This window comes from Cellulosimicrobium composti (assembly GCF_009711085.1).
GTDB classification, from domain to species: domain Bacteria; phylum Actinomycetota; class Actinomycetes; order Actinomycetales; family Cellulomonadaceae; genus Cellulosimicrobium; species Cellulosimicrobium composti.
On record NZ_WMKA01000025.1, the window covers coordinates 1 to 52501 of the forward strand.

Consider the following 52501-nt stretch of genomic DNA (forward strand, 5'->3'; position numbering starts at 1 on the left):
CGCGCTCGCGCAGCGGCGGCCGCGACGCGGTGCGCACCGCGCGCCGCTCCCCCGCCTCGCGCAGCGCACGCGAGCCGAGCACGACGGCGAGCGCGCCCGCCGTGAGGACGGCGAGCAGCAGGAGACCGCCGACGCCGCCCGGCCAGGGCAGCCGCGCCCCGGGCAGGTCGGCGAACACGCGCGCGACGCCCGCGATCCAGCCGGTGAACAGTCCCGCCGACCACCCGAGCACGGTCGCCGCCGGCGGCCACCACGGTGCGACGAGCGTCGCGAGCACGCCGAGCACCGTGGCGGGGCCGAGCGCCGGGGCCGCGAGGAGGTTGGCGGGGACGGCCCACGTGCTGACGCTCGGGTCGAGCAGCACGAGGACGGGCGCGCACGCGGCCTGCGCCGCCACGGGAACCGCGACGACGTGGGCCGCCGTCCGCCCGCACCACGGCGCGAGGCGACGCGCGATCGGCGCGGTGAGGAGCGCGAGGCCCGCGGTCGCCGCGACGGAGAGGACGAACCCGTACGAGCGGGCCAGCCACGGGTCGACGACGAGGAGCACCACGACGCCCGCGCCGAGGGCCGCGACCGCGCGCGAGGGCCGCCCGAGGGCGATCCCGACGACGCCGACGGCGCCCATCGCCGCGGCGCGCAGCACGCTGGGCTCCGGGTGGACGAGCACCACGAACCCGGCCATCGCGGCCCCGGTGACGACGACCCGCGCGGCCCGCGGCGCCCGCACGAGCACGCACAGCGCGGCGACGCACGCGACGACGATCGCGAAGTGCCCGCCGGACACCGCGGTCACGTGCGTGAGGGACGTCGTCCGCATCGCCGCGTCGAGCGCCGGGTCGAGCCGGGACGTGTCGCCGACCGCCACGCCCGGCACGAGGCCGCGGGCCTGCGGGCTCAGCCCGTCGGTCGCGTCGAGAAGCCCCTGACGCATCGCGTGCGTCGCGCGCAGGAGCGCCCCGGGCTGCGCGACGACGCGCGGAGGGCCGTCCGTGCGCAGCACCGTGCGGTCCCCCTGGTGCGCGAGCCGGCCCGTCACGACGACCGTCGCCCCGTACGCCAGGTCTGCCCACCCGTCGCCCGGCCCGGTGACGACGACCGGACCGGACGCGGCGGTGGTCACGCCGCGCGCGGTGACCTCGTGGAGCGCGACGTCGACCTCGTACCGGTCCGCCGCACCCGACCACGGGTTCGTCCGCGCGACGGCCGACGAGCGCACCGTGGCGGTGACGGTCGCGGTCACCTGCGCGTCGGCGAGGTCGTCGACCGGCGCCCGGGCGCCGAGCTGCGCTCCCGACGAGAGCAGCACCGCAGCCGCGCACGCCGTGACGAGCACGGCCTGCCCGGCCGCGCCCGAGCGCGGCGTGCGTCTCGTGGCGACCGCCCACGCGAAGGCTCCGCCCAGCCCGACGACCGCGACCGCCGCACCGCGCAGGACCGGTGCGGCCGCGAAGGCCGTCGCCACGAACGCGGTCGCCCACGCCGCGAGCGCCGCCGGGACGAGCCGGAGGTCGGTCACACGCGGACGAGGTCGCGCACGTCCGCGAGGACGGCCGGGCCGATCCCGCTGACCTCGCCGAGCTCGTCGACGGCGGTGAACGGGCCGTTCTCCTCGCGCCACGCGACGATCCGCTCCGCGAGCACGGGCCCGATGCCGGGCAGCGCGTCGAGCGCCGCGACGTCGGCGGTGTTGAGGTCGAGCGGGCCGCCCGGCGTGCCAGCCGATCCGTGCGCGGGGGCCGCGGCGGCCGCCGGGACGGCCTCCCCGGGCCGCGGGACGTGGATCTGCTCGCCGTCGGTCACGGTGCGCGCGAGGTTGAGCGCCGCGAGGTCCGCCTCCGCGGTCGCGCCCCCGGCGGCCTCGATCGCCTCCGCCACGCGCGCGTGGGCCCCGACGGTCACGAGTCCCGGGGTGGCGACCTGCCCCACGACGTGCACCACCACCCCGGAGGACGGGCCCGTCCCTGCGTCGGCTCCTCCGGCAGCACCCGCTCCGGTCGTGCCGTCCGTGCTCGTGACGGGTGCCTCGGTCGCTCCGTCCCCGGCGACCGGGTCGGCGGCGTCGTCGGCACCGGCGCCCGACTCCCCGCCGGTCTGCGGTGCGCCGAGCGTGGCCACGGGCTCGACGCCACCCGCCGGTGCGCGCAGCAGGACGACCGCGGCCGCGAGGACGAGGACAGCGACGAGGGCCGCGACCGCGGTGCGCGGACGCAGCCCCCACCGCGGGCGCCCGCCGTCGTCGGCGAGGTCGGCGAACCCCGCGTGCGAGGTCGGGTGGCCGTGCGCGGCGGTGTACGCGCTCGCCGCGGTCCGGGTCGCCCGGTGCCGCAGCCGGGCCGCCGCGTCGTCGCCCGGCGCCGTCGCAAGCTCCTCGCCCGGGTCCGGACGTGCGGGTGCCGGGCGCCCGAGGACCGACCGGCGCTCGGGGACGTCGTGGGAACCCGTCTCGTCGGACGGACGCGGGTCGTCGCGGACGCCCGCGTCGTCGACGGGACCTCGGCCGCCCCCACCCGGGCGCGACGGGAGCCAGCCGCCTTCGTCACGGGCGCGTCCCGTGCCGTCCGCCTCGTCACCCACGACCCCGACGCTCTCCTCGCCGCCGGACGGGCCCGCCCCGAGGTCGTCGGACACCGCCGGGCCGACGACGTCGGGCCCCGCCGGTCCGAGGACCTCGTCCCACGGCGCGCGGCGGGTCGTGCCGCGCGCCGCGTCCCGAGGGTCGACGCTGGGGAGCGCCGCGGTCGCGGGGTGCCACGCCAGCGCGGGGCGCCCGGTCCCTGTCACGGCCCGGAGGCGCTGCCGGACGACCGCCCCCTCCCGTGCGGGGTCGCGTCCGGGTCGGGCGTGCTGACGCGGCTCGTGCCGAGGTGTGCTCACGCCCCGCACGCTACGGAGCGGAGAGCGTCCGGTGCCGCACGGTCGCGGCAGCCTGGGGACGGGACGGCCTCCATGTGGGCTTGTGGACGGGGCGCACACCTCAGCAGCGTCCGCCTCTGCGCGAGCGCGTCGATCGGCGCGGCGCGGGACCGACCGGCAGCCGTCGACCCGGGGCTCAGCGCAGGGGCACGAGGTCCGCGACGCCGGACCCTCGGTCGGCGAGGTCCGCGACGACGACGGCGAGGACGCCGGGGCCGACGTGGGCGCCGAGCACGGCGCTCACAGGCGTGACGACCGCGTCGAGGCCGGTCCGGTCGGTGAGCTCGGCCGCGAGGCGGTGGGCGCCGTCGTCGTCCCCCACGTGGTGGACCGCGAGCGCGGGCCGGGTCCGGCGGCCCGCGGAGTCGACCGCGACGGTCGTGAGCCGCTCGACGGCCGCGGTGCGCGTGCGGACCTTCTGGACGACCTCGATCCTCCCCTCGCGCACGGCCAGGAGCGGCCGGACCCCGAGCACGGTGCCGAGGGCTGCGGCGGCCGCGCTGAGACGGCCGCCGCGGCGGAGGTGGTCGAGCGAGTCGACGAGGAACACGGCGCGGCTCGCGTCGGCGACCTCGATGGCGCGCCGCGCGACGACGTCGGTCGGCGCGCCCGCGGCGGCGGCATCCGCAGCGGCCCGGGCCGCGAAGCCCAGTCCCATCGCGACGGTGCGCGAGTCGACCACCCGGACGGGCACGGGGGCGTCCGAGGCCGCGAGCGCCGCCGCGTGCACCGTCCCGGACAGCTCGCCGGAGAGGTGCACGGAGACGATCTCGCGCGCACCGGCGGCCGCCGCCGCGGCGTACGCCTCTCCGAACGCGCGCGGCGTCGGCTGGGACGTCGTGACCCGGTGCCCGGCCTGGAGGTGCGCGGCCACGTCCTCGGCGGTGAGGCCGACGTTCTCGAGGTGGGGCTCGCCGTCGACCACGACGTGCAGCGGGACGGAGCGGAGCCGCTCTGCGGTCCCGGGCGGGAGCGAGGCGGTCGAGTCGGTGACGACGTGCACGCGGTGGTCGGTCATGGCCGCGCCACCTTACGGCGCGTGCGGCGCGCGACGCATCCCGGCCCGGCTGCGCCGGCGCGGCGGCGCCCCTACGATCCGAGCATGGCCGACGACGCCGCACAGTCCCCGTCCGAGCTCGCCGCCCTGCGAGCGGCCGCCGCGCAGGCGGCCGCGGAGGCCGCCGAGGCCCGCGCCGCGGCCGCCCAGGCCGCCCTCGAGGCCGCCGAGGCCGCCGCCCGCTCGAGCGAGGACCCCACGGGCGCCGAGCCCTCCGACACGCCCGCGGACGACGCGTCCGGCGAACCCGACGGGCATGGCACGCCCGAGGAGGCCGCGCCGTCGGGCACGGGCTCCGCCCCCGAGCCCGCACCGGAACCCGAACCTGAGCCCGGGAGCGCGCCGGACGGCGCGGCGGTCGGCGCCGCGCTGGAGGGGTACGCCGCGGAGGTCGCGGCCGGCTACGCGTACAAGGGCGGCACGCTCGCGCTCGGCGCGCTGCTCGAGGGCGAGGTGGGGGGCGAGCCCGCGCCGCGCGCCGACGTGCAGGTCGGGTTCGCGCTCTCCATGCTCAACCGGCACGGGCTCGTCGCGGGCGCGACCGGCACGGGCAAGACGAAGACGCTGCAGGGCATGGCCGAGGGGCTGTCCGCGGCGGGCGTGCCGGTGTTCCTCGCGGACGTCAAGGGCGACCTCTCGGGGCTGGCGGTGCCGGGCGCGTCGAGCCCCGCGATCGTCGACCGCTCGGCGTCGATCGGGCAGGACTGGACCCCGACCGCGTTCCCCGTCGAGGTCTACTCGCTCGGCGGGCTGGGCACGGGCGTGCCGATCCGCACGACCGTGACGGACTTCGGTCCCCTGCTGCTGTCGAAGGTGCTCGGCCTCAACGAGACCCAGGAGTCGAGCCTGGGGCTGATCTTCCACTGGGCCGACGCGCAGGGGCTCGCGCTGCTCGACCTCAAGGACCTCCAGTCGACCATCGCGTACCTCACGTCGGACGAGGGCAAGGGCGAGCTCAAGGGGATCGGCGGCGTGTCGAGCGCGACGGCCGGCGTCATCCTGCGCGAGATCGTCGCGCTCCAGGCGCAGGGCGCGGACGTGTTCTTCGGCGATCCGGCGTTCGAGACGTCGGACCTGCTGCGCACCGCCCCCGACGGCCGGGGCGTGATCTCCGCGCTCGAGCTCCCCGCGGTGCAGGACCGCCCCGCCCTGTTCTCCACGTTCCTCATGTGGCTGCTCGCCGACCTCTTCCAGGAGCTGCCGGAGGTCGGCGACGTGGAGAAGCCGAGGCTCGTGTTCTTCTTCGACGAGGCGCACCTGCTGTTCACGGGTGCGTCCAAGGAGTTCCTGCAGCAGGTCGTGCAGACCGTGCGGCTCGTGCGCTCCAAGGGCGTGGGCGTGTTCTTCGTGACGCAGAGCCCCAAGGACGTGCCCGCCGACGTGCTCGCGCAGCTCGGCAACCGCGTGCAGCACGCGCTGCGCGCGTTCACGCCCGACGACGCGGCCGCGCTGCGCGCCGCGGTGCGCACGTACCCGACGTCCCCGTACGACCTCGAGCGCCTGCTGCAGTCGCTCGGCACGGGCGAGGCGGTCGTCACGGTGCTCACGGAGAAGGGTGCGCCGACGCCGGTCGCGTGGACGCGCGTGCGGGCGCCCCGGTCGTCGATGGACCCGGCGCCCGCGTCCGTCCTCGACGGTCTCGTCGCGGCGTCGCCGTCGTCGGCGCGCTACGGCACGCCCGTCGACAACGAGTCGGCGTTCGAGCTGCTCCAGGTCCGCGTGCAGGAGCAGGCCGCGGCGCGCGCCGCCGCCGAGGCCGCCGCCGCCGAGGCCGCGGCGCAGGAGAAGGCCGCGAAGGAGGCGGCCAAGGAGGCCGAGCGCGCGGCGAAGAAGGAGCAGGCCGAGCTCGAGAAGATGCGCGCGAAGCTCGAGCGCGACGCGGCGAAGAGCCGCTCGGGGTCGTCCGGGTCGTCGCGGTCGCGCTCGTCGAGCCCGCTCGACTCGTTCCTGCGCTCGGCCGGGACGCAGCTCGGTCGCGAGCTCACGCGCACGATCTTCGGCACCCGCCGACGCTGACCGCACGCCGCCGGGCGGCACCCGGCGCAGCGGGTCGGCGCACGCCGGAGGCCGAACGCCGCGACGCACGAGGAGCCGCGTCCGAGCACCCCGGACGCGGCTCCTCCCCGCACGTCGCGGGTCGTCGTCAGACGACGATGTTCACCAGCTTGGGCGCGCGCACGATCACCTTGCGCACCTGCGCGCCGTCGATCGCGCGCACCACGTTCGGCTCGGCGAGCGCGGCGGCGGTGAGGTCCTCCTCCGAGATCGACGGCGAGACCTCGAGACGGCCGCGCACCTTGCCCTTGACCTGCACGACGCACGTCACGGTGTCCTCGACGAGGTAGCGCTCGTCGGCCGTCGGGAAGGGCTCGTGCGCGAGCGAGCGCTCGTGGCCGAGGCGCTCCCACAGCTCCTCCGCGATGTGCGGCGCGACGGGCGCGGTCATGAGCACGAGCGGCTCCACGGCCTCGCGCGGCACCTTCTCGAGCGACGTGAGGTGGTTGTTGAGCGTGATGAGCTTCGCGATCGCCGTGTTGGGGCGCATGTGCTCCATCTCGACGCGCACGTCCGCGATCGCGCGGTGCACGGCCCGCAGGGTCTCGGGCGACGCCGGCTCGTCCACGACCGTGACCTCGCCCGTCTCCTCGGAGACGACGTTGCGCCACAGGCGCTGCAGGAACCGCTGCGACCCGACGACGGCGCGCGTCTCCCACGGGCGCGACAGGTCGAGCGGACCCATCGACATCTCGTAGACGCGGAACGTGTCGGCGCCGTACTCGGCGTACATCTCGTCGGGCGTCACGACGTTCTTCAGCGACTTGCCCATCTTGCCGTACTCGCGCTGCACGACCTCGCCGTTCCAGCGGTACACGACCTCGCCCGAGCCGTCGGCCGCGGGCTCCTCCGTGACCTCGGCGGCGGGCACGTACTGGCCGCGCGCGTCGGTGAACGCGTACGCCTGGACGTAGCCCTGGTTGAACAGCTTGTGGAACGGCTCGACGCTCGACACGTGGCCCAGGTCGTAGAGGACCTTGTGCCAGAAGCGCGCGTAGAGCAGGTGCAGCACGGCGTGCTCGACGCCGCCGACGTAGAGGTCCACTCCCCCGGCGCGACCCGCGCTCGCGTTGTGCTCGGGGCCCATCCAGTACTGCTCGAGGCCCTCGTCGACGACCGTGTCCTGGTCGCCGCCGTCCCAGCTCGGGTCGAGGTAGCGCAGGTAGTACCAGCACGACCCGGCCCAGTTGGGCATGGTGTTCGTGTCGCGGCGGTACTGCTTGGGCCCGTCGCCGAGGTCGAGCGTGACGTTGACCCAGTCCTCGTTGCGGCCCAGCGGCGCCTCGGGCGAGGAGTCGGCGTCGTCCGGGTCGAACGTGCGCGGCGCGTAGTCGGGGACGTCGGGCAGGTCGACGGGGAGCAGCGCGTCGGGGATCGCGACGGGCTGGTCGTTCTCGTCCCACACGATCGGGAACGGCTCGCCCCAGTAGCGCTGGCGGCTGAACAGCCAGTCGCGCAGGCGGTACGTCGTCGTGCCCTCACCGATGCCCTTGTCCGCGAGCCACGCGGTGATGCGGCGCTTGGCCTCGGGCACGTCGAGGCCGTCGAGCGAGACCTCGTCGTTCGCGGAGCCGACGACGACGCCGTCACCCGTGTACGGGCCCGTGAAGTCCTCGGGAAGCCCGTCGGCCGGCTCGACCGTGCGCACGACCGGCAGCCCGAACGCCTCGGCGAACGCGAAGTCGCGCTCGTCGCCGCCCGGGACGGCCATGATCGCGCCCGTCCCGTAGCCCATGAGCACGTAGTCGGCGGTGAAGACGGGGATCGCCTGGCCGTTGACGGGGTTCACCGCGAGGTGGCCGGTGAACACGCCCGTCTTCTTGCCGGCGTCGGCCTGGCGCTCGACGGCGGTCTTCGCGGCGGCCTCGCGGCGGTACGCAGCGACGGCCTCGACCGGCGAGCGGTGCCCGCCCGTCCACGCGCTCGACGTGCCGTCGGGCCAGTGGGCGGGGACCTCGTCGAGCAGCGGGTGCTCGGGCGAGACGACCATGAACGTCGCGCCGAACAGCGTGTCCGGGCGCGTGGTGAAGACCTCGATCGTGGCGCCGGACTCCGCCGCGGCGTCGTTCGCGCCGTCGGGCGTGCCGAGCACCGCGAACCGCACGAGCGCGCCCTCGCTGCGACCGATCCAGTTGCGCTGCATCGCCGTGACCTTCTCGGGCCAGTCGATGAGGTCGAGGTCGTCCGCGAGGCGGTCGGCGTACGCGGTGATGCGCATCTTCCACTGGCGCAGGCTGCGCTGGAACACCGGGAAGTTGCCGCGCTCGGAGCGGCCGTCGGCCGTGACCTCCTCGTTCGCGAGGACCGTGCCCAGGCCGGGCGCCCAGTTCACGGGCGACTCGTCCACGTAGGCGAGGCGCTGCGAGTCGACGACGGCGCGGCGCTGGCGGGGCGTGAGCGTCGCCCAGTCGGCGCCCTCCTCGACGCCGTCGACGCCACCGGGCACCGGCCGCGCGCCGGACGCGAGCTCCGCCTCGAGCTCGGCGATCGGGCGCGCACGGCCGACGCCGCCGTCGGGGCGGGGCGCGTCGGCGTCGTACCAGGAGTCGAAGATCTGCAGGAAGATCCACTGCGTCCAGCGCACGTACTCGGGGTCGATCGTCGCGAAGGTGCGGCGCGAGTCGTGCGCGAGGCCGAGGCGGCGCAGCTGGCGCCGCATGTTCGCGATGTTCGCCTCGGTCGTGACGCGCGGGTGCTGGCCGGTCTGCACCGCGTACTGCTCGGCGGGGAGGCCGAACGCGTCGTACCCGAGCGCGTGCAGCACGTTCTCGCCGCACATGCGGCGGAAGCGACCGACGACGTCGGTCGCGATGTACCCCAGGGGGTGCCCCACGTGCAGGCCGGCGCCCGACGGGTACGGGAACATGTCCATGATGAAGTACGGGCTCGCGCCCTCCGGGCCGCGGCCCTCGCCGTCGCGCAGGTCGCCCGTCGGGTTCGCGGCCCAGAACGTGCCGCGCTGCTCCCACAGCTCCTGCCACTTGAGCTCGATCTGCTCCGCGAGCGCCGGCGTGTAGCGGTGCGCGGGGCCACCGGCGGCGGGGGCGTCCTGGGCGTGCGGGAGCGAGGTGGTGTCAGGCGTGGTCACCCGGACGAGTTTACCGGCCGGCGGACGGCCCGACGGCGGCCGTCCGGGCCCGTGCGAGGATGTGCGCCGTGATCATCGTGACGACGAACGAGGTGCCCGGCTACCGCATCGACGCGGTGCTCGGGGAGGTCATGGGCATGACCGTGCGCAGCGCGAACATCGGGGCGAACTTCGTCGCGTCGTTCCGCTCGATCGGCGGCGGCGAGGTGAAGGAGTACACGCAGCTCGTCTACGAGTCGCGCCAGGAGGTCATGCACCGCATGGTGCAGGAGGCGCAGCGCCGCGGCGCGAACGCCGTGGTCGGCATGCGCTTCGACACGGGCGAGATCGCGGCGTCGTTCTCCGAGGTGTGCGCCTACGGCACGGCCGTCGTCGTGAGCCCGATCCCCGCGGGCCAGCCGGGCGCGACGGCGCAGTCCGCGCACCAGGCGCAAGGCGGCGCCCCGGCTCCGCAGCAGGGCGGGCACGCGCCCCAGGACGCCGCGCCGGACCAGCCTGCCTGGCCCTGACCGACGCCGGTCAGAACAGCGAGACGATGACCGGGCCCTTGACGAGCAGCACCCACGCGACGAGCGCGACGTAGCCGATCGCGAGGAACAGGTGCCGGTTGCCGACGAGCGTGCGTCGTACGCCGTCACCGGCCGGCAGGTAGCCCTCCTGGACGGCGTGCACCACCTGGTACCAGAACAGCGGGAGCATGGCGACCCACACGACCATGCAGTAGGGGCACATCGCGGAGATCGCGTACATCGTCGTCCAGATGAGGAAGACGATGAGGCCCATGCCGAGGGTCGTGCCGCCGAGGAGCGTGAGCCAGTACCAGCGCGGCAGGCGGGCGCCGAGCAGCACGACCACGCCCGTCGTGATGACGACCGGGAAGGCCGCGATCCCGATGAGCGGGTTGGGGAAGCCGAGCAGCGAGCCCTGCCAGGAGTCCATCGCGTCGCCGCAGTCGAGCAGCGCGTTGAGGCTGCACGACGGCACGTGGTTCGGGTCGGCGAGCTTGAGGTACTTCTCGATCGCGAGCGCGGCCGAGCCGAACAGGCCGATCACGCCGAGCACCACGAGCAGCCAGCCCGTGGTGCGCGCGGTCATCGGGCGGGGGCCCGGCGCGGGCAGCAGCTCGTCGTCGGGGTCGGCGGCGGACACGTTCGCACCGGCGGTGGCGCTCTTGCTCACGGGGGCGCTCCTCGTGGGTCACCGGCTCGCGCCGGACGTGACGGCGCGCACGGCGGTGCGCGCAGGGCACAACCTACCGCGGCTCGCTGGGTCCGGGCTGGGAGCGAGCCTCTCCTCCCCGCCGAGCACGGGGTTGCTGTCGTTATCCCGCCGATAACGACAGCAACCCCGTGCTCGGCGCCGAGGAAGGCCGTGCTCGACGTCGAGGGTCAGGCCGGCCGGAGCCGAGTGGTTCTACCGCGGTGCGCCGGACTCGGCGGGCGCCGAGGCGTCGTCGGTCAGGGTGGCGACGACGACGCCNCGGCCGGAGCCGAGTGGTTCTACCGCGGTGCGCCGGACTCGGCGGGCGCCGAGGCGTCGTCGGTCAGGGTGGCGACGACGACGCCCGCGGGGCGACGGCCCACGAGCAGGATGATGCCCAGCCCCGCCACGGTGAGCACGACGCCGGTCCAGGCGGGCGCGAGGTAGCCCCACCCGGCGGCGATGACGAGCCCGCCGAGGAACGCGCCGTTGGCGTTGCCGACGTTGAGCGCCGAGTGGCACAGGGCCGCACCGAGCGAGGGCGCCGCGGGCGAGAGGTCCATGAGGCGCGTCTGGAGCGACAGGCCGAGCACCTGCGACGTGACGCCGAGCAGGAAGAGCGCGAGCACCGCGGGCACCGGGTGCTGGCCCGTGAGGGCGAACAGCGCGAGCGTCACCCCGGTCGAGACGAAGCCGAGGTAGACGGCGCGCATGACGGAGCGGTCGGCGAGCCGGCCCCCGAGCACCGTGCCGACCGTCATGCCGACGCCGAAGACGGCGAGCACGACCGGCACCGCCCCCGACGACAGCCCGGTGACGCGCGTGATCGTCGGCTCCACGTAGGAGTAGACGGCGAACATGCCGCCGAACCCGATCGCGGCGCCGACGAAGCCGGTCCAGAGCGGGCCGTTGCGCAGCGCGCCAAGCTCGCGGCGCACGGACGAGTCCTCGTTCCCCGCGCCCGCGGGGACGAGCCACCACAGGGCGGCGAGCGTGACGAGCCCGAGACCGCCCACGACGACGAACGCCGCGCGCCAGCCGAGCTGCTGCCCGACGAACGTCGACAGCGGCACGCCCACGACGTTCGCGATCGTCAGGCCCGCCATCATGGTCGCGACGGCGCGGCCGCGGCGGCCGGGGCCGGCGACTGCGGCGCCGACCGCCGCGCCGACGCCGAAGAACGCGCCGTGCGGCAGGCCCGCGAGGAACCGCCCGGCGACGAGGGTCTCGATGCTGCCCGCGGTCGCGGAGAACAGGTTCCCGAGCGTGTAGAACGCCATGAGCGCGAGGAGAAGCGTCTTGCGGGGCAGTCGCGCGGCCGCGACCGTGAGGAGCGGCGCGCCGACGACGACGCCGACCGCGTAGGCCGTGATGGCGTGCCCCGCGGTGGGGATCGAGACGTCGAGGTCGGTCGCGATGTCGGACAGCAGGCCCATCGTCGCGAACTCGGTCGTGCCGATCGTGAACCCGCCCATGGCGAGCGCGAGCAGCGCGGGACCGGCGCCGCGCAGGCGTCCGCCGCGCGCGTCGGGCTCGGCCGGGGGGGTGGTGCTGTCGGTCATCGGTGTCCTCGTGCGTCGGGCCGAGCCCGGGTCGGGTCGGTCGAATCGATTCGAGCGGTGTCGGCGACGTCGGCGACGAGTGTCAGGGCTGGTGGTCAGTCTAGGCGGGGACCGGCTCGCTGCGCACGACCCAGACGTGGTCGGCGGCGCGCAGGCCGAGCTGTGCGGGCGGCGTGGCACGACCCTCCGCGCGTCCCGCCTCCCCCGCGTCCGCACCGGCGGCGTCGGGGCGCGTCCACACGACCGACAGGATCCCGGCGTACTCGCGCCGCTCGCGCACCTCGACGCCCGTGTCCAGGCCCACGCCGATCTCCGCGAGGTAGCGCAGCACGTCCGGGTCCGCGTCGGAGATCCGCACGACCGTGCCGCGGTCACCCACGACGAGGTCGGCGAGCGGGACGGCGGGCGGCCGCACGACGGTCCCGTCCGCGCCGGGGATCGGGTCCCCGTGGGGGTCGCGCGTCGGGTGGCCCAGGCGCGCGTCGATCCGGTCGATGAGCAGGTCGGAGACCGCGTGCTCGAGCACCTCCGCCTCGTCGTGGACCTCGTCCCACCCGTACCCGAGCTCGGAGACGAGGTAGGTCTCCAGGAGGCGGTGCCGACGGACCATCGCGAGCGCGAGGCTGCGGCCGCGCTCCGTGAGCGTGATGGCGCCGTACGGCGCGTGCTCGAGCAGGCCCTGGGCGCTCAGGCGGCGCACGGTCTCCGAGACCGTCGAGGCGCCGACGCCGATCCGCTCGGCGAGGAGCTTGGTCGTCACGCGCTCGTCGGACCACTCCTGCGCTCCCCAGACGACCTTGAGGTAGTCCTGGGCGACGGGGGTCAGATCGGTCGGGCGGTCCACCCGACCACCCTAGGTCACGGGGCCGCGCGGGCGGCTCAGGGGCTCACGGGGCGGACGAGCTCGAGCCGCACCTCGACCGTGCCGACGTCGTCGACCTGGACGGGCGCGTCGGGCGGCACGGCGATCCCGTAGTCCGAGAAGCGCACGCCGATCGCGCCCGTGGCGAGCACCCCGGAGCCCGACCGCTGCGCCTCGAGCGCGACGGTCACCGACCGGGTCTCGTCGCGGATCGTCAGCGCCCCGGGGGCCTCGAGCCGGACGGGCTCCGTCGTGGAACCGAGCGCGCTCACGTCGAGCGGCGCGGTGAGCGAGAAGAGCGTGGTCGGGTACAGGTCCGTCTCGAGCGCCTGCTGGAGCTGGCGGTCCGCGACCGACGAGCCCGTCCGCAGGGTCGTCGTCGCGACCGTGACCGTCGCCGTCCGGAGCTCGCCGCCCTGGACGCGGAACGACCCCGAGACGTCCGGGGTGACGCCGAGGAGCACCGCCTCGTCCGCGGGCACGTCCAGCACCTCGGCGCGGAACCCGGCCTCGGAGCCCGGTCCGACGACCCACACGCCGTCCACGTCGAACGGGCCGGGCGGCGCGGGCGCGGCGGACGCCGTCTCCTCCCCCGGCGACTGCAGGCCCAGCGGCGGCGGGGTGCGACCCTCCTGCACCTCCGAGTACACGAAGGGCGCGAGGAGCACCACGACGAGCGCGAGGACCACCGACACGACGATCCAGCGCGTGGACCTGCTCATACGCCCATCCTGCCGTCCGGGACGGCGCGCGGCGAGGACCGGCGCGCCGTCTCAGCCCTGCGGAGCACCGCCGGACGGCGCGTCGCCGGGCGTCCCGGCCGGGTCGCCGTCGTCCGTGCCGACCTCGCCGCTCTCGCCCTCGAGCGGCGCGTCGGGCACGGGCACGCCGGACGGGGTCGGCCACGCGATGCGCGGCCAGACCTTCGCCGACTCGTCCGTCCCGACCTGCACGAGCTGCCAGTCGACGATGCGCCGCTGCTGCGGGTCGAAGCGCAGCACGGTCATCTCCGCGGTGCCCTTGAGCGGGCCGATGCGCAGCTGGTCCTTCACGGCGCCGGCCGTGCTGCCGCTGACGTACCGCACGCCGCCGCCGAACCGGACCGGACCGGAGCGGGTGTGCATGTGGCCCGAGACCTGGTTCGGCACGCACGCCGAGTCGAGCGCCTCGTTGCCCATGCGCGGGGTGTGGATGAGCAGGAGGTCGACGCCGTCGCCGTCCTCCTGCGCCGCGCACGCGACCTCCGTGAGCCGGGCCGCGTACTCCTCGGGCGTCTCCTCGCGCGGGGGCTGGCTCCCGAGGCCGAGCCGCGTCTCGAGCGGGTCGCGGTCGCCCAGGATCCTGATGCCCTCGACCTCGACGATCTTCCCGTCCAGGACGGTCTGGCCGTTGGCGCGCTCCTGCGCGGAGGTCTCGACGCTGTCGTGGTTGCCGTCGGCCACGACCATCGTCACGCCCTGGGGCACCGCGGACGCGAACGAGTCGACGCAGAACGACTCGACGGCGGTGCCGTTCATCGTCGTGTCGCCCGCGTTGAGGACGACGGTCGCGCCCGAGCGCTCGACGGCCGTCCGGATGAGCGGGGCCATGCCGGTGTTGCAGTGCAGGTCGCTGACCACGAGGAGCGTGACGAGGTCCTCCTCGGCCGCGGGCTCCGGCGTCGGCTCCTCGTCGTCGCCCGAGGTGTCGCCGCTCGCTCCGCCGTCCCGGTCGCCGGCGTCCTCCTCGCCGGTCGCGGCGTCGTCGGTCGCGTCACCCGTCGCGTCCGCGCCGGGCGCACCCTCGTCGGTGGTCTCGTCGCCCGTCGCGCCCTCACCGCCGGTGGTGCCGGTGTCGTCCGCGCCGGCGGGGGGCGCCTCGTCGGCGCCGGTCGCCGTACCGTCGCCGGTCGGCGCGTCGGTCGGGTCGTCGTCGGACGCCGGGACGGCGTCGAGCCGCGGACGCGTGAGGCGCTGGATGTGCTCCCGGCGCTCCCACGCCGCCTCGAGGTTGGCGTTGGCGCGCGCGTAGAAGTCCTCGTTCTCGCGGTAGAGGTCGATGAGCATCGCGCCGTACGTGTCGACGACGCCCGCGAGCCTGCCCGTGATGCGGGCACCCTCGAGCGGGGTCCCGTCGAAGACGACGGACGCGCGCTGGGACGGGCCGCGCGTCGTCCCGGGGTCGCTCGCGGCGAGGGACGCCGCGACGAGCGACACGAGGACGACGCTCGCGGTGATCTCGTACGTGCGCGGCGCGACGCGCTCGCTGAGCTCGCGCCGGCGCGACGCCCCGAGCAGGAGGTAGAGGCCGCCGCCCGCGAGCCCGACGACGACGATCGCGAACCCGGTGCGGCGCAGCGCGTCGGCCACGAGGGCGCGCGTGACGGAGCTGATCGTCTCCTGCGGGCCGCCGAAGAAGCGCAGGTAGTCCTCGAGGTCCTGCGTCAGCCCTTCGAGCGTGTCGGCCTGCCCGACGGCGGTGAGGTCGGCGGGGATCTCCTCGACCGTGACGTCCACGCCGAGGCCGAGCGGGAGCGGGGAACGGATCTGGATCGTGCCGAGCGGGCCCAGGTCGACGGTGACGAGGTCGTTCGTCGTCACCTCGTAGCGCGCCTCGTGCGGGCCGAGGCTGCGCTCGGCCGTCGCCGTCGTGACTCCCCACACGACGCACGGGACGAGTGCGAGGAGGACGGCGAGGGTCCAGCGGACCCAGCGCGGCGGGGTGCGGTGCGGGCGGCTCATCACCGCCCAGCCTCCCGGATCCGGGCCCGCGTCGCCAACTGCGTCCACCGCCCCGCGCCCCGCTCGCACGGGGCGGGGCGCAGCGGGCGGCGGGACGTCAGGACCGCGCGCCGCGCAGCGTGACGAGCGCCACGCCCGCGGCGACGAGCATGAGCACCACGCCGATGAGCGACGTCGTGCCCACGCCGCTGCCGAACGCCGCGTGCGCGGAGTCGAGCAGGGCCTGCGCCGGCCCGGCGGGGAGGGTCGCGGCGACCTGGGTCGCGCCACCGAGCGTCTCGGCCGCCGCGGCGGCGTCGGCCGCGGGCACGCCCGCCGGGACGACGACGTTCGCGTGGTAGGAGGCCGTGAGGATGCTCCCGAGGACGGCTGTCCCGAGCACGGCGCCCACCTCGTACGCGGTCTCCGAGATCGCGGACGCGGCACCCGCCTTCTCGGCCGGGACCGACGACACGATGAGGTCGTTGGAGACCGTCTCGGCCGCGCCGACGCCGAGCGACAGCACGACGAACGCCCCGACGAGCAGGCCGAGCGTGCTCTGCCCCGCGCCCGCGGCGACGACCGCGTACCCGACCGCGGAGAACACCAGTGCGACGGCGACGACGTGCGCGGGCCGCACGCGGCGCACGACCCGCACGACCGCGAGCCCCGCGACGATCATGACGAGCAGGCCGGGCAGCAGCGCGACGCCCGCCTGCATCGGCGTGAGGCCGAGCACGAGCTGCACGTCCTGGGAGACGAAGAACAGGAACCCGACGAGCGAGAACACGGACAGCAGGTTGACGAGCACGGCCCCGCTGAACGCGCCGCGCGTGAAGAGCCGCACGTCGAGCATCGGGTCGGGGCGTCGCAGCTGGCGGCGCACGAACAGCGCCCCCGCGACCAGCCCGACGACGACGCTGCCGACCGCGAGCGTGCTCACTCCGGACTTCGCGAGGGTCTTGATGCCGAGGACGACGGGGGTCATCGTCGCCATGACGAGCGCGATCGACACGACGTCGACGCGCCCCGGCGCGGGGTCGCGCGACTCGGGCACGAAGAACGGCGCGAGCGCGAGCAGGAGCACGAGCACGGGGACGGCGAGGAGGAAGACCGAGCCCCACCAGTAGTGCTCGAGCAGGAACCCGCCGACGATCGGGCCGAGGGCCGACCCGGCCGCGAACCCCGCCGCCCAGATCGCGATGGCGAGGCGGCGCTCCTCGCGGTCGACGAAGACGTTGCGCAGGAGCGAGAGCGTCGACGGCATGAGCATCGCGCCGAAGAGGCCGAGCGCGGCGCGGGACGCGACGAGCGCGCCGGCCGTCGGCGCGTAGGCGGCGACGACCGACACGGCCGCGAACCCCACGGCACCGACGAGCAGCAGCCGGCGGCGGCCGACCCGGTCGGCGAACGAGCCCATGGGCACGAGCAGGCCCGCGAGCACGAGGGGGTAGACGTCGATGATCCACAGGAGCTGCGTCCCGCTGGGGCGCAGGGACTCGGAGATCTGCGGCAGCGCGAAGCTCAGCACGGTGTTGTCGATCGACACGAGCAGCACCGGGAGCATGAGCACGGCGAGCGCGAACCAGCGGCCGGCGGCGCCGCGCACGGGTCCGCGCGTCGCCGACGCGTGTGGTGCGGGCGAGGTCGGGGTGGTCGTCGGGGTCGTCGTCACCGGGGTCGTCACGGCGAGGGTCCTTCCACGTCATTCCTGGCGGTCGGGGCGACGCGGTGGCGTCGAACTTCCAAACCGTCCGGACGGTACAGTAACAACGCCGGGCCGCGTGCTCATCCGCGCAGCGGTGTGACGTCGCGCACCACCCCTTCCCAGGCGGCCGCGCTCCCCCGGGCGGGGACCTCGGGTCGGGGCGCCCGGGTCGGGGCGCCGCGCCCTCCCACTACCCTCGGAACCATGCCGCCGCCCCCCGCCGCCCGCGCCAAGGTCCTGCGCGCGTACGCGTCCCTGCTCGTCGAGCAGGGCGAGCGCGCCGCCACGCTCGAGGCCGTCGCGGAGCGCGCCGGGGTCTCCAAGGGCGGCCTGCTCTACCACTTCGGGTCCAAGGACGCGCTCGCCGACGGGCTCACCGAGCACCTGCGCGAGCTCACCGCCGCCGACGTCGACGCGATGCGCGCCGCGTCCGCGGGTGCCGTCGACTACCTCATCCGCACCTCGACCCTCGTCGACACCGAGTTCGAGCTCGTCTACCTCGCCGTCTCACGCCTCGCGCAAGGGTCGTACCCGCACGCCCGCGCCGCGCTCGACGGCGCGCACGACGCGTGGACCCGCGCCGTGCTCGACGAGGTCGGCGACCCCGTCGTCGCGCGCGCGATCGTCCTGCTCAGCGACGGGCTCTACGCGCACGCGGCGCTGAGCAGCGACGCGCTCGGCCGTGCCGCGGCGGGCGCCGAGGCCGACGACGCCGCCCCCGCCCCCGGGGACGACCTCGCCTTCCGCGGCCCCAGGCCGGGCGACGACGTCGACGACCTCCTCGCGCTCCTCAACGAGATCGTGGACCTACGGCGCCCGGGTGGAGCGCACGAGGCGCTCGACGACTGAGTCAGCACGCCCGAGAGGCACCCTGCCGCGCGGGCGCACCGTCGCGTCGTCGCGGACTGGCGCCGGGGCCCCTCGAGCGTGGCCGGTCGAGAGCCGACGTCAGGGCGGTGTCAGCCGTCGTACGCCGCGCGCAGCGGCTCCAGGTCGAGCTTGGACTGGGTCATCATCACGTCGACGACGCGCTGCACCTTGGCCTGGTCGGAGTCCTGGAGCATGTCGAGGAACTCGACGGGGACCACCTGCCAGGAGAGCCCGAACCGGTCCTTGAGCCACCCGCACTGCGACTCCTCGCCGCCGTCGGTGAGCGCGGCCCAGTACTCGTCGACCTCCTCCTGCGACTCGCACTCGATGACGAACGACACGGCCTCGGTGAAGGAGACCTGCGGCCCGCCGTTGATGCCGACGAAGCGCTGACCGGCGAGGGTGAACTCCGCGGACAGGACCGACCCGTCGGGCTGGCGGAGCACGTCGCCGGTCTTCGCGTCCGGGAACACGCTCGAGTAGAAGGCGATCGCCTCCTCGAGGTCGTCGTCGAACCACAGGCTGGGCACGATCGCGCGCATCGTCGTCTCCGTCCGTCGCAGGTGTCGCGGAGGCCGGTCGGCCTCCCCTTCCCTCCGACCGTGCGGACCTTGCGAACTCATCGCCCGCGCACGTCGGCCCGGCCGGCCGCGGCGGACGGCGGACGCGCGAGCGCTACGCGGACGCCTTCTTGCGCGTGCTCTTGCTGGTGGTCGACGACGACTTCGACGCCGACTTCGAGCGGCTGCTCTTCGACGCCGACCCGCCCTTGTCGGACGTCGCGCTCTTCGAGCGCGACCCGGACGAGCCCTTGCCCGACGACGAGGACGCCGTGCGCCCGGAGCCGCTCTTCGCGGTCGAACCGCCCGAGGACTTCGACCCACCGGACGACTTCGACCCACCGGACGACCTCGACCCGCCCGACGACGAGCCGCCCGACGTCTTCGACCCGCCCGAGCGCGCGCTCTTGGACGACTCGACGGACTTGCGCAGCGCCTCCATGAGGTCGATGACCTCGGCGCCCTCGCCCTCCTCGGGCTGCTCGCCGAACGTCTCGGCGGTGTCGAGCGCGTCGCCCTGCTCGAGCTTGGCGTCGATGAGCTTGCGCAGCTGGACCTGGTAGTCGTCCTCGTACTCGTCGGGCGTGAAGTCCGCCTCGAAGCTCGTCACGAGCTGCGCGGACATGGCGAGCTCCTTGTCCGTGACCTTCGCCTCCTCGTCGAGCGACGGGAACGCGGCCTCGCGCACCTCGTCGGCCCACAGCAGCGTCTGGAGCACGAGCACGTCGTCGCGCACGCGCAGCGCGGCGAGCCGGGTCCGCTGCCGCAGCGCGAACTTCACGATCGCGGTGCGGTCGGTCTCCTCGAGCGTGCGCCGCATGAGCACGTACGCCTTGTTCGACGTCGAGTCCGGCTCCAGGTAGTAGCTGCGGTCGAGCAGGAGCGGGTCGATCTGCTCGCTCGGCACGAACTCGACGACCTCGATCTCGCGGCTGCGCTCGGCCGGCAGCGCGGCGAAGTCCTCGCTCGTGAGCACCACGGTGCGCTCGCCGTCGTCGTACGCCTTGTCGATGTGCTCGTACGGCACGACCTCGCCGTCGATCTCGCACACACGGCGGTAGCGGATGCGGCCGCCGTCCTTGTCGTGCACCTGGTGCAGCGGCACGTCGTGGTCCTCCGTCGCGGAGTAGACCTTGACGGGCACGTTGACGAGGCCGAACGTGATGGCGCCCTTCCAGATGGCCCTCATCCGTCCATGGTGGCGTCCCGTGCGCCGACCCGCGAGCGGATACCGGTCCCGGGCCGAGCCCGCCCCGCCCGCGTGTGGGTGGCGCGCGCGAGGATGGGGGCGTGGCGGGGACGAGGTTCGAGTTCGAGGCGGAGCTGTGGCGGTGGGAGGCGCGCACCGACAGCTGGGGGTTCGCCGCGCTGCCCGAGGACGTGAGCGACGAGATCGCCGACCTCCCGATCCCGACCGCCGGCTTCGGCTCGGTCAAGGTCGAGGTGACGCTCGGCGCGCAACGCTGGTCCACGTCCGTCTTCCCCGACGCGCAGCGCAAGACGTTCGTCGTGCCGATCAAGGCCGCCGTGCGGAGCGCCGAGGGCGTCGACGTGGGCGACCGCGTGCGGATCGGCGTCGAGACGCTCGTCTGAGCACGACGGCGGCCCGCCCCGGCCCGGCCGGCTCGCGTCAGCCGTCGTGCCGGCGTTCGTGGAACGCCTCGTCGGCGACCTGCGCCGTGCGCATGAACGTCGCGATCATCTCGCGCGGCGTCGTCAGCTCGTCCGTGTTCTCGACCGGCTCGGGCACGCCCTCGAGGCCGCGCACCTCGTCGTGGATGCGCTCCATCGTCGTGTCGAGGGTCGCGGCGACGTCGGCCGCGAGCTTGAGGGCGTCGGTGAGGTGCTGCGGCACCTCCCGCTGGTACTTGTAATAAATCTTGTGCTCGAGGCTCGCCCAGAAGTCCATGGCGATCGTGCGGAGCTGGATCTCGACGACGACGTCCTCGACGCGGTCCGAGAGGAACACCGGCACCTGGACGATGAGGTGCAGGCTCTTGTACCCGTTGCTCTTCGGGTGGGCGATGTAGTCCCGCTCCTCCAGCACCGTGAGGTCGCGCTGCCCCACGAGCAGGTCGCGCACGCGGTAGATGTCGGAGACGAACGAGCACGTCACGCGCACGCCCGCGACGTCGAACATGTTCTCCCGCACGCCCTCGGGCGTGAGCGGGATCCCCTTGCGCCGCGCCTTCGCGACGATCGAGTCGAGCGACTTCAGGCGCGAGCCCAGGTGCTCGATGGGGTTGTCGTCGTGGACGTGGCGGAACTCGTCGCGCAGGACGGTGATCTTCGTCATCACCTCGTCGATGCCGAACTTGTAGCACATCATCAGGCGCCGGAACTCGCGCACGCGCGGACCGAGCTCCGCGGGCAGCGGGACGTCGTCGGTCGTCAGGTGCGTCACGGTGGTCCTCTCGGTTCTGGTCGTCCCGGCGGCCGGGACGGGGTCGCTCCCTCCAGTGTCCACGGCCGGGGACGCCCGGAAGTTCCCGGGCACCGGGTGCGACGCCGACGCGCGGCGCCGCCGGGCCCGCGCCACGATGGGCGCATGGCCCCCTCCTCCAGCCGCGGCGAGACGGTGAGCGTCGGCGGCCACCGGCTGCGGCTGACGAACCTCGACAAGGTCCTCTACCCCGCGACGGGCACGACGAAGGCCGACGTCCTGGCCTACCTCGCGGCCGTCGCCGACGTCATGCTCCCCCACTGCGCGAACCGGCCCGCGACGCGCAAGCGCTGGCCCGACGGCGTCGACGGTCAGGTGTTCTTCCAGAAGAACGCCGGGCAGGGCGTGCCGTCCTGGGTCCGCACGCGCCGCATCCAGCACAAGAGCAGCGCGAACGACTACGTGCTCGTCAACGACCTCGCGACCCTCACGTGGCTCGGCCAGACGGCGTCGCTCGAGCTGCACGTGCCGCAGTGGCAGTTCGGGCGCACCGGCGCGCACCTGAACCCGGACCGGCTCGTGCTCGACCTCGACCCCGGCCCGGGGGCCGGGCTGCCCGAGTGCGCGGAGGTCGCGCGGCTCGCGCGCCGCATCCTCCAGGGCATGGGGCTGGAGCCGCTGCCCGTGACGAGCGGGTCCAAGGGCATCCACCTGTACGCCGCCCTGGACGGCAAGCAGGACGCGGCGGCCGTCTCCGCCGTCGCGCACGAGCTCGCGCGCTACCTGGAGTCCGAGCACCCCGACCTCGTCGTGAGCGACATGAAGAAGTCGCTGCGCGGCGGCAAGGTGCTCGTGGACTGGAGCCAGAACAACGGCAACAAGACGACGATCGCGCCCTACTCGCTGCGCGGGCGCGAGCACCCGACCGTCGCGGCGCCCCGCACGTGGGACGAGCTCGACGACCCGGACCTGCGCCACCTCGACGCGGACGAGGTCGTCGAGCGCGTCCGCACGATCGGGGATCCGCTCGCCGCGCTCACCCTCGGCCACCTGTCCGCCCTGGAGCCCACGCCCGAGCGCATGGCGACGTTCGAGCGCAAGGGCGCCGCGGCGTCGGGCGACGACGACCCCGGGGCGGGCGACGACGAGCGGCCCGACCGCCTGCACCGGTACCGCTCCATGCGCGACGCGCAGCGCACGCCCGAGCCCGTGCCGGACGAGGCCCCGCCCCCGAGCGAGGGAAACAGCTTCGTCATCCAGGAGCACCACGCCCGGCGCCTGCACTGGGACTTCCGCCTGGAGCACGACGGCGTCCTCGTGAGCTGGGCGCTCCCGCGCGGCGAGCCGACCGACCCGAAGAAGAACCACCTCGCCGTCCAGACGGAGGACCACCCGCTCGCGTACGGGTCGTTCGAGGGCACGATCCCGAAGGGCGAGTACGGCGCCGGCGAGGTCACCATCTGGGACGCGGGCACGTACGAGCTCGAGAAGTGGCGCGACGGCGAGGAGGTCATCGTCACGCTCCACGGCGAGCAGCACGGCACGCGCCGCCTCGCGCTCATCCACACGGGCGGCCGCGACGGCCGCGACGAGGACAACTGGCTCATCCACCTCATGGCGCCGCGTGGTGAGCCCAAGAAGGCGGGTGGGGCGAGCACCCCACTCGCCACCCGACCCGACCACGAGCAGCGCACGGAGCGCGACGGCGCCTCGGAGCCGCGGCCGGCTCGGACGGACTGGCGACCGATGCTCGCGTCGCCCGCGTCGGCGGGCGACCTGCACGACGGCGACGCGTGGGCGTTCGAGATGAAGTGGGACGGGTTCCGCGCGCTCGCGCACGTGTCGCAGGGGCAGGTGCGGCTCGTGAGCCGGTCGGGCAAGGACATGACGGTGACGTACCCGGAGCTGCAGGCGCTCGCCGAGCAGGTGCCCGCCGAGGCGCTGCCGGTCGTGCTCGACGGCGAGATCGTGGCGCTCGACGAACGAGGGCGCCCGAGCTTCCGCCGCCTGCAGCAGCGCGCGAACATCGCCAAGCCCGGCGACGTCGCCGCCGCGCGCCGGCGCGTCACGGTGGACCTCATGGTGTTCGACGTGCTGGAGACGGCGGGGCGCTCGCTCGCGAGGCGGGCGTACGACGAGCGCCGCGAGATCCTCGAGGACGTGCTCTCGGGAGCGCGTGCTCCCGTGCACGTGCCGCCCGCGTTCGACGGCGACCTCGACGCGGCGATGGAGACGTCGAGGCGGCTCGGGCTCGAGGGCGTGGTGGCGAAGCGGCGCGACGGCACGTACTCGTCCGGGCGCCGGTCGTCGTCGTGGCTCAAGCTCAAGCACGCGCAGTCGCAGGAGGTCGTGGTCGTGGGGTGGCGCCCGGGCCACGGGGACCGGACGCACCTCGTGGGGTCGCTGCTGCTCGCGGTGCCCGACGACGGTCGGCTCGTGTACGTGGGGCGTGTCGGGTCGGGCTTCACGGACGCCGAGCGGCGCGACCTCGTCACCGAGCTCGGCCGGATCGAGCGCACGACGGCCCCGGCGACGGGCGTCCCGCGCGAGGACGCGCGCGACGCACGCTGGGTGTCGCCGCGGCGCGTGGCGGAGGTCGTCTACGCGGAGTGGACCGGGCCCGGCGAGGGCGAGGGCGACGACATCCCGTTCGGCAAGCTGCGGCACCCGGTGTGGAAGGGGTGGCGCCGCGACAAGTCGCCGGACGACGTCGTGCTCGAGGCACCGGCGTCGTCCTGACGCGCCGCCGGGGCGACCGTGTGCCCCGGGCGATGAGTTGCGGCGGTCGTGCTCGTCTACCCCGACGACACCACGCACCGGGCACGCGCCCACGACGCCGGAGGACCTCGCATGAGCACCCAGATCTTCGTCAACCTGCCCGTCAAGGACCTCGACGCCTCCAAGGCGTTCTACACGGCGCTCGGGTTCACGGTGAACGAGCAGTTCACCGACGAGAACGCGTCGTCGATCGTCATCAGCGACACGATCTACGTCATGCTCCTCACCGAGGGGTTCGCGAAGCAGTTCACCACCAAGGCGATCGCGGACGCGACCACGACGACGGAGGTCGTCAACGCGCTGAGCGTCGACAGCCGCGCGGAGGTCGACCGCCTCGCCGACGCGGCGTTCGCGGCGGGCGCGAGCCCCGTGAAGGAGCCGCAGGAGGAGGGCGGGTTCATGTACTCGCGCAGCTTCGCCGACCTCGACGGCCACCAGTGGGAGGTCCTGCACATGGACCCGAGCGCGTTCGAGGGCTGACCACGCCGGGAATCCGCGGGGCGGCCGCGGGGTTGGCGCCGGTATGCGAGCCATCACGTACTCCCGCTACGGCGGACCCGAGGTCCTCGAGACGACCGACCTGCCCACGCCGAAGGTCGGGCCCGACGCCGTGCTCGTGCGCGTGCGCGCCGCGAGCGTCAACCCGGTGGACTGGAAGGTCCGCGAGGGTTACCTCGACCAGATCATGGACGTGGCCTTCCCCGTCGTCCCCGGCTGGGACGTCGCGGGCGTCGTCGAGCGCGTGGGCCTGGACACCCCCGAGCTCCAGGTGGGCGACGAGGTGTACGGGTACGTGCGCAAGGACGTCGTCGGCGGAGAGGTGTCGGGCGGGACGTTCGCGGAGCTCGTCGCGGCGCCCGTCCGCACGCTCGCGCGCAAGCCCGCTGCCTGGTCGTTCGAGGAGGCGGCCGCCGTGCCGCTCGCGGGCCTCACGGCGTACCAGACGATCCGGCGCGCGGGTGTCGCCCCGGGGCAGACGGTCCTCGTGCACGCCGCGGCCGGCGGCGTCGGGTCGTTCGCCGTCCAGATCGCGAAGGCGCTCGGCGCGCGCGTGATCGGCACGGCGTCCGAGCGCAACCACGACTTCCTTCGCTCGCTCGGCGCCGAGCCGGTGACCTACGGCGACGGGCTCGCGGACCGGGTCCGGGCGCTCGCACCGGAGGGCGTCGACGTCGTCCTCGACTACGTGGGCGGCGACGCGCTCGACTCGGTGCCCCAGGTGCTGCGCGACGGCGGCACGGTCGCCTCGATCACGGACGCCCGTGCGCGCGACGAGCTCGGCGGGCACTACGTGTGGGTGCGCCCCGACGCGGACGACCTCGCGGAGCTCGCGCGCCTCGGCGACGAGGGCCTGCTGCGTCCGGAGGTCGCGAAGGTGTTCGACCTCGCCGACGCCGCCGACGCGCACCGCGCGAGCCAGACCGGCCACGTCCGCGGCAAGGTCGTCGTCCGCGTCTGACCCCGCGCCGGTCAGGCGTCCGGCAGCTCGCGCAGCGGGGACGTGAGGTCGCCGCCCGCGTCGCCCGTGTTCACGGTCCCGCGCCGCTCGACGAGCACGGCGGACGTCTCCACGGCGGCGCGCGGGCGGTGCTCGACGCCGCGCGGGACCACGAACAGGTCGTGCGGGCCGAGCACGACGGACCGCTCGGCGCCGTCCTCGCGCAGGTCGATCGTCAGCTCGCCCGCGAGCACGAGGAACAGCTCGTCCGTGTCCGGGTGCGTGTGCCAGACGAACTCCCCGAGCACCTTGACCACCTTGACGTCCTCGTCGTTGAGGCTCGCCACGCGGTGCGGCTGCCAGTGCCCGTCGAAGGCGTCGAGGGCGGTGAGGAGGTTGCGCACGTCGCTCATGCGCCCACCCTGCCACGGCGGGCGCGCCCGTGAGCCCGCCCCCGCGCCCGACCTCCTGGCTCGATCCTCCTGGCTCGATCGCGGCGCCGGGCGGTGCGACGCTGGGGCCATGACGAGCACCGGTGCCGCACGCCCGGGGGCCGCGTTCGGCCCCGACGTCTACGCCGCGCGCCGCGAGCGCGCCGCCGCGCACGCGCGCGCGGCCGGGCTCGCGGGCCTGCTCGTCTCCCCCGGCCCCGACCTCGCGTACTTCACCGGGTACGCGCCGCCGGAGACGGAGCGGCTCACGCTGCTCGCGATCCCGGCAGACGGTCCCGGGCCGACCGTCGTCGTCCCGCTGCTCGAGCGCGGGGACCTCGCCGCCGCGCCGGGAGCCGACGGCCTCGACGTCGTGACGTGGCGCGACGGCGACGACGAGCACGACGCCGCGGCGCGCCTCCTGCGCGCGGACGGGTCGTACGCCGTCTCCGACGCGACGTGGGCCCTGCACGTGCTCGGCCTGCAGCGCGCCCTCCCCGGCGCGCGGTTCACCGCGTTCACCGACGCCGTCCCGACGCTCCGGGCCGTCAAGGACGCCCAGGAGGTCGAGCGCCTCGCGGCAGCGGGGGCCGCGGCCGACGCGGCGTTCGCCGACGTCCTCGGCGTCGCGTTCGCGGGCCGGCGCGAGCGGGACGTCGCGGCCGACCTCGACCGGTTCCTGCGCGCGCACGGGCACGAGCAGGTCGACTTCACGCTCGTGTGCTCCGGCCCGAACGGCGCCGACCCGCACCACGACGCGGGAGATCGCGTGATCGAGCCCGGCGACCTCGTGGTGCTCGACTTCGGCGGGCTGCGGGACGGGTACGGGTCGGACACCACGCGCACCGTGCTCGTCGCGGGCGGCGCGGACGACGCCCGCGCGGCGCAGCAGCGCGAGGTCCACGACGTCGTGCGCCGCGCGCAGCAGGCCGGGGTCGACGCCGTGCGCCCCGGTGCGACGTGCCAGGACGTCGACCGGGCCGCGCGCGCCGTGATCGTCGAGGCCGGGTACGGCGAGCACTTCGTGCACCGCACCGGGCACGGGATCGGGACCACGACCCACGAGCCGCCGTACATGGTCGAGGGCGAGGACCGCCCGATCGAGCCCGGCATGTGCTTCTCCGTCGAGCCGGGCGTCTACCTCCCCGGCCGCTTCGGCGTGCGGATCGAGGACGTCGTCGTCGCGTTCCCGCCCGACGCGCCCGACGGCGCGCGCCGCCTCAACACCTCGACGCGCGACCTCCTGACGGTCCGGTAGAACGACGGGTCAGGAGCCCTCGGCCCGGGTGGCGCGCACGTGCTCGTTGCGGATGCCGACCCAGCTCAGCACGCCGCCGAGCACGAGGAGCGCGGCCGTGACGACGAGCGAGCGGTGGAAGCCGTCGAGGTCGAGCACGCCGCCGACGATCACCCCGGCGAACGCGATGACCACGAGCCCCGCGACGCGCGACACGGCGTTGTTCACCGCGGAGCCGATGCCGGCGTCGGCCGCGGGGATCGAGCCGAGGATCGCCGACGTCAGCGGCGCGACCGTCATGGCGAGGCCGACGCCGAACAGGACGAGGCCGGGCAGCACCTGGGTGACGTAGACGGCATCGTCGGTGGTCGTGAGGAGGAGCAGGTACCCCGCGCCGCCGACGATCGGCCCGAGCGTCATGAACAGCCGCGGACCGTACCGGCCCGCGAGCGCCCCGAACCGGGTCGAGAGCGCGAGCAGCACGAGCGTCACGGGGAGCTGGGCGAGCCCGGCGGCCGTCGCGCTGTACCCGCCGACCTGCTGGAGGAACAGCGTGACGACGAACCCGCCGAAGTACAGGGCCCCGTAGATCGCGGCGGTGGCGAGGTTGCCCCACGCGAAGTTGCGCACGCGGAACAGGCGCGGCGGGAGCATCGGGTCGGGCGCGCGCCGCTCCCACGCGACGAACGCGACGAGGCACACCGCGCCGACGGCGAACGGCCCCCACACGAGGGGGTTCGCCCAGCCGAAGCGGCCCTGCTCGATGAGCGCGAACACCGTCCCGGCGAGCCCGACGGCGGCGAGCGTCGCACCGACGACGTCGATCCGGCGTCGGCCGCCCGGGGTCTGCGCGGCGCCCGGCTCCTCCGCGGCGGAGCGCGGGACACCGCGCAGGAGCCACAGCGTGACCGCGACGGGGAGCACGTTGATCCAGAAGACCCAGCGCCACGAGATCGCGTCGATGAGGATCCCGCCCAGCAGCGGCCCGACGATCGACGCGGTGCTGGTCCACGCGGTCCAGGAGCCGATGGCCCGGGACTGCCGCTCGCCGTCGAACGTGGAGATGATCATGGCGAGCGAGCTGGGCACGAGGAGCGCGCCCGCGACGCCCTGCAGCCCGCGCGCGACGACGAGGAACAGCCCGTCGGGCGCGAGGGCGCACGCGACCGACGTGAGGGCGAACCCGACGAGGCCGATCGCCATGACGCGGCGCCGGCCGTGGACGTCGGACAGCGACCCCGCGAGGAGGATGAGCGCGCCGAGCGTGATCATGTACGCGTCGACGACCCACTGCTGGAGCGCGAGGCCGGTGACCGCGCCCGTGGTCAGCTCGTCGGAGATCGCGGGCAGCGCGACGTTGACCACCGAGCCGTCCAGGAACGACACGAACGACGCGAGGACCGCGACCACCAGCACCCGCTGCTGCACCGTCACCGACCCACCGTACGACTGGATCCTCATGGCGTACCGACCGGGCACCGGGCGGCGGCGTGACGGGTGCGCCGCGACGACGCCCCCTCGACACCATACCTAGAGGTAGGTATGGTGCTCGCATGACGACGACCGACACCCGTGCGCGCCTCGTCGCCGCCGCGCAGGAGCTCTTCTGGGCGCAGGGCGTCGGCGCCACGAGCCCCCGCCAGGTGCTCGCGGCGAGCGGCGTGGGACAGGGCAGCCTCTACCACCACTTCCCCACCAAGCACGACCTCGCGGCCGCCGCCGTGCACGCCACGACGACGGCCGGGCTCGACGCGGCGCGCCGCGACCTCGACGCCGACGGGACGGCCGTCGAGCGGCTCGTGCGCTACCTCGAGCGGCCGCGGCCCGCGCTCGCGGGGTGCCGGGTGGGCCGCCTCGTGAGCGACCAGGCCGTGATGGACGACGCCACCCTCGCAGCGGAGGTCCGCGACTACTTCCGCGGGCTCGTCGACCTCGCCGCCGCCGTCCTCGTCGAGGACGGGCTCGCCGCCGACGCCGCGCGCGACCGGGCGCACGCCGCCGTCGCGATCGTGCAGGGCGGGTACGTCCTCGCACGCGCCCTCGACGACCCGGACGCGATGGCCGCAGCGGCCCGCGGGTTCGTCGCGCTGCTCGCGCCGGGCCCCACGGCTCCCGGCCCCACGGCTCCCGACCCCGACGCGACCGCCCCGGAGGACTCGTGACCGCCACCCCCGACCACCCGGCCCCCGACCGCCCCACGCTGCGCGAGCGCCTGCGCGCGCTCCCCGTGCTCGGCGACGACCTGCCCGGCCTCGACGTCGACGCCGCGCCCGGAGAGCCGAGCGCGCTCTTCCTCGACTGGCTCGGGCACGCGATCGACGCGGGCCTGCCCGCGCCGCACGCCGCGACGCTGTCGACCGCCGACGCGAGCGGCCGGGTCGACGCCCGGACGCTCCTGCTCAAGGACGTCGACGGCGACGGCTGGGTGTTCGCGACGCGCGCGGACTCGCCCAAGGGCGTGGCGCTCGCGCAGAACCCGAACGCGGCGCTGACGTTCTTCTGGCGCGAGCACGGCCGGCAGGTGCGCGTGCGCGGTCCCGTCGTCCCGCTCGGTCCCGAGACGTCCGCGGACGACTTCCTCGCACGCTCCGAGGCGAGCCGGGCCACCGCGCTCGCCGGCCCGCAGAGCGCCCCGCTCGCGTCACTCGACGCGTACCGGGAGGCGTGGGACGCGGCGCTCGGGCGCGTCCGGGCCGACCCGGGCCTCGTCCTCGACGCGTGGTCGGCCTACGCGCTCGAGCCGACGACCGTCGAGTTCTGGGCGTCCACCGGCGCCGGCCAGACCCGCCTGCGCTACACCGCCGCGCCCGACCCTGCCCCGACCGGATGGACCAAGGAGCTCCTGTGGCCGTGACCGACACCCTCCCGCTCGCCGTGCCCGACGTCGAGGAGGTCCGCCGCGACGCGCGGGCCGCGCTCGACGCCGTGACCGCCGCGGCACGGCGTCTCGACGACCCGACCGCGCCCGGCGGCCTCGCGGGGCCGTCGGCCCTGCCGGGCTGGTCGCGCAGCCACGTGCTCGCGCACGTCACCGCGATCGGCGAGGCGATGGCGCGGCAGGCGGAGGTCGCCGCCCGCGGCGGGCTCGCCGAGGTGTACGACGGCGGCGCCGCGGGCCGCGAGGCCGGGATCCAGGCGGGCGCGCGGCGCTCGGTCGCAGAGCACGTCGCCGCCCTCGAGGCGCTCGCCGGACGGCTCGACGCGGCGTGGCCCGCTGCGGGCTCGCCGGACTGGGCGGCGCGCGTGACCTACCGCGACGGGACGGTCGTCGACGCGCTGGTCGCCTGGTGGCGCGAGGTGCGCGTCCACGCGGTCGACCTCGACGCCGGGATCGGGCTCGCGTCGTGGACCCCGGCGCTCGGGCACCACCTGCTCGACTTCCTCGGCGTCCGGCTCGCGGACGACGTCACGGTCGAGCTCGCCGGGGAGCCGGACCGGCTCGTCGTGGGCCCGGGCGGGCTCCGCCGGCCGGACGCGCCCGGGGTGGTCGTCGTGCGCGGGGCGCTCGTCGACGTCGCCGCGTGGCTCGCGGGCCGCTCCCCCGGCACGGACCCCGTCGCGCTGCGCGCGGGCGAGCCGGTCGCGCTGCCCCCGATCGGCCCGTGGCCGTCGCCGTACTCCCGGCCCGCGGCCGACGCGCGAGCCTGATCCGGGCGACCGGCGCCCAGGCCGCGACGTCCGTCCTGCGCCTCTCGGGACGTTCGTCCCGCGGAAGTGTGACCCACGCCCGTGACGCACCGCACAGTTAGTGCACTCTTTCACAAGCGTAGAATCGAGGGGTGTCGAGTCGAGCGAGCAACCCCGCAAGCAGCGCAGACCAGATCGACGTAGCCCTCATCGGCGGTGGCATCATGAGCGCCACCCTGGGGGCACTCCTCAAGGTCCTGGAGCCCACCTGGACGGTGCGCATCTACGAGCGCCTGGGCGCCGTGGCGCAGGAGTCGTCGAACCCGTGGAACAACGCCGGGACGGGTCATGCCGCCCTGTGCGAGCTGAACTACACGCCCGAGAAGGCGGACGGCTCGATCGACATCACCAAGGCGGTGAAGATCAACGAGCAGTTCGAGGTCTCGCGCGAGTTCTGGCACCACCTGCTCACGACGGGCGCCCTCCCGCAGCACGCGAGCTTCATCTCCCGCACGCCGCACATGACGTTCGTGCGCGGCGCGGCGAACGTGGACTACCTGCGCCGCCGCTACGAGACCCTGCGCCAGCACCCGCTGTTCAGCGAGCTCGAGTTCACCGACGACCCGGCGGTCATCGCCGAGTGGGCGCCGCTGCTCGTCGAGGAGCGCGAGGGCGACGAGCCGGTCGCCGCGACGCGTGCGACGAGCGGCACGGACGTCGACTTCGGCGCCCTCACGCAGCAGCTCGTCGACTACCTCGTCGCCCAGGGCACGCAGCTCTACCTGGAGCACGAGGTCAAGAACCTCAGGAAGACGAAGGACGGCCGCTGGCGCCTGACGGTCAAGGACCGCTCGTGGAACGCCCCGAAGCGCCGCTCGACCGTCGAGGCCCGCTTCGTGTTCGTCGGCGCGGGCGGCGGCGCCCTGCCGCTGCTCCAGGCCGCGGGCATCCCCGAGGCGAAGGGCTACGGCGGGTTCCCCATCAGCGGCGAGTTCCTGCGCACCGACAACCCCGAGCTCGTCGCGCAGCACCAGGCGAAGGTCTACGGCAAGGCCGACGTCGGCTCCCCGCCCATGTCCGTGCCGCACCTGGACACGCGCGTCGTCGACGGCAAGACGTACCTCATGTTCGGCCCGTACGCCGGGTTCAGCCCCAAGTACCTCAAGAAGGGCAAGTACCTCGGGCTGTTCACGTCGCTGCGCCTGCACAACCTCGGCTCGATGGTCGGCGCCGGCCTGAAGAACCTCGACCTCACCCAGTACCTCGTGGGCCAGCTCCTGGCGAGCCCGGAGACCAAGTTCACGGCGCTCCAGGGCTTCATGCCGGCGGCGCACCCCAAGGACTGGGAGACCATCACCGCGGGCCAGCGCGTCCAGGTGATCAAGAAGGACAAGGACGGCAAGGGCGTCCTCGAGTTCGGCACCGAGGTCATCGCCGCGAGCGACGGGTCGATCGCCGGTCTCCTCGGCGCCTCGCCGGGCGCCTCGACCGCGGTCCCCGCGATGATCGACGTCCTCGAGCGCTGCTTCCCCGCCCGCTTCACCAAGTGGCGCCCCGAGCTCGCGACGATGATCCCGAGCCTCGGCCAGGCGCCGTGGGAGGCCGAGGAGCTCGAGGGCCTCGACCAGCTCACGGGCGGCGCGGACGTCGACGCGGTCGGCTCGCGCGCCTGACCCGCACGGACACCCGTCGACGACGGCCCGGACCTCCCCGAGGTCCGGGCCGTCGTCGCGTCCGGCGGATCGCGTCCCGCGGTCGTCAGCTCGTCGTCCCCGCCCGACGGGTCGCGACGGGTGTCGCCGCCGCGCGGGGCGTCGCGTGCGACCGCGGTACCGGGAGCCGGCCCCGGACGCCGTCGCGCACGGCCGGGTTCGGGACGACCCGGTGCAGCACGAGCTCGGCCGCGACCTCGTGCGGGTCGGCCGGGACGGGCTCCGGTCGGCCGCCGGCCGCGCGCAGGTCCGCGTCCAGTCGTTGCGCGTCGCGGTCCCACGCGGCGCCGTGCACGGACCCGCCGCGCGCCCGGTCCCACGCGTCGGCGCCGGGCCACGCGCCGTCGGACCCCGCCGGGAACCACGGCCGCGTCGGGTCGTCGCGGCGGACCGCGAGCGCCGCGGCCGTCGAGCCGACGACGAGAAGAAGCACCACCACACCCCAGAGCATGTCCATGCCTCCACCCTCGTCGCGGGCTCCCCGCGCGACGAGTGGCAGGACTGACACCTCTCGACAAGATCCCGCCACGGGCGTACGGTGCCCGCATGGTCCGCTCCGTCTCCGCCGTCGTCACCGACGGCCTGGCCCCGTTCGAGTTCGGCGTCGTGTGCGAGGTGTTCGGCCTCGACCGCAGCGAGGACGGCGTCCCGAGGTTCGACTTCCGCGTGTGCGGGCCGGTCGCCGGGCAGCCGGTGCGCACGTCGGTCGGCGCCCGCGTGGTCCCGGACCACGGGCTCGACGCGACGGACGACGTCGACCTCGTCGTCGTCCCCGCGATCCGCATCGGCTCGGCGTACCCGCCCGAGGTGCTCGACGCGGTGCGGCGCGCGGCCGCGCGCGGTGCGCTCCTGCTCAGCGTGTGCTCGGGCGTGTTCCTCCTCGCGGCGGCGGGCGTCGTCGAGGGGCGCCGCGTCACGACCCACTGGATGCACGCCGACGAGCTCCGGCGCCAGTACCCGAGCCTCGACATCGACCCCGACGTGCTCTTCGTCGACGACGGCAACCTCATCACGAGCGCGGGGACCGCGGCGGGCATCGACGCGTGCCTCCACCTCGTGCGGCGCGAGCTGGGCGCGAAGGTCGCGAACACGATCGCGCGGCGCATGGTCGTGCCGCCGCAGCGCGACGGCGGCCAGCGCCAGTTCATCCAGCGCCCCGTGCCGGAGTGCGAGGAGGACTCGTTCGCCGAGCTGCTCGAGTGGATGACGGAGCACCTCGACGAGCCGCTCACCGTGCGTGATCTCGCGCGCCGGGCCCACACCTCGGAGCGCACGCTCGCGCGCTCGTTCGTGGCCCAGACGGGCACGACGCCGCTCGCGTGGCTCACGTCGCAGCGCGTGGCCCAGGCCCAGTCGCTGCTGGAGGAGACGGCGCTCGACCTGGAGGAGGTCGCACGCCGGTCCGGCTTCGGCTCCGCCGCGCTCCTGCGGCACCACTTCCGCCGGGCGGTCGGCATCACCCCGACGGAGTACCGCCAGACGTTCCGCTTCGCCGCGTGAGCGCGCGTCTCGGGCGCCGCCCGGGCGCGGCGTCTGCGCGAGGTCTTCACGTCGTCGGCTCGCGGCGCAACCTACGGTCCCGTAGGGTGGGGTGATCTGCACCACCGAGCGTCTGCTCATCTCCGCGGCTGGGAAGTCGACACCAACCCCCTTGCGAGGATGTTCATGACCTCTGCCGCCGTACGCCCGGGATTCCGGGCCACCCGCCCCCGTACCGACGACCCGGGCGCCGTCACGAGCACCTACAGCGCACTGTCGCGCACCGTGCGTGACGCCGGGCTGCTCCGCCGCACGCACGGCTACTACTTCTGGATGCTCGGGGCGCTGACGCTCGCGCTCGGGGGTGCCGTCGCGGGCTTCGTCCTCCTCGGGGACTCGTGGTTCCAGCTCCTGGTCGCCGGCGCGCTCGGCCTGATCCTCACGCAGTTCGCGTTCGTCGCGCACGAGGCGTCGCACCGCCAGGTCTTCACGTCCGGCAAGGCCAACGACCGCCTGGGGCGCGTCCTGGCGAACGGCGTCGTGGGCATCAGCCACTCGTGGTGGATGACCAAGCACACGCGCCACCACGCCAACCCGAACCGCATCGGCAAGGACCCGGACATCGCGCCGGACACGGTCGTGTTCCTCAGCGAGGACGCCGCGGCGGCGAAGGGCCTGCAGGCTCTCATCAACCGGTACCAGGGATGGCTGTTCTTCCCGCTCCTCACGCTCGAGGGCCTCAACCTGCACGTCACGGCCTTCCGGTCGCTGCTGACCGGCGGGCGCGCCCGCGGCGACGTCCGGATGCGCGTCGGGGAGCTCGTGACGATCACCCTCCGCCTCTCGCTCTACGCGGCCGCGGTCTTCTGGGTCCTCCCCCTCGGCATGGCGTTCGCGTTCCTCGGTGTGCAGCTCGCGGTGTTCGGCGTGTACATGGGTGCGTCGTTCGCGCCCAACCACAAGGGCATGGCGATCATCCCCGAGAACAGCAAGATCGACTTCCTGTCCAAGCAGGTGCTCACCTCGCGCAACATCCGCGGCGGCTGGTGGATGAACATCCTCATGGGCGGCCTCAACTTCCAGATCGAGCACCACCTCTTCCCGAGCATGCCGCGACCGCACCTCGCCCGGGCGCGCGAGATCGTGCGCGAGCACTGCGCGAACCTCGGCCTGCCCTACACGGAGACCTCGCTCGTGCAGTCCTACGGCATCGTCGTGCGGTACCTCAACCGCGTCGGGCTCTCGGCGCGCGACCCGTTCGACTGCCCGATGTTCAAGCAGCTGCGCGGCGTCTGACCGTTCTCGAGGCGACGCACCTGGCCCGGGCAGGGACGCCCGGCGCCGGCCGCCTCACGCGGTCGCCGCGCGGCCGTGCCGCCAGTAGCCGACGAAGTCGACGTTCGCCTTCGGCACGCCCCGGTCGCCGACCAGGTGCCGGCGCACGCCGGTCGCGAGCGACGACTCCCCCACCGCGTACGCGTAGACCGGCCCCGACGGCAGGTCCGCCGACCGCACGGTCTCGAGCGCGAGCCGCCCGGGCACGCGCCCGTGCGGGTCGCCCGACGCGCGGGCCGCGTCGCGCGGGACCCAGCGCAGCTCGACCCCGGCGGGGACGCGGAAGTCCTGGGCGTCCGCGGCCTCGGGGATCTCGACGACGGCGAGGCCGCGCGCGTCGTCGGGCAGGGACTCGCAGATGCCCGCGACCGCGGGCAGGCCGGTCTCGTCGGCGACGACGAGCGTCCAGTCGTGCTCGACGCGCGGGTGGTAGCCCACGCCCTGGTCGAGCAGACCGACGCGGTCCCCCGACCGCGCCGAGAGCGCGAACCTCGTCGCGGGTCCCTCGTCGCCGTGGACGACGAAGTCGACGTCGAGCTCGCGCAGGTCGGGCCGCGTCGCCCGCACCGTGTAGCTGCGCACCCAGGGCCGGCGCGCCTTGGGCGTCGCGAGGTACTGCACGTACCACATGCCCGACGAGCGCGTCGGCAGGCGCAGCGCGTCCTGGTCGTCGCGCGCGAGGAACAGCCGGAACCACTGGTCGTAGCCCATCGGCGTGAAGAGGTCCATGCCCTCGCCGCCCAGGGTCACGCGGACCACGTTCGGGCTGACCCTCGTGCTCCCGACCACGCCCAGCGTGAGGACGTGCGCGTCGGCGGGCTTGACCATCGTGTAGGCGGACACCCTGCTCCTCGGCATGCGGCCCGGCGGACGGGCGGACGGCGGACCGCGGACGCGGACTCCCGCAAAGGTTAGCCTCACCTCAGCGTGCCGTCGATGTGCGGGATCCCACACCTCGGAGGGCCGAGCACCGGACCGGCGCCGCACCGGCGACCTGTCATGCTCGTCGCGTGGAGCTCCCCGTCGTCTGGTCCCTCGTCCTCCTCGTCACCGCCGCGTGGAACCTGCTCGTCTGGCCGCGCTTCCTCCAGCGCGTCGCCCGGGACCCGCGGGCGCGCGACGCCGACGGCCGCGCGACCCGGTTCCTCACCGTCCACGTCGTGCTCGTCGTCGTCTCGCTCGCGCTGGCCGCCGCCGTGGGGGTGCTGGGCGTCCTCACGCTCGTCTGAGCCCCGCGAGCCGCTCGGGGTTGCGGAACAGCAGGACCCGGGCGACGCGCTCGCCGTCGTACTCGACGCACGCCGCCATGACCGCCGCGCCGTCGAGCGTCCAGACCCCGCCCAGCGCACCGTTGACGAACGCGGGCTCGAACGTCATCGCCGTCGTCTCGGGCTTCGCCGCGAGGCCGACGAGCATGCGCGCCACCTTGTCCGCACCCTCGACGGGCCGCAGCGCCGCGCGCGCCTTGCCCCCGCCGTCGCTCACGACGACGACGTCCGGCGCGAGGGACGCCACGAGCGCCTGCGTGTCGCCCGTGGCGCACGCGACCATGAACCGCTCGACGGCGGCACGCTGCGCGTCGTCGGGGGCGGTGAACCGCGGGCGCCGCGCCCGCACGTGCTCGCGCGCGCGGTGCGCGGTCTGCCGCACGGCGGCGGCCGACCTGTCGAGCACCGCGGCGATCTCCTCGTACGGGAGGTCGAACACCTCGCGCAGCACGAACACGGCGCGCTCCAGCGGGCTGAGCGTCTCCAGGACGACGAGCAGCGCCATCGACACGTCCTCCGCGCGCTCGACCTGGAGCGCGGCGTCCGGCGTCGTGAGGAGAGGGTCCGGGAGCCACGAGCCCACGTACGTCTCGCGGCGGGACCGCAGCGCGCGCAGCCGGTCGAGCGCGAGGCGGGTCGTCACGCGGACGAGGTAGGCGCGCGGGTCGAGGACGTCGTCGCGCGCGGCGGCGGACCAGCGCAGCCACGCCTCCTGCACGACGTCCTCCGCGTCCGCCGCGGAGCCCGTCATCTCGTACGCGACCGTGAAGAGCAGGCGGCGATGGGCGGCGAAGGCCCCGAGGTGCGTCTCGACGTCGTCCGTCACCCGGCCAGCCTGCCAGCCGTCGCCGCGACGCGCAGGCCGCCCGCGGGCGGGACCGCGCACCGGTCGCTGAAGCCCTGGCTCGACAGCCCCAGGGCGGCGTTGACCCGGCTGCGCAGGTTCTCGAGCGCGACGAGCGCGGTGAGCTCGACGAACGCGGCCTCGCCCAGGTCGTCGAGCAGGGACGCCGCGAGCTCGTCGGTCACGGCCGGCGGCGTCGCCGTCGCCGCCTCCGCGAACCCCAGCACGCGCCGCTCGACCGGCGTGTACGCGTCGCTGTCGCGCCACGCCGGGACGTCATGGAGCTTGCGGGGGTCGACGTCGCCGTGCTCCGACTCCCAGTAGCCGAAGTCCACGCACCACGTGCAGCCGATCTGCACCGCCGAGGCCATGACGGCGAGCGCCGAGAGGGTCGGGTCGAGGCGGCGCCAGCGTGCGGCCCCCGCCTCGAGCGCGCAGTAGGTCGTCGCGACCCGCGCGTTGTGCCCGACGGCGGCGAGCGGCTCGAGCACGGCACCGTACCGGCGCCGGGACAGGGCGGCGAGCACCCGGTTGAGCAGGGTCCGGGGCGGGTCGAGGGCGATGCGGGCCATGACGGTCTCCTTCCGTGGACCGGCGCGGCGCGCCGGTCGGCGACTGGTCGACCATCCAGACGCACAGGGATCGCGCCGCGTGACATACGCCGGCGTGGCCTGCGTCACGGGCGGTGGGGCCGCTTCTCGTTGCCCCGGCGGTAGTTCCCCGTCGCACGCGCGAGCAGGAGCTGGACCTCGTGCTCGTCGCCACGCCCCTCCGCCGCGGCCAGGGCCGCCGCGAGCCGGGCGGCCACCGTCCCGGCCACCGTGACGACCACGCGCCCCCCGCGCGCCACGCGGACCCGGCCGTCCTTGGTCACGTGGTGGTCGAAGAGGTCGGGGACGGCATCTGCGGGCTCCATCCCGCCACGGTAGGCCGCGCCGCGCGGCGCGGGCCCGGCCTTTCCCGTGCCCCGCCGCGCAGCAGCGACCTCAACGGCCGCTCGCGCCGGACGCGCTCACCGCGACGGCGGCGCTCGCGGCAGCGACCGCCGCCGCCGTGCGGTTGACGGCGGACGCGACCGCCTCGGAGCCCCAGTGGCCGCGCTCGATCTCCTGGGCACGGGTCACCGTCACCGAGGTCCACGGCAGCGGCGGCCGCAGCGACGGGAGCGCGCCGCTCGCCGAGAGCAGGCCGATGACGGCCGCCGTCCGCGGGTCCGGCTCCTGCCCGTGCTCGAGGACGGCGCGGATCCGCGCCCGCAGCCCCGCCTCGTGCTCCTCGTCCGCGGCGGGCCAGCGCGTGCTGCGGAAGATGCCGAGCACCTTCCGGTCCTCGCGCCGGACCAGTCCGCGCGCGGCGAGCCGGTCGATCACCACGGTCCCGAGGTCGGCGCCGATCGCCACGAGCAGAGGCTGCACGCGCTGGGTCCTCGCGGCGATCGTGTCGTACGCCGACTGCAGGAGCGGGTCGGGCAAGGGGCCCTCGCCGTCGGGGAAGACGCGCGGCCCGTTGAGGATCCCCGACTCGTCGACCCGGATCCGTCCGCGCAGCGCGAGCTCGGTGAGCACGGCGCCGCCGAGCGTGTAGTACAGGGTGCCCGCGGCCTGGACGGAGGCGCCGTCGTCGTCCAGGAGGAGCAGCATCAGGTCGTCGACGATCAGCAGGTCGGAGCGGGTCGCGCCGGCGCGCGCCCCGCCCGGAGCGCCGCCGGGTCGGGTGACGGCGCCCGGGCCGGTGGTGGGGGTGCGGTCGTTCATGGTCGGTCCTCCAGGAGGCTCGTCGCGGTCCTCGCGCGCGTCTCGTCGGCGCGGAGCGGGTGTGCGGGCGCACGATCGGGTCGTGCGCCCGCGGGTGTCATCGGCGGGGCTCCCAGCGGAACATCTTCGCCGCGATCGTGATGGCGACGACGACCCAGGCGGCCGTCGGGACGAGGAGCAGGAGCGCGTCGCCGAGGGCGAGGCCCCCGTTCCACGCCCCCACCATGAGCTCGGTCGCCGCGCCTCCGGGCATGATGCGCTTGAGCTCGGCGAGGTCCTGCGTGCCGGTGATCCCGACCCAGCTCGCGACGGCGATCGTGCCGAGGCTCAGAGGGAGCGTCGTGACCTGCGCGTGCTCGGGCGAGGTGGTCACCCCGGCCGTGCCGATCCCGAGCGCGAGCATCATCGCGAACGTCGCGACGGCCGCGACGACGAAGAGCAGGACGTCCGCGGGCGTCCCCCCGACGACGGCGAACGTCGTGACGATGACCGCGACCTGGACGAGGGCGATCACGGTGACCGGGAGCACGAGACCGGTGAGGATCGCGGCGTCACCGGCGGCGGTCGAGCGCAGCCGTTTGAGGAACAGGCTCTGACGCCGGCCGGCCAGGGTCGTCACCGTCGTCACGTAGAGGCTGAACGCGGCGATGGTGAACACGAGCACCGCGGCGACGTACCCGAGGCTGCCGATCCCGGCGAACACGTCTCGGAAGCCGATGAAGAACGCGCTCGCGGCGAGCGGCATGAGGAGGCTGGTGATCAGGACCGCGCGGTCGCGCAGCACCTGGACGAGCTCGCTTTTCGCGATGGGGAGCATGAGGTCTTCCTTGTCTGGTCGGCGGGTCAGGCGGGGTGGGTGGCGGTCGGTCGCGGTCATCGGGGCGCGGGGACCGCGGGGTCGGTGCCGACGGCGCGGAACACGTCGTCGAGGCGGGTCGGGGCCGCGGACAGGCCGTCGAGCTCGACCTTGCTCGCGGCGGCCCAGTCGAGCAGCTGCTTGAGGTCGCGCTGGAGCTCGAACGTCTCGATCGCCCAGGAACGGTCCTCGAGCGGGACGGCCTGACGCGGGGGCGTCGCGGCGCCGGGCGGGAGCGAGAAGCGGATGGAGGCCGGCAGGGAGCGGGTCAGCTCGGCGACGGTCCCCTCGCGCTGGAGCGTCCCGCCGTGCATGAGACCCACCCGGTCGGCGTGCTGCTGCGCCTCCTCGAGGTAGTGCGTGGTCAGCACGATCGTGGTGCCGTCGGCGCGCAGCTGCTCGACGGTCTCCCACAGGGCGTCCCGGGACCGGATGTCGAGCCCCGTCGTGGGTTCGTCGAGGAACAGGAGCTCGGGCCGGCCGTAGACGGCCGTCGCGAAGTCGAGCCGCCTCTTCTCCCCGCCCGAGAGCTGGGCGACGCGGGTCTCGGCCTTGCGCGTGAGCCCGACGAGGCCCAGGACGCGCTCGGCCGAGTCCTCGCGCCCGGAGAGCCGCCCGATCAGCCGGACGGTCTCGGCGACGGTGAGCTCGGGGGCGAACCCGCTCTCCTGGAGCATCGTGCCGGTGCGCGGGCGCACCGCACGGCGGTCCGTGGGAGCCGCGCCGAGCACGCGGACGGAGCCGGTCGTCGCCGTCCTGTGCCCCTCGACGACCTCGAGGGTCGAGGTCTTGCCGGCACCGTTGGTGCCGAGGAGCGCGTAGAGCTCGCCGCGCTCGACCTGGAAGGACAGGTCCTGCACTGCCTGGAAGGTGCCGTACGTGGCGCCGAGCCTGTCGACGTCGATCACTGGGTTGGTAGCCATGGCCCTATATGAGCCCGCACGCCACCCCGTCACCAGTGTCGTCCCGTCAGGCCCGCGTCGTGAGGTCCGCAACCTCCCGGCCATGACGTGGTGTCACTGGCCGGGGCCGCGGTGGCACCCGGATACTGGGAGGAACGCCCCGAGAGAGCGAGCCGCCATGGACGACCACCGCGCTCCCCCGGGACGGGTCGCGCCCGCGACGCCGCGCTCGACGCCGGGCGCGACGCCGCGCGGAGAGTCGCGTCGGGCGCCGGGACGCTTCCGCCGTCTCAACCTCGTCACGCTGTTCCCCCTCCTCGCCGTCGTCGGGGCGCTCCTCGTCGCGCGGCAGGCGCAGACGTGGGTGGACGCGCTCGTCCTGGGGCTGGGGCTCGTCGCGGCCCTGGTCGCCTTCGAGCGCTGGACCGCGGGCGACGTCCTGCGCGTCGCGGTCCCGTGCCTCGTCGTCTCGGCGGCGGTCTGGCCCTACGGTGCCCTCGTGGTCGACGGCGGTGTCCAGGGCGCGTACTACGCGCTCGCGATCGTCTCGTGCCTGGTGATCCCGGAGCTCTCGCGGCACCGGGCCGCCGCCGCGGTCGCGGTCGGCGCGTACGTCGCCGGGGTCGGGACGTGGGGCCTCCTCGCCGACGGTCCTCCGACGACGGGCGGGCTCGTCTCCCAGGTCATCGTCCCGACGGGCGTCACCGTGGTCGTCATCGGCCTGCGGTTCCCCAACAAGGGGTTCTACGACGTCGTGCGCGAGCTCGAGGAAGCCCGCGCGCGCGAGGCGGAGCTCGCCGTCGTCCGCGAGCGCATGCGCTTCGCGAGCGACCTGCACGACATCCAGGGCCACACGCTGCACGTCGTGAAGCTGAAGATCGCCCTCGCGCAGCGTCTGGTCACGCGGGACCCTGCGCGCGCCGAGGCGGAGCTGCGCGAGACGTACGACCTGGTCGGCGAGACGATCGCGCAGGCGCGAGAGCTCGCCTACGGGCGTCGCCGGCTCAACCTCTCGGCCGAGCTCGAGAACGCCCGCAACCTCTTCGAGGCCGCGGGCATCCACGTGCGCGTCGACCGCCCCGCCGATCTGGGCGAGCCGGCCGACGACCTTCTCGGGCAGGTGCTGCGCGAGACGACGACGAACGTCCTGCGCCACTCGCGCGCGACGCTCGTGCACGTCGCGCTGAGCGAGCACGGCATCACCGTGGTCAACGACGGCGTGGCGGGCGACGCCGCGCCGCGGCTGCGCGGGCTGGCCACGCTGGCCCGGCGGGTGGCCGACGACGGCGGCGTGCTCACGGCCGAGGTCGTCGACGGCCGGTTCCGGACGTCGGTCACGCTCCCGGCGGCACGCCGGGGCGCGGGGGCGTCCGACGGCGCGGCGCCCGGTGCGGGGACGTCCGCCGCCCGGGGAGGCGGGTCCGCGTGACGACGATCGTCCTGGCCGACGACGAGGTCCTGCTCCGCAGGGCGCTCGCCTCGCTGCTGCCCCTCGAGGGCGACGTCACGGTGCTCGCGGAGGCCGCGGACGGCGCCGAGGCGGTGCGTGCCACGCTCGCCCACCGGCCCGACGTGCTCGTCGTCGACCTCGAGATGCCCGGCGTCGACGGCCTCGCCGCGGTCGCCGAGATCCGGCGCGTCCTGCCCGACCAGGTGATCCTCATGTTGACCCGCCACGCCCGCCCCGGCGTCCTGCGCAACGCCCTGCGGCTCGGCGTGCAGGGGTTCGTGAGCAAGTCCGCCGACCCGACCCACATCGCGGAGGTCGTCGCCGCGCTGCACGAGGGGCGCCGCTGGATCGACCAGGAGGTCTCGGCGGCCGCGATCATCGACGACGTCCCGCTCACCGACCGCGAGCTCGACGTGCTGCGCGTGACCCGTGACGGCTACTCCGTCGCGGAGATCGCCTCGCGCCTGCACCTCGCGCAGGGCACCGTCCGCAACTACCTCTCGAACGCCATGCAGAAGACGCAGACCCGCACCCGGCACGAGGCGGCGCGCTACGCGCGCGAACGGGACTGGATCTAGCGCCGTACCCCGGTGACGGCCGACGGCGGCGTGGCGGCGGACCGGGTGTCCGGCTCGTCGTCGTCGAGGTCGGGCCCGCGGTCGCGCCGCACGAGGTTCGCGAGCGGCGAGTACCGCGGGACCCACCGCGCGAGCGCGGCCGTGGAGCCCGCGCCGAGGACCGCCGTCGCCCACACGCCCGCCGCGAGCGACCCGATCGCCGCGCCCGCGGCGAGCACGAGCGGGCCGAGGGCGTCGCCGGTGTCCTGGAAGAGCCGCCACACGCTGAGGAACGTCGGGCGCACGGCGGCCGGCGCGACGTCGGCCCCGAGCGTCATGACGATGCCCGAGCCCATGCCGTTGCCCACGCCCAGGAGCGCCGCGACGACCGTCACCGCACCGGCGGTGTGGGCGAACGGGAGCAGCGCGAGCCCGCCCGCCATGGTGAGCATCGACGGGACCGCGACCCACAGGCGCCCGAACCGGTCCATGACCTTGCCCGCGGGGTAGAAGAGGAGCATGTCCAGTGCGCCCGAGACGCCGAAGACGAGCGACGTGACCTCTGCGTCCAGGCCGAGGTGCTCGCCCCACAGCGGGATGACGGTCTGCCGCGCCCCGCGCACCGCGGCGACGAGCAGGATCGCGACGCCGAGCGTCGCGAAGAGGCGCCGGTGCTCGCGCGCCACGGCCGCGATGCTCACGCGGGCCGCGCCGGCCCGGCCCGCCCGCTCCCGGGCGGCACCGCCCGGCGCGGGCTCCGGACGCACGACGGCGAGGACCGCCACCGCGGCGAGCGCCGCCCCGGTCCCGAGCCAGAACGCACCCTGCACGTCGCTCGCAGCGATGACCGCGGCCCCGGCGAAGGGGCCGAGGAACAGGCCGACGCGGTGCACGCCCGCGAGCGTCGACAGGACCCGCGCGCGGCGCAGCGGCGGCGTGATCTCCGTGAGGTAGGCCTGGCGTGCGAGGTTGAAGACGGCCGTCGACGCGCCGAGGGCGAGGACGCCCGCGGCGAGGCCGGCCAGCCCGGGCGTGACGGCGATCGTCGTGAACGCGGCGGTCGCGACGCCGCCCGCGAGGAGCATCGCGACGCGGTCGCCGAGCCGCTGGGCGAGCGCGCCCGCGGGCAGGTCGAACAGGATCTTGCCGATCGGGACGAGCGCCGCGACGAGCCCCGCGACGGTGAGGCTCGCGCCGCGGCCGGTCGCGGTGACGGCGACGACGGGGAGCATCGCGCCGACGCCGGTCTCCAGCAGGAGCGTCGGGACGAACGCGCCGAGGACGACGCTGCGCAGGGGGAAGAGCGGGGCGGCGCCGCGACCGGACGCGGTCACCGCACCTCCGCCACGACGTCGGCGGGAGCGGGTGCGGCGTCGGGCAGCACGGTGGGCGCGGCGGCCGCGGGCTCGACGACGGGCGCGGCCGCGGCGTCGGGCCGCGCGACCTCGACCCCCCGGCAGGCGGGCGCGTCGGCGAGGAGCTCGAGGAGCTGGGGCGCCGCCGAGGCGCCGCTGTCCCAGCGGCCCGTCACCACGGAGACGACCCAGCTCGGCGCGCCGCCCTCGGGCAGCGCGAGCGTGACGAGGCGCTCGGCCTGCGGCTTGGCGGCGACGTGCCGGGGAACGAGCGCGATGCCGAGGCCGCGGTCCACGAGCTCGAGGAGCGTGTGCACGTCGTTGACCGAGCAGCGCACGCGGCGGTGGACCCCGTGGGCGGCACACGTCGCGTCGTTCACGGGGCGCGCTCCCCACGACGGGTCGAAGTCGACGAACTCCTGGCCCGAGAGGTCGGACCAGTCCACACGGCCGCGCGCGGCGAGCGGGTGCTCGGGCGCGCACACGAGCACGAGGGGCTCGCTCCCGAGGACGGTCTGCGCGAGCGACCCGAGGTGGTCCGTGGTCGCGACGAACGCGACGTCGAGGTCGCCCTCGCGCACGCGCGCGAGGAGGTCGTGCGAGCCGGCCTGGGCGAACTGGATCTCGACCTGGGGGTAGCGACGGTGGAAGCGCTCGAGCAGGGCGGTGACGTCGAGGACCCCGAGGCACTGCTCGGACCCGACGCGCAGCGAGCCGGACAGGGCGCGCGTCGCCCGCACCACCGCGTCGCGACCGGCGGCGGCCTGCGCGAGCATGGACCGTGCGTGCGGCAGCAGCGCGAGCCCTGCCTCGGTGGGCTCGACGCGGCGGGTCGTGCGCGTGAACAGGCTCGCGCCGAGCTCCTCCTCCAGGCTCCGGACCGCGGCGGAGAGCCCCGACTGGGACACCCCGACGAGCTGCGCGGCGCGCGTGAACTGGCGCTCGTCCGCGAGGGCGACGAGGTACTCCATCTGGCGCAGATCCATTGATCACTCACTCTTCTACAAATGACAACTGCTAGTCGTTGGACTTCTAGGTTATCGGTTCCTACGCTCGACACGGCCGGCCCGCTCGCGGCCGCCGACGACACCCCCGCCTTTCCCGACCCGTGAGGGAGCACCATGCAGCAGCGCACGCTCGGAACCCGGACGGTCTCCGCGATCGGCCTCGGCGGCATGCCGATGTCCATCGAGGGCCGCCCGGACGAGGCCCGGTCCGTCGCGACGATCCACGCCGCGCTCGACGCGGGCGTCACGCTCGTCGACACGGCCGACGCCTACCACCTGCACGCGCACGAGGTCGGTCACAACGAGGAGCTCATCGCGCGTGCGCTGCGCTCGTACGGCGGCGACACGAGCGACGTCCTCGTCGCCACGAAGGGTGGCCACCTGCGCCCCGGCGACGGGACCTGGACGCAGAACGGCGACCCTGCCTACCTCAAGCAGGCCGCGAAGGAGTCCGCGCGCCGGCTCGGCGTCGACGCGATCGGCCTCTACCAGTTCCACCGCCCCGACCCCGCGGTCCCCTACGCCGACTCGATCGGCGCGCTCGTCGAGCTGCTCGACGACGGCGTGATCCAGCAGGCCGGCATCTCGAACGCCGACGTCGCGCAGATCGACCTCGCGAACAAGATCCTCGGCGGCCGGCTCGCGTCGGTCCAGAACCAGTTCTCGCCGCGGTTCCGCTCGAGCCAGGGCGAGCTCGAGCACTGCGCGGCCCTCGGCATCGCGTTCCTGCCGTGGAGCCCGCTCGGCGGGATCGCGAACGCCGCCGAGCTCGGGGCGCGGCACGCCGTCTTCCAGGACGTCGCGGCCGCCCACGGCGTGAGCGTCTATCAGGTGACGCTCGCGTGGGAGCTCGCGCTCGCGCCCGTCGTCGTCCCCATCCCCGGCGCGTCGCGACCCGCGTCGATCCTCGACTCGGTCCGCGCCGCGGACCTCACCCTGACGCCCGAGGAGGTCGCGCGGCTCTCCGCCGCGTGACGCCCGCCCTCCGGACCCGCCCCAGCGAAGGAGCTGCACCCATGAAGACCTTCACCCTCCCCGGCACCGACCTCGTCGTCCCGAACGTCGTGCTCGGCCTCATGCGCATCCAGGACAAGACCGACGACGAGGTCCGCACGCTCGTGCGGACCGCGCGCGACGCGGGGATCACGTTCCTCGACCACGCCGACGTCTACGGGTCCGACCTCCACGGCTGCGAGCGCCGCTTCGCCGAGGCGCTCGACCTCTCCCCCGCCGAGCGCGCGGAGTGGGTCATCCAGTCCAAGGCCGGCATCGTGCGCGAGGGTCCGTACTTCGACTTCTCCTACGAGCACCTCGTCGCGTCCGTCGAGGGGTCGCTCGAGGCCCTGCGCACCGACTACCTCGACATCCTCCTGCTGCACCGCCCGGACGCCCTCGTCGAGCCGGAAGAGGTCGCGCGCGCGTTCTCCGACCTGCACGCCGCGGGCAAGGTGCGCGCGTTCGGGGTGTCCAACCACACGCCGGGGCAGATCGAGCTCCTGCGCCGGTACGTCGACCAGCCGATCGTCGCGAACCAGCTCCAGCTCTCCGTCACGCACGCCCCGCTCGTCGCGCAGGGCGTCGCGGCGAACATGCAGGGTCTCGACCAGTCGGTCAGCCGCGACGGCGGGACGCTCGACTACTGCCGCCTGCACGACATCACGGTCCAGGCGTGGTCGCCGTTCCAGGCCGGGTTCTTCACGGGCGTGTTCCTCGGCTCCGAGAAGTACCCCGAGCTCAACGCCGTGATCGACCGCCTCGCCGCCCGGTACGACGTGCCGCCGATCGCGATCGCGACGGCGTGGATCACGCGCCACCCGGCGCAGATGCAGGTCGTCCTCGGCACGACGAGCCCCGAGCGCGTCGCGGGCGCGGCCCTCGGCTCGGACGTGCCGCTCACGCGCGCCGAGTGGTACGAGCTGTTCCGCGCCGCGGGGTACACCGTCCCGTGACGACGGGGCCCGGCCGCCCGTGTCCCAGGTCACGCGCGGGCCGGCCGGGCGGCCCCGCCCGGCGGTCTAGGCTCGTTCCGTGGCAACCTTCTCGGCAGTGACCCGGCAGCACATCCTCCAGGCGATCGCGGACTGGGACGACCGCGGCCGGGACGCGTTCCTCGGGGTCTACGGGTTCGCCCCGAGCCCCGGCACCCCGCTCCTCCACGAGGACCGCGCGTACGACGCCCAGGCGATCCTCGGCGTCGCGCACCGGTACGCGACCGGACGCGTCGCGACCGCCGAGGAGTTCCGCAACAGCCCGGTCAGCGTCGCGGACCTGCTGCGCAAGCGCGGGTTCGACGTCCCGGGCGCCGCGCCCGCAGCGCCCGCTCCCGCGCGTCGCACGGCCGCACGGTCCACCTCGCCCGCGCGGGCACCGCGACGCACGACGACGGCACGAGCCGCCGAGCCCGAGAAGGCCCCGGCCGTGTGCCCGACGTGCTTCACGGTGCTGCCGGCCACGGGCATCTGCGACGACTGCGGCTGACCACCGCCCGCACCGAACGACACGGGGCGCCGTCCTGACCGGACGGCGCCCCGTGTCGTCGTGCTGGCGGGTCCGGGTCAGTTGACCTCGGACGGGTGCGCGCTCACGCGGCCCGAGCCGTCGCCCGGGTCGAGCGCGTCGATCGCCGCGACCTCGTCCGCCGTGAGCTCGAAGCCGAAGACGTCGAAGTTCTCCGCCATGCGCTCCTTGCGCGACGACTTCGGGAAGACGATGAAGCCGCGCTGCAGGTGCCAGCGCAGGACCACCTGGGCGGGGGTCACGCCGTGCGCGGCCGCGGCGTCGGCCACGGGCTGCTTCTCGAAGAGCGGGTACTTGCCCTGGCCGAGCGGGCCCCACGACTCGATCCGCGTGCCGTTCGCCTCGGCCCACGCGAGGACGTCGCGCTGCTGGTACGCCGGGTGCAGCTCGATCTGGTCGACGGCGGGCACGACGCCCGTCGCGGCGACGATCCGGTCGAGGTGCTCGGGCAGGTGGTTCGAGACGCCGATCGAGCGCGCGAGGCCCGCGTCGCGGATCTCGACGAGCTTCTCCCACGCGTTCGTGTACTGGTCCTGCGCGGGGGCGGGCCAGTGCGTGAGGTACAGGTCGACGTGGTCGAGGCCGAGCTTGTCGAGGCTCTCCCGGATCGCGTCGTGCGGCTGCTCGCCGGACTGGCGGTCGTTCCAGAGCTTCGTCGTGACGAACAGCTCGTCGCGCGGGATCCCGCTCTTCGCGATCGCGGCGCCCACGCCCTCCTCGTTGCGGTAGATCGCCGCGGTGTCGATGTGGCGGTAGCCGACCTCGAGGGCCTCGCTCACCGCCTTCTCGGCCTCGTCCGGCGGCACGAGGAAGACGCCGAAGCCGAGCTGAGGGATGGTGTGACCGGAGTTCAGGGTCACGGTCGGAACAGAGGGAACCGTCATACGGACCAGCGTAGGAAGCGCCCGTCCGCCCGTCCAACGACTGCGGGGCATGCGACCCATCGCTCCTGCTCATGAGTCCGCCCGGTGCGCGTCGGTGCCGAACGCGCGGAATGTCCGACTGGACTTCCCAGATCACGGTTTGGTTACACTGGCGCGGTCCTGCCCACGAAGAACCGGAGCGCTCATGTCTCGAGGCCGCCACAGCGCAGCCCCCGCCTCACCCGCGCGCTCCTTCCGGCTCCCGTCCTTGCCCACGATGCCGGTCCGGTCGCTCAAGCTGCCCGCCCTGGCCCTCGTGACCCTGCTCGGCTCCGGCGTCGTCGGCACAGGCCCCCAGGCTGCCGAGGGCAACCCGGACCTCGCGCCGCTCAGCGTCGAGCCGACCGCCGAGCGCACGCAGGCCGCCGTGAGCCGCTCGTCCGAGCGCACGGCACCGCCCCCCACCGTCAAGGAGGCCCCGGTCGTCGAGACGGCGGCGAAGATCGTCGTCGTCCCCGCGGCCGAGGTCGCCCCGCCGCCCGAGCCGGAGCCCGTCGTCACCGGCCAGCTGTGGACCACCGACGCCGTCAACGTGCGGACCGGACCGTCGGCCGACGCCGAGCGCGTCGCGACCGCCGAGTTCGCCCAGGCCGTCGACGTCACCGGCACCACCGAGGGCGACTGGAGCCAGGTCGTCTGGGACGGCTCGGCCGCGTGGATCAAGACGAGCTTCCTGTCGTCCTCCCAGCCCGAGGCGCGCACCGCCACGACCACGACGAGCGCGGGCGGCACGTCCGACGCCGCGTGCTCGGTGAGCAGCGGCATCGAGTCCTCGCTCCAGGCGAACGCACGGGCCGTCTACCGCTCCGTGTGCGCCCACTTCCCGCAGGTGACGTCCTACGGCGGCATCCGCCCGGGCGACAGCGGCGACCACGGCACCGGCCGCGCCCTCGACATCATGATCAGCGGTGACACCGGCTGGCAGATCGCGCGCTACCTCCAGGCCAACGCTGGCGCGCTCGGTATCACGTACCTCATCTACCAGCAGCAGATCTGGATGGCCGGCGACCCCGCGAGCGCGTGGTCCGGCATGGAGGACCGCGGCGGCACGACCGCGAACCACTTCGACCACGTGCACGTCAGCACGTCCTGACCCCCGCCCGAGGGCCCCTCCCCCGCCACCACCCTTGACGGCGCCCGGCGGCGATCGAACCATGGGGCCATGGTGACGACGACCGCGATCGGGTACGAGAGGAACCTGCCCTCCGACGCCGCGGACGCCCTCGTCGTGCGGGAGGTCGAGGTCCCCGCCCTCGGGCCGCACGACCTGCTCGTGGAGGTCGAGGCGGTGTCCGTGAACCCCGTGGACGTGAAGCTGCGCGCCGGCGCGCCGTCCGACGGGTTCCGCGTCCTCGGCTTCGACGCCGCGGGCGTGGTGCGCGACGTCGGGGACGCGGTGACGCTGTTCTCCCCGGGCGACGAGGTGTTCTACGCCGGGAGCGTCGACCGGCCCGGCACGAACCAGCGCCTCCACGTCGTGGACGAGCGCGTCACCGGGCGCAAGCCGGCGACGCTCTCCTTCGCGGACGCCGCGAGCCTGCCCCTGACGGCGATCACCGCGTGGGAGGCCCTGTTCGACCGGCTCGGCCTCACCGACGCCTCGACCGGGACCCTGCTGGTCGTCGGCGCGACCGGCGGTGTCGGGTCGATCATGCTGCAGCTGGCCGAGGCGCTCCTGCCGGGCGTCACGGTCGTCGCGACCGCCTCCGACGACGACCGCGCGGCCTGGGTGCGCGGCCTCGGCGCGGAGCACGTCGTCGACCATCGGGGCGACCTGGCCGCCCAGGTGCTCGGGATCGCGCCGGACGGCGTGGACTGGGTGTTCACCGCGCACTCGGAGGGACAGGTCGAGACGTACGCGACGATCGTGCGCCCCTTCGGCCACGTCGTCGCGATCGACGACGGACCGCGCGACGTGTTCCCGTTGAAGGACAGGAGCATCGCCTGGCACTGGGAGCTCATGTTCACGCGACCCGTCCAGCGGACCCCCGACATGATCGAGCAGCACCGCCTCCTGGACCGGGTGGCCGACCTCGTCGACGAGGGCCGTGTCCGCGCGACGACGACCAGGACCCTCGCCCCGATCGGTCCCGAGACGCTGCGCGAGGCGCACGCGCTCGTCGAGAACGGGCGCACGACGGGCAAGGTCGTCGTGCACGGCTGGCGGTAGCCGCCTCACCACCGGCCCGCACGGGTCCCCGGCCGACGCCGGGATCGCGGTGATCGCGGTATCGACCGCACACGACGAAGGCCGCCTCCTCGACGAGGAGACGGCCTTCGGTCTCGGTGGAGCTGAGGGGACTCGAACCCCTGACCCCCTGCATGCCATGCAGGTGCGCTACCAGCTGCGCCACAGCCCCGTGGATCCGTGAAGATCCAGGTCATGCACTCCTCCGGCCGGTTTCCCGTCCTGCGGAGCGTCGCTAGTCTACGCAGAAACCGGCTCCAGATTCCAATCCGGTCCGGCGTTCCACTCGTCGAGCGGGAACCCGGCCCCGACGTTGTGTGCCACGAGGCGCCACGCGGGCCGTGCGGTGGGTGCGGAACGGTGCAGGTGGGACCAGTGCACGTTGTGCAGCCCGGAGATCCCGCGCCACCCCTCGGCGTCGAGCCCGAGCAGCGCGGTGACGGCGAGCGTGATCGCGGCGCCGTGGGACACGACCACGAGGGTGTCGTCCTGCTCCAGCGACTCGACGTGCTCGGTGACGGCCTCGACGAGCCGCGCCGCGACGTCGGCCTTGCTCTCCGCGCCCGCGCGCGCGGGCTCCTCGCCCCGACGCCACGCGGCGTACTCCTCGGGCCAGCGCTCGGCGATCTCCGGCCCGGTGAGGCCCTCCCACTCCCCGAAGCCGCGCTCGCGCAGCCGGGGGTCGAGCAGGACGTCCGTGCCGATCGCGCCCGCGTACGCTCGCGCGGTGTCCGCGGCGCGCACGAGGTCGGACGCGACGACGCGCGTCGCGCGGTGGGCGCTCGCGAGCGCCTTCGCGCCCTGCTCGGCCTGCCACTGCCCCACCGCGTCGAGCGGGATGTCCACCTGGCCCTGCAGGCGCATCGTGGCGTTGTAGGCCGTGCGGCCGTGGCGCAGGAGGACGAGCGTGCCGGCGCTCACGCCAGGGGCTCCCCCGACAGGCGGATGGCGCCGTCACCCCGGGTCGTGTCGTCCGCGTCGTCGGCGGACCCGTCGCCCCCGCGCGCGTCCTCGGGCAGCGCGACGACCGGGCAGTCCTTCCAGAGGCGCTCGAGCGCGTAGTAGACGCGGTCCTCGGCGTGCTGGACGTGCACGACGACGTCGCCGAAGTCCAGGAGGACCCAGCGGGCCTCCTGCTTGCCCTCGCGGCGGATCGGCTTGGCGCCCGCCTTGAACATCGCCTCCTCGACCGCGTCGACGATCGCCGAGACCTGGCGCTCGCTCGACCCGGACGCGATGAGGAACACGTCCGTGAGGACGAGCTGCTCGCTCACGTCGAGCGCGATGATCTCCTCGGCCTTGCGGTCGGACGCCGCCCGGGCCGCGACGACGGCGAGCTCCACGGCTCGTTCGGTGGCAGTCACGTGTCTCCTTCTGATGGCCGCTCAGCGGCCGGGGTCGGGTGTGGCGTGGTCGTCCCACGTGCCGACGACGCTCGCCGAGGCGCTCGCGTCCTCCGTCGCCAGGCCGGGGTCGTCGCGCGAGACGAGCGTCCAGACGAGCAGGCCGAGGACGAACGCCACGGCGACGAGGATGAGGTAGTGCAGCCACGTGTACGACGGGCCGCGGGGGTCGTCGTCGAGGTCCTCCTCGGGCTCCTCGACCTCCTCGGCGCGCGAGCGGACGCGCGGGAAGAGGTCGTCCGAGGGCGCCGTGGCCGGGGCGGCCTCGCGGACGCCGCCGAACGGCGACGCGGCCTCGCGGCTCGCGCTCGCCGGCTCGGGCGCGGAGCCCGACGTGATCGCGGACCACGGGAGCGCCGCACCCGGGGCCTCGGCAGGGGCCGGGGCGGTCGGGGCGGAGGTCGGCGTGGAGGGGACGCGCTCGGGCGCGGCGGGCGCCCGGGTGGCCCCCCACGGCGACGGGGCGGGCGCCGGGGCGGG

At 74.8% G+C, this 52501-nt stretch carries 50 protein-coding genes, 1 tRNA gene and 1 pseudogene; 22 read left to right on the forward strand and 30 right to left on the reverse strand.

Annotated elements, in window-relative coordinates; all coding sequences use genetic code 11:
• From GJV82_RS20770 to GJV82_RS11470, 3 genes are all read right to left on the reverse strand, one after another.
• Positions 1 to 1519 (reverse strand): ComEC/Rec2 family competence protein (locus GJV82_RS20770; RefSeq protein WP_155099319.1); only part of this gene is annotated, 1519 nt, incomplete at its 3' end.
• A complete protein-coding gene (locus GJV82_RS20775; RefSeq protein ID WP_318657556.1) occupies positions 1516 to 2784 on the reverse strand; it encodes a ComEA family DNA-binding protein in 1269 nt (422 codons plus the stop codon). The genes GJV82_RS20770 and GJV82_RS20775, both read right to left, overlap by 4 nt.
• A 268-nt stretch (positions 2785 to 3052) precedes the next feature.
• Positions 3053 to 3934 (reverse strand): DegV family protein, encoded by an 882-nt coding sequence (locus GJV82_RS11470; RefSeq protein WP_155099320.1) that lies wholly within the window; start codon positions 3932 to 3934, stop codon positions 3053 to 3055.
• Between the two features lie 84 nt (positions 3935 to 4018).
• Here GJV82_RS11470 and GJV82_RS11475 point away from each other — a divergent pair, with 84 nt between their 5' ends.
• On the forward strand, positions 4019 to 5989 hold the full coding sequence (locus GJV82_RS11475; RefSeq protein WP_155099321.1) for a helicase HerA-like domain-containing protein: 1971 nt from the start codon (positions 4019 to 4021) through the stop codon (positions 5987 to 5989).
• Between the two features lie 127 nt (positions 5990 to 6116).
• Here GJV82_RS11475 and leuS read toward each other — a convergent pair whose 3' ends face one another.
• On the reverse strand, positions 6117 to 9116 hold the full coding sequence (leuS, locus tag GJV82_RS11480) for a leucine--tRNA ligase (RefSeq protein WP_404812968.1): 3000 nt from the start codon (positions 9114 to 9116) through the stop codon (positions 6117 to 6119).
• Between the two features lie 68 nt (positions 9117 to 9184).
• On the opposite strand from leuS, the gene GJV82_RS11485 reads away from it, so the two are divergent.
• The gene (locus GJV82_RS11485; protein ID WP_024840821.1) at positions 9185 to 9625 is read left to right on the forward strand and encodes a YbjQ family protein; all 441 of its coding nucleotides are present in this window, start codon (positions 9185 to 9187) and stop codon (positions 9623 to 9625) included.
• 10 nt (positions 9626 to 9635) lie between these two features.
• On the opposite strand, the gene GJV82_RS11490 is transcribed toward GJV82_RS11485, so the two are convergent.
• The 6 genes from GJV82_RS11490 to GJV82_RS11515 all read right to left on the reverse strand — a co-directional run bounded on the left by GJV82_RS11490 (position 9636) and on the right by GJV82_RS11515 (position 17126).
• Complete coding sequence (locus tag GJV82_RS11490) at positions 9636 to 10295, reverse strand: vitamin K epoxide reductase family protein (RefSeq protein ID WP_318657557.1); 660 nt, start codon at positions 10293 to 10295, stop codon at positions 9636 to 9638.
• Positions 10296 to 10615: 320 nt separating this feature from the next.
• Positions 10616 to 11878 carry an MFS transporter gene (locus GJV82_RS11495; protein ID WP_155099323.1) on the reverse strand — a complete coding sequence of 421 codons (1263 nt, stop codon included), beginning with the start codon at positions 11876 to 11878 and terminating at the stop codon, positions 10616 to 10618.
• A 100-nt stretch (positions 11879 to 11978) separates the two neighbouring features.
• On the reverse strand, positions 11979 to 12722 hold the full coding sequence (locus GJV82_RS11500) for a metal-dependent transcriptional regulator (RefSeq protein ID WP_024840818.1): 744 nt from the start codon (positions 12720 to 12722) through the stop codon (positions 11979 to 11981).
• A 35-nt stretch (positions 12723 to 12757) separates the two neighbouring features.
• A complete protein-coding gene (locus GJV82_RS11505; protein ID WP_024840817.1) occupies positions 12758 to 13462 on the reverse strand; it encodes a YceI family protein in 705 nt (234 codons plus the stop codon).
• Positions 13463 to 13513: 51 nt separating this feature from the next.
• The gene (locus GJV82_RS11510) at positions 13514 to 15460 is read right to left on the reverse strand and encodes a metallophosphoesterase (RefSeq protein WP_155099324.1); all 1947 of its coding nucleotides are present in this window, start codon (positions 15458 to 15460) and stop codon (positions 13514 to 13516) included.
• Positions 15461 to 15557: 97 nt separating this feature from the next.
• Positions 15558 to 17126, reverse strand: coding sequence for an MFS transporter (locus GJV82_RS11515; RefSeq protein WP_404812970.1), 1569 nt, complete (start codon positions 17124 to 17126; stop codon positions 15558 to 15560).
• A 225-nt stretch (positions 17127 to 17351) separates the two neighbouring features.
• Here GJV82_RS11515 and GJV82_RS11520 point away from each other — a divergent pair, with 225 nt between their 5' ends.
• A complete protein-coding gene (locus tag GJV82_RS11520; RefSeq protein WP_024840814.1) occupies positions 17352 to 17996 on the forward strand; it encodes a TetR/AcrR family transcriptional regulator in 645 nt (214 codons plus the stop codon).
• Between the two features lie 110 nt (positions 17997 to 18106).
• Here GJV82_RS11520 and GJV82_RS11525 read toward each other — a convergent pair whose 3' ends face one another.
• Together GJV82_RS11525 and ku are read right to left on the reverse strand one after the other, a co-directional pair.
• Positions 18107 to 18559, reverse strand: coding sequence for a VOC family protein (locus GJV82_RS11525; protein ID WP_155099325.1), 453 nt, complete (start codon positions 18557 to 18559; stop codon positions 18107 to 18109).
• Positions 18560 to 18692: 133 nt separating this feature from the next.
• Positions 18693 to 19766 (reverse strand): non-homologous end joining protein Ku, encoded by a 1074-nt coding sequence (gene ku, locus GJV82_RS11530; protein ID WP_155099326.1) that lies wholly within the window; start codon positions 19764 to 19766, stop codon positions 18693 to 18695.
• Positions 19767 to 19867: 101 nt separating this feature from the next.
• Here ku and GJV82_RS11535 point away from each other — a divergent pair, with 101 nt between their 5' ends.
• Entirely contained in the window at positions 19868 to 20170 is a 303-nt protein-coding gene (locus GJV82_RS11535; RefSeq protein WP_318657558.1) for a DUF1905 domain-containing protein, read from the forward strand.
• A gap of 37 nt (positions 20171 to 20207) precedes the next feature.
• Here GJV82_RS11535 and GJV82_RS11540 read toward each other — a convergent pair whose 3' ends face one another.
• Positions 20208 to 20906, reverse strand: a complete 699-nt coding sequence (locus GJV82_RS11540) for a GTP pyrophosphokinase (protein WP_115943710.1) — start codon at positions 20904 to 20906, stop codon at positions 20208 to 20210.
• A 219-nt stretch (positions 20907 to 21125) separates the two neighbouring features.
• Here GJV82_RS11540 and GJV82_RS11545 point away from each other — a divergent pair, with 219 nt between their 5' ends.
• From GJV82_RS11545 to GJV82_RS11555, 3 genes are all read left to right on the forward strand, one after another.
• Positions 21126 to 23699: an ATP-dependent DNA ligase gene (locus GJV82_RS11545; RefSeq protein ID WP_155099327.1), complete on the forward strand. Its 2574-nt coding sequence runs from the start codon at positions 21126 to 21128 to the stop codon at positions 23697 to 23699.
• A 111-nt stretch (positions 23700 to 23810) separates the two neighbouring features.
• Positions 23811 to 24218, forward strand: a complete 408-nt coding sequence (locus GJV82_RS11550) for a VOC family protein (RefSeq protein ID WP_155099328.1) — start codon at positions 23811 to 23813, stop codon at positions 24216 to 24218.
• Between the two features lie 43 nt (positions 24219 to 24261).
• Positions 24262 to 25197: an NADP-dependent oxidoreductase gene (locus tag GJV82_RS11555; protein ID WP_155099329.1), complete on the forward strand. Its 936-nt coding sequence runs from the start codon at positions 24262 to 24264 to the stop codon at positions 25195 to 25197.
• An 11-nt stretch (positions 25198 to 25208) separates the two neighbouring features.
• Here the strand turns inward: GJV82_RS11555 and GJV82_RS11560 are convergent, their stop codons facing one another.
• On the reverse strand, positions 25209 to 25589 hold the full coding sequence (locus tag GJV82_RS11560) for a cupin domain-containing protein (protein ID WP_155099330.1): 381 nt from the start codon (positions 25587 to 25589) through the stop codon (positions 25209 to 25211).
• Between the two features lie 109 nt (positions 25590 to 25698).
• Between GJV82_RS11560 and GJV82_RS11565 the strand changes: the two genes are divergently transcribed.
• The gene (locus GJV82_RS11565) at positions 25699 to 26865 is read left to right on the forward strand and encodes an aminopeptidase P family protein (RefSeq protein WP_155099331.1); all 1167 of its coding nucleotides are present in this window, start codon (positions 25699 to 25701) and stop codon (positions 26863 to 26865) included.
• Positions 26866 to 26874: 9 nt separating this feature from the next.
• Here the strand turns inward: GJV82_RS11565 and GJV82_RS11570 are convergent, their stop codons facing one another.
• Positions 26875 to 28278, reverse strand: a complete 1404-nt coding sequence (locus tag GJV82_RS11570) for an MFS transporter (RefSeq protein WP_318657559.1) — start codon at positions 28276 to 28278, stop codon at positions 26875 to 26877.
• A gap of 119 nt (positions 28279 to 28397) precedes the next feature.
• Between GJV82_RS11570 and GJV82_RS11575 the strand changes: the two genes are divergently transcribed.
• The 4 genes from GJV82_RS11575 (at position 28398) to mqo (ending at position 32144) form a co-directional block, all read left to right on the forward strand.
• Entirely contained in the window at positions 28398 to 29006 is a 609-nt protein-coding gene (locus GJV82_RS11575) for a TetR/AcrR family transcriptional regulator (RefSeq protein WP_155099332.1), read from the forward strand.
• The gene (locus GJV82_RS11580) at positions 29003 to 29698 is read left to right on the forward strand and encodes a pyridoxine/pyridoxamine 5'-phosphate oxidase (protein WP_318657560.1); all 696 of its coding nucleotides are present in this window, start codon (positions 29003 to 29005) and stop codon (positions 29696 to 29698) included. Before GJV82_RS11575 ends, GJV82_RS11580 begins: the two co-directional genes overlap by 4 nt.
• Positions 29695 to 30492: a maleylpyruvate isomerase family mycothiol-dependent enzyme gene (locus GJV82_RS11585; protein ID WP_196217236.1), complete on the forward strand. Its 798-nt coding sequence runs from the start codon at positions 29695 to 29697 to the stop codon at positions 30490 to 30492. Before GJV82_RS11580 ends, GJV82_RS11585 begins: the two co-directional genes overlap by 4 nt.
• 131 nt (positions 30493 to 30623) lie before the next feature.
• Positions 30624 to 32144 (forward strand): malate dehydrogenase (quinone), encoded by a 1521-nt coding sequence (gene mqo / locus GJV82_RS11590; RefSeq protein ID WP_318657561.1) that lies wholly within the window; start codon positions 30624 to 30626, stop codon positions 32142 to 32144.
• Between the two features lie 85 nt (positions 32145 to 32229).
• On the opposite strand, the gene GJV82_RS11595 is transcribed toward mqo, so the two are convergent.
• Complete coding sequence (locus GJV82_RS11595; RefSeq protein ID WP_155099334.1) at positions 32230 to 32640, reverse strand: hypothetical protein; 411 nt, start codon at positions 32638 to 32640, stop codon at positions 32230 to 32232.
• Between the two features lie 89 nt (positions 32641 to 32729).
• Between GJV82_RS11595 and GJV82_RS11600 the strand changes: the two genes are divergently transcribed.
• Complete coding sequence (locus tag GJV82_RS11600; protein ID WP_155099335.1) at positions 32730 to 33683, forward strand: helix-turn-helix domain-containing protein; 954 nt, start codon at positions 32730 to 32732, stop codon at positions 33681 to 33683.
• A 165-nt stretch (positions 33684 to 33848) separates the two neighbouring features.
• Complete coding sequence (locus GJV82_RS11605) at positions 33849 to 34958, forward strand: fatty acid desaturase family protein (RefSeq protein WP_155099336.1); 1110 nt, start codon at positions 33849 to 33851, stop codon at positions 34956 to 34958.
• Positions 34959 to 35012: 54 nt separating this feature from the next.
• Here the strand turns inward: GJV82_RS11605 and GJV82_RS11610 are convergent, their stop codons facing one another.
• Positions 35013 to 35840, reverse strand: a complete 828-nt coding sequence (locus tag GJV82_RS11610; protein ID WP_318657562.1) for a siderophore-interacting protein — start codon at positions 35838 to 35840, stop codon at positions 35013 to 35015.
• A 167-nt stretch (positions 35841 to 36007) separates the two neighbouring features.
• Between GJV82_RS11610 and GJV82_RS11615 the strand changes: the two genes are divergently transcribed.
• Entirely contained in the window at positions 36008 to 36226 is a 219-nt protein-coding gene (locus GJV82_RS11615; RefSeq protein ID WP_024840795.1) for an SCO4848 family membrane protein, read from the forward strand.
• Here the strand turns inward: GJV82_RS11615 and GJV82_RS11620 are convergent.
• From GJV82_RS11620 to GJV82_RS11645, 6 genes are all read right to left on the reverse strand, one after another.
• Positions 36213 to 37091, reverse strand: coding sequence for an RNA polymerase sigma-70 factor (locus GJV82_RS11620; protein WP_318657563.1), 879 nt, complete (start codon positions 37089 to 37091; stop codon positions 36213 to 36215). The two genes, GJV82_RS11615 and GJV82_RS11620, sit on opposite strands and share 14 nt — an antisense overlap.
• Positions 37088 to 37681, reverse strand: a complete 594-nt coding sequence (locus tag GJV82_RS11625; protein ID WP_155099338.1) for a carboxymuconolactone decarboxylase family protein — start codon at positions 37679 to 37681, stop codon at positions 37088 to 37090. Before GJV82_RS11625 ends, GJV82_RS11620 begins: the two co-directional genes overlap by 4 nt.
• A gap of 104 nt (positions 37682 to 37785) precedes the next feature.
• A complete protein-coding gene (locus GJV82_RS11630; protein WP_155099339.1) occupies positions 37786 to 38025 on the reverse strand; it encodes a hypothetical protein in 240 nt (79 codons plus the stop codon).
• A gap of 70 nt (positions 38026 to 38095) precedes the next feature.
• Complete coding sequence (locus tag GJV82_RS11635) at positions 38096 to 38863, reverse strand: GOLPH3/VPS74 family protein (RefSeq protein WP_155099340.1); 768 nt, start codon at positions 38861 to 38863, stop codon at positions 38096 to 38098.
• A 97-nt stretch (positions 38864 to 38960) separates the two neighbouring features.
• Positions 38961 to 39680, reverse strand: coding sequence for an ABC transporter permease (locus tag GJV82_RS11640; protein WP_155099341.1), 720 nt, complete (start codon positions 39678 to 39680; stop codon positions 38961 to 38963).
• A gap of 56 nt (positions 39681 to 39736) precedes the next feature.
• Entirely contained in the window at positions 39737 to 40642 is a 906-nt protein-coding gene (locus GJV82_RS11645) for an ABC transporter ATP-binding protein (RefSeq protein ID WP_155099342.1), read from the reverse strand.
• 157 nt (positions 40643 to 40799) lie between these two features.
• Here GJV82_RS11645 and GJV82_RS11650 point away from each other — a divergent pair, with 157 nt between their 5' ends.
• Positions 40800 to 42050: a sensor histidine kinase gene (locus GJV82_RS11650; RefSeq protein WP_155099343.1), complete on the forward strand. Its 1251-nt coding sequence runs from the start codon at positions 40800 to 40802 to the stop codon at positions 42048 to 42050.
• Positions 42047 to 42649, forward strand: a complete 603-nt coding sequence (locus GJV82_RS11655) for a response regulator transcription factor (protein WP_318657564.1) — start codon at positions 42047 to 42049, stop codon at positions 42647 to 42649. Before GJV82_RS11650 ends, GJV82_RS11655 begins: the two co-directional genes overlap by 4 nt.
• On the opposite strand, the gene GJV82_RS11660 is transcribed toward GJV82_RS11655, so the two are convergent.
• On the reverse strand, positions 42646 to 43962 hold the full coding sequence (locus GJV82_RS11660) for an MFS transporter (RefSeq protein WP_318657565.1): 1317 nt from the start codon (positions 43960 to 43962) through the stop codon (positions 42646 to 42648). The genes GJV82_RS11655 and GJV82_RS11660 overlap by 4 nt on opposite strands.
• On the reverse strand, positions 43959 to 44969 hold the full coding sequence (locus tag GJV82_RS11665; RefSeq protein WP_155099344.1) for a LysR family transcriptional regulator: 1011 nt from the start codon (positions 44967 to 44969) through the stop codon (positions 43959 to 43961). The genes GJV82_RS11660 and GJV82_RS11665 overlap by 4 nt, the downstream gene beginning before the upstream one ends.
• A 135-nt stretch (positions 44970 to 45104) precedes the next feature.
• Between GJV82_RS11665 and GJV82_RS11670 the strand changes: the two genes are divergently transcribed.
• The 3 genes from GJV82_RS11670 to GJV82_RS11680 all read left to right on the forward strand — a co-directional run bounded on the left by GJV82_RS11670 (position 45105) and on the right by GJV82_RS11680 (position 47468).
• On the forward strand, positions 45105 to 45965 hold the full coding sequence (locus tag GJV82_RS11670; protein WP_155099345.1) for an aldo/keto reductase: 861 nt from the start codon (positions 45105 to 45107) through the stop codon (positions 45963 to 45965).
• Between the two features lie 41 nt (positions 45966 to 46006).
• The gene (locus tag GJV82_RS11675; protein ID WP_155099346.1) at positions 46007 to 46939 is read left to right on the forward strand and encodes an aldo/keto reductase; all 933 of its coding nucleotides are present in this window, start codon (positions 46007 to 46009) and stop codon (positions 46937 to 46939) included.
• Positions 46940 to 47018: 79 nt separating this feature from the next.
• On the forward strand, positions 47019 to 47468 hold the full coding sequence (locus GJV82_RS11680; RefSeq protein WP_024840788.1) for a hypothetical protein: 450 nt from the start codon (positions 47019 to 47021) through the stop codon (positions 47466 to 47468).
• Positions 47469 to 47545: 77 nt separating this feature from the next.
• Here GJV82_RS11680 and GJV82_RS11685 read toward each other — a convergent pair whose 3' ends face one another.
• On the reverse strand, positions 47546 to 48391 hold the full coding sequence (locus GJV82_RS11685; protein WP_155099347.1) for an aldo/keto reductase: 846 nt from the start codon (positions 48389 to 48391) through the stop codon (positions 47546 to 47548).
• A 256-nt stretch (positions 48392 to 48647) separates the two neighbouring features.
• Here GJV82_RS11685 and GJV82_RS11690 point away from each other — a divergent pair, with 256 nt between their 5' ends.
• Both GJV82_RS11690 and GJV82_RS11695 read left to right on the forward strand, forming a co-directional pair.
• On the forward strand, positions 48648 to 49523 hold the full coding sequence (locus GJV82_RS11690; RefSeq protein ID WP_225873301.1) for an SH3 domain-containing protein: 876 nt from the start codon (positions 48648 to 48650) through the stop codon (positions 49521 to 49523).
• Between the two features lie 69 nt (positions 49524 to 49592).
• A complete protein-coding gene (locus tag GJV82_RS11695) occupies positions 49593 to 50600 on the forward strand; it encodes a zinc-binding alcohol dehydrogenase family protein (protein ID WP_155099349.1) in 1008 nt (335 codons plus the stop codon).
• A 117-nt stretch (positions 50601 to 50717) separates the two neighbouring features.
• Here the strand turns inward: GJV82_RS11695 and GJV82_RS11700 are convergent.
• The 4 genes and pseudogenes from GJV82_RS11700 to GJV82_RS19470 form a co-directional block, all read right to left on the reverse strand.
• Positions 50718 to 50790: transfer RNA gene (locus GJV82_RS11700), tRNA-Ala, on the reverse strand.
• A gap of 68 nt (positions 50791 to 50858) precedes the next feature.
• Entirely contained in the window at positions 50859 to 51539 is a 681-nt protein-coding gene (locus tag GJV82_RS11705; protein ID WP_024840784.1) for a histidine phosphatase family protein, read from the reverse strand.
• Complete coding sequence (gene rsfS / locus GJV82_RS11710) at positions 51536 to 51982, reverse strand: ribosome silencing factor (protein ID WP_162289561.1); 447 nt, start codon at positions 51980 to 51982, stop codon at positions 51536 to 51538. The genes GJV82_RS11705 and rsfS overlap by 4 nt, the downstream gene beginning before the upstream one ends.
• 21 nt (positions 51983 to 52003) lie before the next feature.
• A pseudogene (locus tag GJV82_RS19470) lies at positions 52004 to 52501 on the reverse strand (hypothetical protein); the annotation flags it as partial.

Excerpts from the sequence above, each read along its gene's own strand:
- GJV82_RS11540 (WP_115943710.1), bottom strand. The coding sequence starts at position 20,906 with ATGATGTGCTACAAGTTCGGCATCGACGAGGTGATGACGAAGATCACC.
- GJV82_RS11605 (WP_155099336.1), top strand. The coding sequence starts at position 33,849 with ATGACCTCTGCCGCCGTACGCCCGGGATTCCGGGCCACCCGCCCCCGT.
- GJV82_RS11665 (WP_155099344.1), bottom strand. The coding sequence starts at position 44,969 with ATGGATCTGCGCCAGATGGAGTACCTCGTCGCCCTCGCGGACGAGCGC.
- GJV82_RS11650 (WP_155099343.1), top strand. The coding sequence starts at position 40,800 with ATGGACGACCACCGCGCTCCCCCGGGACGGGTCGCGCCCGCGACGCCG.
- ku (WP_155099326.1), bottom strand. The coding sequence starts at position 19,766 with ATGAGGGCCATCTGGAAGGGCGCCATCACGTTCGGCCTCGTCAACGTG.
- GJV82_RS11550 (WP_155099328.1), top strand. The coding sequence starts at position 23,811 with ATGAGCACCCAGATCTTCGTCAACCTGCCCGTCAAGGACCTCGACGCC.
- GJV82_RS11630 (WP_155099339.1), bottom strand. The coding sequence starts at position 38,025 with ATGGAGCCCGCAGATGCCGTCCCCGACCTCTTCGACCACCACGTGACC.
- GJV82_RS11525 (WP_155099325.1), bottom strand. The coding sequence starts at position 18,559 with ATGCGCGCGATCGTGCCCAGCCTGTGGTTCGACGACGACCTCGAGGAG.
- GJV82_RS11520 (WP_024840814.1), top strand. The coding sequence starts at position 17,352 with ATGCCGCCGCCCCCCGCCGCCCGCGCCAAGGTCCTGCGCGCGTACGCG.
- GJV82_RS11670 (WP_155099345.1), top strand. The coding sequence starts at position 45,105 with ATGCAGCAGCGCACGCTCGGAACCCGGACGGTCTCCGCGATCGGCCTC.
- GJV82_RS11475 (WP_155099321.1), top strand. The coding sequence starts at position 4,019 with ATGGCCGACGACGCCGCACAGTCCCCGTCCGAGCTCGCCGCCCTGCGA.
- GJV82_RS11675 (WP_155099346.1), top strand. The coding sequence starts at position 46,007 with ATGAAGACCTTCACCCTCCCCGGCACCGACCTCGTCGTCCCGAACGTC.
- GJV82_RS11510 (WP_155099324.1), bottom strand. The coding sequence starts at position 15,460 with ATGAGCCGCCCGCACCGCACCCCGCCGCGCTGGGTCCGCTGGACCCTC.
- GJV82_RS11505 (WP_024840817.1), bottom strand. The coding sequence starts at position 13,462 with ATGAGCAGGTCCACGCGCTGGATCGTCGTGTCGGTGGTCCTCGCGCTC.
- GJV82_RS11635 (WP_155099340.1), bottom strand. The coding sequence starts at position 38,863 with ATGAACGACCGCACCCCCACCACCGGCCCGGGCGCCGTCACCCGACCC.
- GJV82_RS11645 (WP_155099342.1), bottom strand. The coding sequence starts at position 40,642 with ATGGCTACCAACCCAGTGATCGACGTCGACAGGCTCGGCGCCACGTAC.
- GJV82_RS11495 (WP_155099323.1), bottom strand. The coding sequence starts at position 11,878 with ATGACCGACAGCACCACCCCCCCGGCCGAGCCCGACGCGCGCGGCGGA.
- GJV82_RS11600 (WP_155099335.1), top strand. The coding sequence starts at position 32,730 with ATGGTCCGCTCCGTCTCCGCCGTCGTCACCGACGGCCTGGCCCCGTTC.
- GJV82_RS11555 (WP_155099329.1), top strand. The coding sequence starts at position 24,262 with ATGCGAGCCATCACGTACTCCCGCTACGGCGGACCCGAGGTCCTCGAG.
- GJV82_RS11625 (WP_155099338.1), bottom strand. The coding sequence starts at position 37,681 with ATGGCCCGCATCGCCCTCGACCCGCCCCGGACCCTGCTCAACCGGGTG.
- GJV82_RS11695 (WP_155099349.1), top strand. The coding sequence starts at position 49,593 with ATGGTGACGACGACCGCGATCGGGTACGAGAGGAACCTGCCCTCCGAC.
- GJV82_RS11690 (WP_225873301.1), top strand. The coding sequence starts at position 48,648 with ATGCCGGTCCGGTCGCTCAAGCTGCCCGCCCTGGCCCTCGTGACCCTG.
- GJV82_RS11640 (WP_155099341.1), bottom strand. The coding sequence starts at position 39,680 with ATGCTCCCCATCGCGAAAAGCGAGCTCGTCCAGGTGCTGCGCGACCGC.
- GJV82_RS11545 (WP_155099327.1), top strand. The coding sequence starts at position 21,126 with ATGGCCCCCTCCTCCAGCCGCGGCGAGACGGTGAGCGTCGGCGGCCAC.
- GJV82_RS11595 (WP_155099334.1), bottom strand. The coding sequence starts at position 32,640 with ATGGACATGCTCTGGGGTGTGGTGGTGCTTCTTCTCGTCGTCGGCTCG.
- GJV82_RS11470 (WP_155099320.1), bottom strand. The coding sequence starts at position 3,934 with ATGACCGACCACCGCGTGCACGTCGTCACCGACTCGACCGCCTCGCTC.
- GJV82_RS11565 (WP_155099331.1), top strand. The coding sequence starts at position 25,699 with ATGACGAGCACCGGTGCCGCACGCCCGGGGGCCGCGTTCGGCCCCGAC.
- GJV82_RS11685 (WP_155099347.1), bottom strand. The coding sequence starts at position 48,391 with ATGACGGTTCCCTCTGTTCCGACCGTGACCCTGAACTCCGGTCACACC.
- GJV82_RS11560 (WP_155099330.1), bottom strand. The coding sequence starts at position 25,589 with ATGAGCGACGTGCGCAACCTCCTCACCGCCCTCGACGCCTTCGACGGG.
- GJV82_RS11575 (WP_155099332.1), top strand. The coding sequence starts at position 28,398 with ATGACGACGACCGACACCCGTGCGCGCCTCGTCGCCGCCGCGCAGGAG.